Annotated in this window: 45 protein-coding genes and 2 pseudogenes; 23 read left to right on the forward strand and 24 right to left on the reverse strand. The window is 42.4% G+C overall.

Features of this window, described 5'->3' with window-relative positions; genetic code table 11:
* Positions 1-406, reverse strand: a 406-nt coding sequence (locus tag QVP90_RS10750) for an ABC transporter ATP-binding protein (RefSeq protein WP_288204297.1), incomplete at its 3' end; no start/stop codon positions are given.
* A gap of 435 nt (positions 407-841) precedes the next feature.
* Between QVP90_RS10750 and QVP90_RS10755 the strand changes: the two genes are divergently transcribed.
* Positions 842-2,656 (forward strand): hypothetical protein, encoded by a 1,815-nt coding sequence (locus QVP90_RS10755; protein WP_007481729.1) that lies wholly within the window; start codon positions 842-844, stop codon positions 2,654-2,656.
* A gap of 171 nt (positions 2,657-2,827) precedes the next feature.
* Entirely contained in the window at positions 2,828-5,536 is a 2,709-nt protein-coding gene (locus QVP90_RS19885; protein ID WP_021936409.1) for a DUF4957 domain-containing protein, read from the forward strand.
* 80 nt (positions 5,537-5,616) lie between these two features.
* Here QVP90_RS19885 and QVP90_RS10770 read toward each other — a convergent pair whose 3' ends face one another.
* From QVP90_RS10770 to QVP90_RS10800, 6 genes and pseudogenes are all read right to left on the reverse strand, one after another.
* Complete coding sequence (locus QVP90_RS10770; RefSeq protein ID WP_005930356.1) at positions 5,617-7,104, reverse strand: RagB/SusD family nutrient uptake outer membrane protein; 1,488 nt, start codon at positions 7,102-7,104, stop codon at positions 5,617-5,619.
* A 30-nt stretch (positions 7,105-7,134) separates the two neighbouring features.
* Entirely contained in the window at positions 7,135-10,194 is a 3,060-nt protein-coding gene (locus tag QVP90_RS10775) for a SusC/RagA family TonB-linked outer membrane protein (protein ID WP_005930354.1), read from the reverse strand.
* Between the two features lie 243 nt (positions 10,195-10,437).
* Positions 10,438-10,791: pseudogene (locus tag QVP90_RS10780) on the reverse strand (helix-turn-helix domain-containing protein).
* A pseudogene (locus tag QVP90_RS10790) lies at positions 10,763-11,105 on the reverse strand (type II toxin-antitoxin system RelE/ParE family toxin). The pseudogenes QVP90_RS10780 and QVP90_RS10790 overlap by 29 nt, the downstream one beginning before the upstream one ends.
* Positions 11,106-11,381: 276 nt before the next feature.
* Positions 11,382-12,629 (reverse strand): efflux RND transporter periplasmic adaptor subunit, encoded by a 1,248-nt coding sequence (locus QVP90_RS10795; RefSeq protein WP_007481718.1) that lies wholly within the window; start codon positions 12,627-12,629, stop codon positions 11,382-11,384.
* A gap of 191 nt (positions 12,630-12,820) precedes the next feature.
* Positions 12,821-13,726 carry a glucosaminidase domain-containing protein gene (locus tag QVP90_RS10800; protein WP_005930347.1) on the reverse strand — a complete coding sequence of 302 codons (906 nt, stop codon included), beginning with the start codon at positions 13,724-13,726 and terminating at the stop codon, positions 12,821-12,823.
* A 114-nt stretch (positions 13,727-13,840) separates the two neighbouring features.
* Between QVP90_RS10800 and QVP90_RS10805 the strand changes: the two genes are divergently transcribed.
* The 7 genes from QVP90_RS10805 to nudC all read left to right on the forward strand — a co-directional run bounded on the left by QVP90_RS10805 (position 13,841) and on the right by nudC (position 21,812).
* Entirely contained in the window at positions 13,841-14,323 is a 483-nt protein-coding gene (locus QVP90_RS10805) for a cytidine deaminase (RefSeq protein WP_005930345.1), read from the forward strand.
* Entirely contained in the window at positions 14,323-15,165 is an 843-nt protein-coding gene (locus QVP90_RS10810) for a helix-turn-helix domain-containing protein (RefSeq protein ID WP_025819079.1), read from the forward strand. Before QVP90_RS10805 ends, QVP90_RS10810 begins: the two co-directional genes overlap by 1 nt.
* A 513-nt stretch (positions 15,166-15,678) precedes the next feature.
* A complete protein-coding gene (locus tag QVP90_RS10815; protein WP_021936411.1) occupies positions 15,679-17,055 on the forward strand; it encodes an FAD-dependent oxidoreductase in 1,377 nt (458 codons plus the stop codon).
* Positions 17,056-17,239: 184 nt separating this feature from the next.
* The gene (locus tag QVP90_RS10820; protein ID WP_021936412.1) at positions 17,240-17,743 is read left to right on the forward strand and encodes a GNAT family N-acetyltransferase; all 504 of its coding nucleotides are present in this window, start codon (positions 17,240-17,242) and stop codon (positions 17,741-17,743) included.
* A 784-nt stretch (positions 17,744-18,527) separates the two neighbouring features.
* Positions 18,528-20,123, forward strand: coding sequence for a ribosomal protection-like ABC-F family protein (gene abc-f, locus QVP90_RS10825; RefSeq protein ID WP_005930338.1), 1,596 nt, complete (start codon positions 18,528-18,530; stop codon positions 20,121-20,123).
* 55 nt (positions 20,124-20,178) lie between these two features.
* Positions 20,179-21,033, forward strand: a complete 855-nt coding sequence (locus QVP90_RS10830; RefSeq protein ID WP_224206275.1) for a hypothetical protein — start codon at positions 20,179-20,181, stop codon at positions 21,031-21,033.
* A complete protein-coding gene (gene nudC, locus QVP90_RS10835) occupies positions 21,030-21,812 on the forward strand; it encodes an NAD(+) diphosphatase (RefSeq protein WP_005930335.1) in 783 nt (260 codons plus the stop codon). Before QVP90_RS10830 ends, nudC begins: the two co-directional genes overlap by 4 nt.
* Positions 21,813-21,948: 136 nt before the next feature.
* Here the strand turns inward: nudC and QVP90_RS10840 are convergent, their stop codons facing one another.
* From QVP90_RS10840 to QVP90_RS10855, 4 genes are all read right to left on the reverse strand, one after another.
* On the reverse strand, positions 21,949-22,848 hold the full coding sequence (locus QVP90_RS10840) for a histidine decarboxylase, pyruvoyl type (protein WP_005930334.1): 900 nt from the start codon (positions 22,846-22,848) through the stop codon (positions 21,949-21,951).
* A 179-nt stretch (positions 22,849-23,027) separates the two neighbouring features.
* Positions 23,028-24,779, reverse strand: coding sequence for a phospho-sugar mutase (locus tag QVP90_RS10845; protein ID WP_005930333.1), 1,752 nt, complete (start codon positions 24,777-24,779; stop codon positions 23,028-23,030).
* 168 nt (positions 24,780-24,947) lie between these two features.
* The gene (locus tag QVP90_RS10850) at positions 24,948-26,585 is read right to left on the reverse strand and encodes a C69 family dipeptidase (RefSeq protein WP_005930332.1); all 1,638 of its coding nucleotides are present in this window, start codon (positions 26,583-26,585) and stop codon (positions 24,948-24,950) included.
* A gap of 31 nt (positions 26,586-26,616) precedes the next feature.
* Entirely contained in the window at positions 26,617-28,272 is a 1,656-nt protein-coding gene (locus QVP90_RS10855; RefSeq protein WP_264381018.1) for a M23 family metallopeptidase, read from the reverse strand.
* A gap of 225 nt (positions 28,273-28,497) precedes the next feature.
* On the opposite strand from QVP90_RS10855, the gene ald reads away from it, so the two are divergent.
* Complete coding sequence (gene ald / locus QVP90_RS10860) at positions 28,498-29,592, forward strand: alanine dehydrogenase (RefSeq protein ID WP_005930329.1); 1,095 nt, start codon at positions 28,498-28,500, stop codon at positions 29,590-29,592.
* Between the two features lie 127 nt (positions 29,593-29,719).
* Here ald and QVP90_RS10865 read toward each other — a convergent pair whose 3' ends face one another.
* The 7 genes from QVP90_RS10865 to QVP90_RS10895 all read right to left on the reverse strand — a co-directional run bounded on the left by QVP90_RS10865 (position 29,720) and on the right by QVP90_RS10895 (position 35,132).
* A complete protein-coding gene (locus QVP90_RS10865; protein WP_021936414.1) occupies positions 29,720-30,664 on the reverse strand; it encodes an NAD(P)H-dependent flavin oxidoreductase in 945 nt (314 codons plus the stop codon).
* A gap of 94 nt (positions 30,665-30,758) precedes the next feature.
* On the reverse strand, positions 30,759-31,445 hold the full coding sequence (locus QVP90_RS10870) for a DUF4858 domain-containing protein (RefSeq protein WP_005930325.1): 687 nt from the start codon (positions 31,443-31,445) through the stop codon (positions 30,759-30,761).
* Positions 31,446-31,590: 145 nt separating this feature from the next.
* Positions 31,591-32,112: a DUF4943 family protein gene (locus QVP90_RS10875; RefSeq protein ID WP_005930323.1), complete on the reverse strand. Its 522-nt coding sequence runs from the start codon at positions 32,110-32,112 to the stop codon at positions 31,591-31,593.
* Between the two features lie 19 nt (positions 32,113-32,131).
* Complete coding sequence (locus tag QVP90_RS10880; RefSeq protein WP_021936415.1) at positions 32,132-33,184, reverse strand: hypothetical protein; 1,053 nt, start codon at positions 33,182-33,184, stop codon at positions 32,132-32,134.
* Positions 33,168-33,713: an RNA polymerase sigma factor gene (locus QVP90_RS10885; protein ID WP_005930319.1), complete on the reverse strand. Its 546-nt coding sequence runs from the start codon at positions 33,711-33,713 to the stop codon at positions 33,168-33,170. The genes QVP90_RS10880 and QVP90_RS10885 overlap by 17 nt, the downstream gene beginning before the upstream one ends.
* Positions 33,714-33,898: 185 nt before the next feature.
* A complete protein-coding gene (nadC, locus tag QVP90_RS10890; RefSeq protein WP_005930317.1) occupies positions 33,899-34,747 on the reverse strand; it encodes a carboxylating nicotinate-nucleotide diphosphorylase in 849 nt (282 codons plus the stop codon).
* Positions 34,740-35,132 carry a DUF4783 domain-containing protein gene (locus QVP90_RS10895; RefSeq protein ID WP_288204317.1) on the reverse strand — a complete coding sequence of 131 codons (393 nt, stop codon included), beginning with the start codon at positions 35,130-35,132 and terminating at the stop codon, positions 34,740-34,742. Before QVP90_RS10895 ends, nadC begins: the two co-directional genes overlap by 8 nt.
* Before the next feature lie 127 nt (positions 35,133-35,259).
* On the opposite strand from QVP90_RS10895, the gene rlmH reads away from it, so the two are divergent.
* The 5 genes from rlmH (at position 35,260) to QVP90_RS10920 (ending at position 44,372) form a co-directional block, all read left to right on the forward strand.
* Positions 35,260-35,733: a 23S rRNA (pseudouridine(1915)-N(3))-methyltransferase RlmH gene (gene rlmH, locus QVP90_RS10900; protein ID WP_025819947.1), complete on the forward strand. Its 474-nt coding sequence runs from the start codon at positions 35,260-35,262 to the stop codon at positions 35,731-35,733.
* 819 nt (positions 35,734-36,552) lie between these two features.
* Entirely contained in the window at positions 36,553-39,546 is a 2,994-nt protein-coding gene (locus QVP90_RS10905) for a SusC/RagA family TonB-linked outer membrane protein (RefSeq protein ID WP_021936417.1), read from the forward strand.
* A gap of 20 nt (positions 39,547-39,566) precedes the next feature.
* Positions 39,567-41,063, forward strand: coding sequence for a RagB/SusD family nutrient uptake outer membrane protein (locus tag QVP90_RS10910; RefSeq protein ID WP_021936418.1), 1,497 nt, complete (start codon positions 39,567-39,569; stop codon positions 41,061-41,063).
* Positions 41,064-41,089: 26 nt separating this feature from the next.
* Positions 41,090-41,956 (forward strand): hypothetical protein, encoded by an 867-nt coding sequence (locus QVP90_RS10915; RefSeq protein WP_021936419.1) that lies wholly within the window; start codon positions 41,090-41,092, stop codon positions 41,954-41,956.
* A gap of 34 nt (positions 41,957-41,990) precedes the next feature.
* Positions 41,991-44,372: a T9SS-dependent choice-of-anchor J family protein gene (locus QVP90_RS10920; protein WP_021936420.1), complete on the forward strand. Its 2,382-nt coding sequence runs from the start codon at positions 41,991-41,993 to the stop codon at positions 44,370-44,372.
* Positions 44,373-44,465: 93 nt separating this feature from the next.
* Here QVP90_RS10920 and queF read toward each other — a convergent pair whose 3' ends face one another.
* The 4 genes from queF to QVP90_RS10940 all read right to left on the reverse strand — a co-directional run bounded on the left by queF (position 44,466) and on the right by QVP90_RS10940 (position 46,885).
* A complete protein-coding gene (queF, locus tag QVP90_RS10925; protein ID WP_005930298.1) occupies positions 44,466-44,921 on the reverse strand; it encodes a preQ(1) synthase in 456 nt (151 codons plus the stop codon).
* On the reverse strand, positions 44,914-45,588 hold the full coding sequence (gene queC / locus QVP90_RS10930; protein ID WP_044094076.1) for a 7-cyano-7-deazaguanine synthase QueC: 675 nt from the start codon (positions 45,586-45,588) through the stop codon (positions 44,914-44,916). Before queC ends, queF begins: the two co-directional genes overlap by 8 nt.
* A 6-nt stretch (positions 45,589-45,594) precedes the next feature.
* Positions 45,595-46,275, reverse strand: coding sequence for a queuosine precursor transporter (locus QVP90_RS10935; protein WP_005930291.1), 681 nt, complete (start codon positions 46,273-46,275; stop codon positions 45,595-45,597).
* A 109-nt stretch (positions 46,276-46,384) separates the two neighbouring features.
* Positions 46,385-46,885 carry an RNA polymerase sigma factor gene (locus QVP90_RS10940; protein ID WP_005930288.1) on the reverse strand — a complete coding sequence of 167 codons (501 nt, stop codon included), beginning with the start codon at positions 46,883-46,885 and terminating at the stop codon, positions 46,385-46,387.
* Between the two features lie 163 nt (positions 46,886-47,048).
* On the opposite strand from QVP90_RS10940, the gene QVP90_RS10945 reads away from it, so the two are divergent.
* Positions 47,049-48,335, forward strand: a complete 1,287-nt coding sequence (locus tag QVP90_RS10945) for a DcaP family trimeric outer membrane transporter (RefSeq protein WP_005930282.1) — start codon at positions 47,049-47,051, stop codon at positions 48,333-48,335.
* 110 nt (positions 48,336-48,445) lie between these two features.
* On the opposite strand, the gene QVP90_RS10950 is transcribed toward QVP90_RS10945, so the two are convergent.
* Entirely contained in the window at positions 48,446-49,966 is a 1,521-nt protein-coding gene (locus QVP90_RS10950) for an OmpP1/FadL family transporter (RefSeq protein ID WP_005930279.1), read from the reverse strand.
* A gap of 218 nt (positions 49,967-50,184) precedes the next feature.
* Here QVP90_RS10950 and QVP90_RS10955 point away from each other — a divergent pair, with 218 nt between their 5' ends.
* The 6 genes from QVP90_RS10955 (at position 50,185) to QVP90_RS10980 (ending at position 54,983) form a co-directional block, all read left to right on the forward strand.
* Entirely contained in the window at positions 50,185-51,186 is a 1,002-nt protein-coding gene (locus QVP90_RS10955; protein WP_005930277.1) for a 2-hydroxyacid dehydrogenase, read from the forward strand.
* Positions 51,187-51,247: 61 nt separating this feature from the next.
* Positions 51,248-51,952 carry a pirin family protein gene (locus QVP90_RS10960; protein WP_005930274.1) on the forward strand — a complete coding sequence of 235 codons (705 nt, stop codon included), beginning with the start codon at positions 51,248-51,250 and terminating at the stop codon, positions 51,950-51,952.
* Positions 51,953-51,973: 21 nt separating this feature from the next.
* On the forward strand, positions 51,974-52,618 hold the full coding sequence (gene pdxH, locus QVP90_RS10965; protein ID WP_005930272.1) for a pyridoxamine 5'-phosphate oxidase: 645 nt from the start codon (positions 51,974-51,976) through the stop codon (positions 52,616-52,618).
* Between the two features lie 66 nt (positions 52,619-52,684).
* Positions 52,685-53,416 (forward strand): MBL fold metallo-hydrolase, encoded by a 732-nt coding sequence (locus tag QVP90_RS10970; protein ID WP_021936421.1) that lies wholly within the window; start codon positions 52,685-52,687, stop codon positions 53,414-53,416.
* An 11-nt stretch (positions 53,417-53,427) separates the two neighbouring features.
* Positions 53,428-54,492 carry a DUF4468 domain-containing protein gene (locus QVP90_RS10975; RefSeq protein ID WP_021936422.1) on the forward strand — a complete coding sequence of 355 codons (1,065 nt, stop codon included), beginning with the start codon at positions 53,428-53,430 and terminating at the stop codon, positions 54,490-54,492.
* 110 nt (positions 54,493-54,602) lie between these two features.
* Positions 54,603-54,983: a VOC family protein gene (locus QVP90_RS10980; RefSeq protein WP_021936423.1), complete on the forward strand. Its 381-nt coding sequence runs from the start codon at positions 54,603-54,605 to the stop codon at positions 54,981-54,983.
* A 171-nt stretch (positions 54,984-55,154) separates the two neighbouring features.
* On the opposite strand, the gene QVP90_RS10985 is transcribed toward QVP90_RS10980, so the two are convergent.
* Complete coding sequence (locus QVP90_RS10985) at positions 55,155-55,343, reverse strand: hypothetical protein (protein WP_021936424.1); 189 nt, start codon at positions 55,341-55,343, stop codon at positions 55,155-55,157.
* Between the two features lie 96 nt (positions 55,344-55,439).
* Between QVP90_RS10985 and QVP90_RS10990 the strand changes: the two genes are divergently transcribed.
* Positions 55,440-56,165, forward strand: a complete 726-nt coding sequence (locus tag QVP90_RS10990) for a class I SAM-dependent methyltransferase (protein ID WP_021936425.1) — start codon at positions 55,440-55,442, stop codon at positions 56,163-56,165.
* Positions 56,166-56,196: the final 31 nt, after the last annotated feature.

Here is a 56,196-nt window from a genome sequence, read left to right on the forward strand (position 1 = left end):
GCATGCGGTGACTCAGCCCTACCTTTTCAAGTACTTCCTGTGCCAGGCGTTTACGCTCACTACTGTTCACATGGCGATAAAGCAACGGAAGCTCCACATTATCCAATACATTCAATGAATTTATCAGATGGAAAGACTGAAACACAAATCCCAAAGTCTTGTTGCGGAAAGCAGCCAACTCTTTATCTTTCATCCCTTCGGTACGGGTACCGTTGATCTCGATCGTACCGGTAGTCGGTGTATCGAGCAATCCCATAATATTCAGTAATGTAGATTTCCCACAACCGGAAGGGCCCATAATACTGAGGAACTCACCACGATCCACTGTCAAGTTCACGTTTTCAAGGGCTACCGTTTCAATCTCATTTGTACGGTAAACTTTAGAGAGCGAAGTCAATGTAATCATAACTTTTTGTATTTAATAGAATTTTCAATTTCGTATTTTATCACTAAAAGGATTTCAAATGATATGCCAAAAACATAAATTACTTATATTCTGAATATTAGCTAAAAACGTAGCTGTCCGAAAATGAACACTTTTCGCAAAGGCGGACTATTTACGGATATGAAAATGAACACAACGGCAAACTTTCATAAACAAATGCCAGCATACAGTCTCCCATACAAAAAGTACGGTCCGCTAAAAAGGAAAAAATCCTGTCTTTCTGCTATCGGGTATCTATCTCCGAAAATAAAATGAATGTGGAATTATTGATTATCCATGAGCAATAATTGGTTGCCATCCACTTACAACAGATATTACACACGCGATTAATATAAATCGGGTAATATTGCAAGAAAATAAAAAATAATCTCCAATCATTAACAAAACATGAGAAACATGATGAAAAACATTACTCTCAAACAAGTTTTACGTCAACATGCTCTACTGGGCTGCATAGCGTTACTCCCACTTTCGCCTGTATATTCACAGGCCGATAACCAACAAATCGCTTTTCCGGGTGCCGAAGGCTGGGGACGGTTTGCAACCGGCGGACGTACCACAGATCCCGCTATCGGAAGCAAAGTGTATTACGTAACAAGTCTCGATGATTATCTTTCGTCCGAAGAGCCTATAGAAGGGACACTCCGTTGGGCATTAACCACAGGAGACGATACGCCGCGAACCATCCTCTTCAAAGTGGGCGGCACTATCAATCTTAAAGAAAGATTGAAATGTCCGAGACCGAATGTGACCATTGCCGGACAATCGGCACCGGGTGGCGGCATCTGTATCTCCGGGGCAAATATTTATATCCACAGTAAAAACTTCATCGTACGTTACATCCGCTTCCGTGCAGGAGACCTGTCCGGCAGTAATTATTCGGCATTAGGTATAGAGAACACCGAAAATATAATCATCGATCATTGCTCTTTCAGTTGGTCGATGGAAGAAAACGTGACAATGTACGACAACAAATACACTACTATGCAATGGTGTATATTGAGCGAACCGCTCTATGTATCCAAGCATGATAAAGGTGCACGCGGATACGGTGCCCAATGGGGAGGTGAACACTCTACATTCCATCACAATCTGTTTGCACACTGCGTAGGACGTACTCCATTGGTAAACGGAGCACGTGATAAATCTGCCAGTGGGCACGATGCTTTCGTAGATACGGAAATCATCAATAACGTACACTTCAACTGGGGCAATAAAGGTGCCTTATATGGCGGACAATTACATTCCATCGTAGAGGGAGCTTATTCGCGTACCAACCTCATCAACAACTACTATAAGCCGGGACCGGCTACCAACACTTTTCAGGACCGTTGGTTCGCCGATTGTTCGCACGATGCTTCCAGCGCTACCGGCCTGGGAGAATGGTATATCGATGGCAACATGTTTGAAACAAATGAATATAAGAATGACAAAAACAAAGGAGACCATTCGAAGGTAAACGCCAACAACTGGATATATGCCGATGAAAACAACTCCAAAAAAGCCGTAAACTTGCGTGCCGGCATCGATAAAATAAATGAAATAAAACTCACGGCCCCATCAGCTAACAGTGAGTTGACCATCGAAACAGCAGAAGAGGCTTATCTTAAAGTTATCAAACAGGCAGGAGCACAACTTCCCAAACTGGACGAAGTGGATACGCGTATTCTCGCCGAAGCTGCCGGAGAATTAAAGCCGGTAGACAGAGGAGCGATAAAATGGAATAAAACAGAACCGGATCCCGGCAACATCAAATTTGTGGGTATGATCAATTCACAAGAAGACTTGAAGCCCGCCGATGCAGGCGACAACTGGACTCCCTGGCCGGACCTCACACCGAAAGCCGGTGAAACAGTTCCGACAGATACCGATGGTGACGGTATCCCCGACAATTGGGAAGAAGCCAACGGACTGGATAAAAACGATCCGGCAGACGGCGGCATTCTCACGGCTAACGGATATTCCAATCTGGAGAATTATCTGAACGGACTGGTCGGTGATACAGGCACTTCTATCGTACGTCCTTTCGTTACGGATCGTGAAGTAGCCGTTCTAAATATCACCGGCATGTCGGGTATACAAGTATATTCTTCGTATCCGCAGGTAAAGAAAAGCGAAATCAGCCTGCCGGCATTGCAACCGGGCATATACATCGTGACCTATATCCTGACCGACGGAAGCCGGCAAAATGAAAAAATCGTTATTACCTAATAAAACAGATAACCTGAGTTCGACATAAAACTTATCCTGCACGGCTTCCCCCTCTTTCCTGAAGAAGAAGAAGAAGCCATACAGCATGATTTTTACAGCGAGTGGAGGTTAAACAGAACTCTAATTTATAATAGATACTCAATGAAAACCAGTAAAACCATCTATCTTCTCATGTTGCTATTATGCCTGCCGGCATCTGTAGCAGCACAATTGCTTCCGGCTTTCCCGGGTGCCGAAGGACACGGCCGCTATACAACCGGTGGCCGGGGCGGCAACGTTTACCACGTGACAAACCTTGAAGACAGTGAGGCCAAAGGAACCCTCCGCCATGCTGTCAAGCAAAAGGGAGCACGCATCATTGTTTTCGATGTGGCAGGAACGATCTATCTGAAAAGCGATTTGAAAATCTCCAATGACTACATCACCATTGCGGGACAAACTGCTCCGGGACAAGGTATTTGCATTGCCGACTATCCCGTCATTATCTCAGCCAACGATGTTATCCTCCGCTATCTGCGTTTCCGCGTAGGTACTGAAAGCATAGCCAACGGCGGAGAGCCCGACGGACTCGGTGGTATGGACCGAAAGAACATCATTGTAGACCACTGCTCCATCAGTTGGTCGGTGGACGAATGCTTATCCGTATACGGCTCGGAAAACACCACTGTGCAATGGTGTATCGTATCCGAAAGTTTACGCAGTTCAGGACACAGCAAAGGAGTACATGGTTATGGCGGTAACTGGGGAGGTGCTCATGCTTCCTACCATCACAATCTGATGGCCCACCATGAAAGTCGTGTCCCCCGTCTCGGCCCGCGTCCCGGAACACAGGAACGTGAATATATGGATCTGCGCAATAATGTATTCTATAACTGGGCCGGCAACGGATGTTATGGCGGTGAAGGCATGAAAGTAAATATCGTGAACAATTACTATAAGCCGGGACCGGCTACTCCCAATAGCGCCGTACGTTACCGCATTGCCAAAATCGGTGTCAGAACAACCGCTTATTGTACCAATTCCGACGGTACTCCCAACGCATGGAAACCGATGGAACACGTATGGGGACAATTCTATGTAGATGGAAATGTGATAGAGGGAAACGCCAATGTCACCGCCGACAACTGGACAAAAGGCATCTACGAACAGATCAACAACAAAGAGTGTGACAATACATTCAACGATCAGGTAAAGGCAGAGATGAAACTGAGTGCGCCGCTCGAAACCGAATTTGTGACCACCCATACCGCAGAACAGGCTTTCAAGCAAGTCTTGCTTTATGCCGGATGTTCGAAAGAGAGAGACATCATTGACGAACGTATCGTTAAAGAGACAGAAACAGGTACGGCCACTTACAAGGGAAGTGTTTCATCGGATGCCTCCAAGAAACCGGGGCTCATCGACCGGCCTACCGACGTAATGCCCGCCGGAGCTTCCAGCCCTTGGCCTGAATTAAGTGATGGCGGCGTGACTGCCGACCAACTCAAAGATACGGACGGAGACGGTATGCCCGATGTATGGGAAACTGCCAATGGGCTGAATCCCAATGACTCCTCTGACGGAAAAACATCCACGCTTAGCAAAGAAGGTTACACCAATCTTGAAGTATATCTCAACAGCCTTGTTGCAGACATTACAGAAAAACAAAACCAAGAAGGCGATGACGGTGGCGATACCCCGGGGCTCATCAACGTAACTCCCTCTACCTTAAAAATCGTTTTCGATGCAGCAGCTGACGGAAGCGTATTACTGCTCGCCAACGGAGAATATACCGAAGCAATCGGTATCCCCGGAGGGCGCGCCATCACCCTGAAAGCGGCAGAAGAGGCTGCACCGGTATTGAAATTCAACAATGAGATCTCCGGAAAAAGCGAAAAGGACGGTAGTCTGGTCTTTGACGGATTGACAATCGAGCCGGCCAACGTGAACTACTTTATCAGTCTGAGTGAAGGTGCATACCTCCGGTCGTTGCAATTCAAAAACTGCCGTATCGAAACCTCCAAACGCGGACTGATGACGATAAGCGGTAAAGGCGTAAACGGAGAATTGATAATAGACAACTGCATTGTGCACCCCGACCAGGCAACAGGTTATAGTTACATCTACAACAATGGCGGAGCCACACAAAAAGTAGTGATCACTCATTCCACCTTTTACAACTATCCGCAAGAACATCTGTTTTGGACGCGTAACTACGGCGAAGCGCTCGATTTCACCTTTACCTTTGAAAACAATACCGTAAGCAGATGGTCCAAAGGCGGTAAAAGCAGCACCAACACATTCAATTTATGCAAGATAGAGGAAACGGCATTCAACGGTACTTATACATTCCGAAACAATCTGATAAACGGTGCTTATCCGGGAGCTGATTTTACGCCATCCGTACTCAACACTACAAGTAAAGGTGTCCTGCTCGCCGAGAAAAATCTCATTGCCGGCTTCGAAAGCTATCTTTGTGACAACATAGGGAATAAAACCGTCAATGACCTAACTTTAGGAGAAGGAGTCCTCTCCGGACTGACTACAATCGATTTTCCTGACGTGGACAACGGAGATTTCAGTATCGACAGTAATTCCCCTTTAGCCGGTGCAAGCACCACCGGAGGCGTTATCGGTGATCCACGCTGGCTGAAAGGAAGCGGAACCGGCATCGGAAACAAACCGGCAGATGAAATCACCGCTTATGTATCGGCCCATACAGTCTATGTAGAAGGAATCTCCGGGAACAGTTATATTGAAGTATACACCTATGCCGGAACAATGATCCGCAAACATGAAACATCCGGTACGGAAACCTCTTTCGATCTACCCTCGGGAAACTACATCGTGAGAATAGCTACCACAAATACGATAAGTATCCGAAAAATACTGGTACCTTAACCCCAAGCAGTATAACCGGCAAAGGCCTGTACTTACCATATAGAAAGTACAGGCCTTTGTTACTTTATAAGCTGAACAGACTAACGAGGATTCTGCTCCATATTCGGATTCGCATCTATCTCCGTCTGCGGAATAGGTAATGCTACCCTCGGATCAGACGGAGTAATAACCGCCGCATCAGCTACGGAAGCCAAATGCCAACCGCCTGTACGATTCACGGATAATCCGTTTCTCATGGCATCAAAAAAAGCGTGTCCCTCTCCTACCAGTTCTTTTCTGCGCTCTTTCAGAATACGCTCCAGACTTAATTCCGATTCTTTTACCGACTTCACGGGATTGGCACGACTTACTATCGCATTGAGGCAATCCAAAGAAAATTTCAGGTTTTCTGCTCCCCCTAACTTAAACGCTGCTTCAGCAGCATTCAGATAGACTTCGGAAAGACGAATAATGCAAATATCGTTGTCTTGCGGATTATCGCCCGTTTTACCCGGATATTTGTTCAGATACTTAGGATAACCGGTAGAGCCTTCGGGCAATATATCTTCATCCGGCTTTTGCGGCAGGCAGTTCAGTGCATGCCGCACATCATCGGGGTCTTCTCCCAGCAAATCGAGAAAAGCCTTGGTAAGCACCAGATTATTCCAGTCTTTCACATTATCGGCATAAACCATCGGAGCCCCTTCACCTCCGGTACCGCCATCAGGTTCCGAAAGAGTATAGTAAAACTCAAAGAGAGATTCCGAATTAAAATCTTTTCCCCATACGGTGGGATATTCATCGTGTGTGAACAGGTTGTACAATCCTCCGTTATTCATTACTTCTTTGGCCAGTTCGAGCGCCTTTTCATTATTATTCATGTAAAGGTAAACACGTGAAAGTAATGCCTTGACACTCCACACATTAAGATAACCATCTTTTTTGCCGGTAGACAATGCGGAAAGATCCAAAGCACCGGTCATATCGTCAATCACCTGCCGGTAACATTCGGCCACCGTATTACGGGAAGGCTGATGGGTAGGCAGCGTAGTTTCAGTCTCGATAGGCACTCCTAAAGACGCACCGTTGTTCAATGTATAAGGCATAGCAAACAGACGGGTAAGATCAAAAAGAGCCAATCCGCGCAAAGCCAACGCCTCGGCTTTGATACAATTGAGTTCAGTAACATTATCCGTGGCTACCGCACCGGATTCTATTCTCTCCAAAAGACTGTTTGCCTGATGAATCACGATATAAGGCTGATTCCATACACGTGTAATATTCAAGGCATCATCTGCCGTTACATTAAATTCATAATAAGGCGACACACGTTTGCCGGGCCCTTTACTGATACGCGCCTGGACATCTTCGCCCCGGCAATCGGCATAATAGAGATAGTTATCGCCATAATAGCTGTGCGAAGCTGCAATACGATAAATGCCGTTCAAAGCAATCTGTGCCTCTTCAAGCGTACGGATGGCTTGTTCGGAGGTAACGGAAGTGGACGGATTCAAATTCAGCCAATCGCCGGAACAGGAAGAATAAAAAAAGGATGTGGCCGCGAATATATATATAAATATACGTTTCATATATCTGAAAATTAATAAGAATTGAAAAAATCAGAAAGTTATCTCAACACCAAAATTAAAAGTACGCATAGCGGGAGCTTCACAGAATACCTCACCGTTAACCGGTACTTCAGGATCATACTGCTTCCACTTGGCCCACGTCAGCAGGTTACTGCCGGAGAAGTAGATACGTGCATTTTCTATCAGAGCTTTCCGCGTCCATTGTCCCGGCAACGTGAAACCGATTGTCAGATTCTTAAGCCGGATATGGTCAGTACTGTGAATATAGCGGGACGAGTTTTGCGGACCGGCGCTTTGCTCCAACACGAAACGGGGCACATCAGTTATATCTCCCGGTTTCTGCCAACGGTCTAAAGCATATACGGGCAAATTGTATGACTTCTCTTGACTGCCGTCAGTCTCTATCAGTGTACCTGTTTTATCGAAAGAATAACCGCCCAATGAATAGGTAAAGGTAAGTCCCAGATCAAACCATTTGTAAGAGATGATATTGGTGAATCCTCCCGAAATCTTCGGATCGGCAGATTTATACGGGATGGCTTGCGCCTTGGAAGCATCATCGGTCTTTTCTTTATTATAATTACCCTGTTCATCTTGCGTATTCAGATAATAAAGGGCTTTTCCGGTCATCGGATCTACTCCGGCAAACTCTTTCACATAGAAACTATTATAAGGAAGACCGATCTTATGGATAAACCAGGAACCCTCGATAGACTGTGTCATATCTCCATCCAGTGTCACGATCTTATTACGGTTGTGCGTCAGGTTCAAGACCGATGTCCAGTTAAAGTCCGGACTGGCAAAGTTGATGGTACGTAACTCGAATTCCACTCCTTTGTTGTTGAGCTGACCGATATTTGCCAGATAATTCAGGAAACCGGTGGTAGCACTGATAGGACGATTGTAAAGCAGGTCTTTGGTATCGCGGTTATAGTATTCGAGGCTCACAAAAATACGATTGATAAAAGCCAGATCAAGACCGATATTGAGATTGTAATTCTTTTCCCACTTCAAACCGGGATTGGCTTGTGCAGATTCATACGAGCCTGCGGCTCCCATATAATTCTGTCCGTAACTGTACAATCCCATATATCCGTAAAAAGCTCCCGGCTGATTACCATTGACACCATAGGAAGCCCGGATTTTCACATCATTCAATACCGGTTTCACAGCGTTCATAAAAGACTCATTGCTCAGATGCCACATACCGGAGACAGACCAGAAATCTCCCCAACGGCTTTCCGGTGCCAGACGTGAACTACCATCGCGACGGTAACTGCCGGCAATGTAGTAACGGTCATCATAATCATAATTCAAGCGGGAGAGGTAAGAAATCATTCTGTATGCCTGCGTAGAAGAAACAAAACTTTTCAATACGGCAGCATTATCCGGTTCGAGCAATACATCTGAGGGTAGTTTGGACTTCTCTCCCATCGCTTTATCGCTCTGATAGCTTTCCAGTTCATAAGCAGCCAGTACATCAAGATGATGTTTGGCGGCAAATGTACGGGTATAGTTTAATGAAGTAGACGACAATAGCTTACCATATTCGGTAAACCCCTTCGAAGTCTGGGCATCACTTCCGCTCTTCGGTCCTGCCCCACTAAGAGGATTCAGGTAACGGGAATCTTTCTGTACGGCATAATCATAGCTCAGGGTCTCTTTCAACTTCAATCCTTTAATGATATCTACAGAAGCGTATCCGGTAGAGAACATACGTGTTATACGGCTTCGGTTATAATCAGTACGGATGTCGCGAAGCGGATTCACATTGGTGCCGGCATAAGAGCCTACATAATTGCCAGAAGCATCGCGTACCGGCATGGAAGGCGTGGCAGATACCGCTACACAAAGAAACGGATTGATGTTGGAACCGCGCTCTTCATTCATCTCCTGATTCATCTGGGTGAACATCATATTCCCTCCTACTTCGGCCCGGCTACCTATCTTCTGCGTCATGTTCAGACGGGCGGAATAGCGATCCAGGCTGGAATTCTCCACTAATCCTTCCTGTCGGTTGAAACCAAGAGAAGCGTAGAAAGTAGTACGTTCATTTCCTCCCGAAGCAGAAACTTCGTAATTCTGATTATGGGCGGTACGAATCAATTCTTTCCGCCAATCAGTATATCCTAATTCCGGTATTCCTGCATACGTATCGATGTTGGCGTTGGCATACTCTTCGGGAGATTCTAATCCCTGATCTACAGCAGAATTATACAAACCTTCGTAAATCATCTCACGACGCTGTTCCCCATTCAATGTAGGACGGAAGTTGACGGCGGCATTAGAGAAACCTCCACTGGCACTCAAAGTAACTTTAGTACGTCCTGCCGCTCCTTTCTTTGTAGTAATCAGGATCACTCCATTCGCAGCACGCGATCCATAAAGAGAAGCGGCGGCGGCATCTTTTATCACTGTGATATTTTCAATATCAGCAGGATTAAGCGTGCTCATCACATTGGTTTTGGCATTATTCATATAAGCAGCATCAGCACCCGTACCGGCACCCATATTACCGGAAGTGACCGGTACGCCATCAATGACGAACAGAGGTTCGTTAGATGCATTGAACGACCCCATACCACGGATACGAATACTCTGATTGGCGCCCGGCTGGCCGGAACTGGAAGTGATGTTCACTCCCGTTGTCATTCCCTGCAATTTCTGTTCAACAGAAAGTACCGGCACGTTTTTCAGCATATCGGCCCGTAAAGTATTGGCCGAACCGGTAAAAGACGACTTTGAGAAATTACCATATCCTGTTACCACCACCTCGTCCAAACTCAGTGATTCGGGACGTAACTCCACATTCAATACTCCACTTTTCGGCACTCTTACCTCTATCGTTTTCATACCGACATAGGATACAACCAGAATTTTATCCGATGGCTCCACATGTAAGGTATAGCGACCATCCATATCCGTCACTACTCCCCGACTCGGTGCTCCTTTTACAGAAACGGTAGCCCCGATAAGTGGCTGTTTGTCGTCTGATGATGTCACCACACCTTTTATTTCCAATTGTTGTGCCTGAACATGTATACCACACAGGCAACTCAGTACAAACAATACTACTTTAAAGTTTCTCATTGGTTAATTATTTTAAATCTACAAACACCTATTTGCGCTTGTATACCTCAATAATTGTACCTTAAAGGCGTTGAAGAAACAAATTAATTCTAAACGTCAGTAAATAAAAACATTAATTATTCAAGGAAAACTAAGAAATGAAAAAAGGGCTGTAGATTCAGTCCACATATTTGTGGAATAATTCCACAGTCCATTAGAAAAAATACAGTTCAACTGTTACATCCTTAATAAAATATTATGTCTCTAATCGTTATTATAAGAAAATAAAAAATCAAACCTGTTACGTAACAGAAACCACATGGCAGGAGTCAACTCAACATTCAATCCCAAAGTGGAAGCAATACGATAAAAGGTAGAAACCTCAGGTTCTGTCTTTCCCGTTTCCACACGAGAAATATAAGATTTATTAGTTCCTATCTTTTCGGCAAGTTCTGCCTGTGTCATGTTTGCTTTCTTCCTTGCCTCTTCAATTATCTATCCGGTAAAGAAAGCATTCGCCCTATCTTCGGCAGCCTTACGCTCCGGAGTCCCTTCTTTGCCAAACACAGTATCCAACTGTACATCGACATCAGACATCTTTAGTTCTTTTTCGCTCATTATATTCTTTCTTTAGTTTTAATGCTTTATCAATTTCTCTATCTGGTGTTTTCTGCGCCTCTTTTTGAAAACCATTGAACAATACAACAATATGTTCCTCATCATAACAGAAAAAAATCCGATGGATATTATCTTACCACTCTATCCTTAACTCATATAAACCATCTTTGAAAAACTTCACGTACTTTGCCGGTAGTCTATCTTGAGTTTTTAATAAGAGTAATCCATATAGGACTTTTTCTTGCATATCTTTATCCAGAATATCAAAAAAAATCTTTATAGTAGTTTTTGTATGCTATTATCTTTCTGTTCATACAGCAAAGACAGAAGAAGTTTATCAATTGAGTAACTTTTTAATAAATATTTTAGAGCTATACACAAAAATAGCGGTAACTCCATTGGAACTACCGCCAAATATCCTATTTTTTTACATCAAAATTATATCCTCATATTTTTTTGATAAAGAAGCGTTTTAATGTCCTTTATTTCCGATTTGAAGGGAGCTTTATAATTATTCAAATTCTTTTGATCTCTTATTTATTATCCCCACTCCATATAAAAGGCACTTTCATTTTGGCAAGAAATATCCTCTATTTTAGCTTCAGTTTCGTTTTATTCTTATACTGGCTCATATCGCTCACTACCACCCGATCGCCCGGCTGCAATCCGCTCACCACCTCTACAAATTCAAAATTCGAATCACCCAACTGCACTTTACGTTTCACAATTTCATCATCCGATGTCATTACGAACAAATCATATTCACCACGTCCCACATAGTAAGAGGCATTGGCAATACGCATCACGTCTTCTTTCACAGCATTCATCACATATACATCCGTCTTCAGTCCCGAACGCAAACGGCGGTTATTGTCATCCATCAATTGTACAGAGAAAGAGATTACCCCGTTTTTAGACAAGGGAGTCACACTGCTGACCACTCCTTCCAGCTTTTCCGTACCGATTTTCACGATCGCTTTTCCACCGGCAGCCACACGGTCACCATAAGTATCCGCTATTTCACCCTCTACCTTGAAATGACTTAAATCGGAAATAATAGCTACCTGACCACCTTGAGGAACCTGAGCACCCACTTGATTATTAATATAAGTGAGAATGGCCTTACGCGGTGAACGAATCTGCGCATCATCCAATGTACGTTTCATCTCGGCAAGATTCTTCCGGAAAATGTTGAAATCGAGTTCCTGCACTTTCAACTCGGCGGCAGCAACTTCCTTTTCATTATCATACTGTTGTTTGAGCTGTTCATATTCGAGTTGGGCTACATTATAACTCAGTTCAGCCTGACGTACTTTATCGGTAGTACCGGCACCCAGGCTATCCAGATAATGTTCGTTGCGAAGCTCTACCTTCATCCGGTTCAACTTCATGGCAGACACTTTAATCTGCATAGCCATATCAGAAAGTTTCGTCTGGTTATTGACACGAAGCTGCTCCAATTTATAACGTCTCATCTCTTCTTCATCGAGCAGTTTTTTATACTCCGTTTCCGTACTTTGCAAATCGAGCTTCAAAATCGGTGTTCCCACATCCACACTGTCACCACCACGACGATAGACTTCAACAATACGGCTATTGATGGGAGACGTGATAATCTCTTCGAAAGCAGGTGCCACCTTCCCCGATGCACTGACACTGACTTCAATCGTTCCTTGATCAACGACAGAGAGTATAATGTCTTTTTTCTTCACTCCCGTACGCATCAGGGAAATCAGAATACTGATAACCACAACAATCGTGACAGCAATAGCTGAAAAACGGATAATCTTTTTATTACGCTCTTTCTTGCGTATCTCTTTGGGAATTTCTCTGTCCATCTTATATTTATTTAGGAATTATGATTTATGAATAATGGCTTATAAATCATCAGTCATCATTCGCTATCAGGGATACCAAATCCGTGCCAAATTCATAATCATCTGAAAACAAGATAAAAAAGAAAAAGACAGGATGTTCGTTTTCGAACACCCTGTACGAATTTAGAGAATCATAAGGCATAAATAACCGACTATCTCAACCTTAAACGGTCACCAACTTCCGGAATATAATCACCGTCTTTCCGGTTCATTTTATAAAGATTCTTCAAACGAATACCGTATTTCTGCGAAATGGTATGCATCGAGTCTCCATCCTTCACTATATATACATTATACTGCTTCGGAGCCTTTTTCTTTTTCGCCTTCAAATAGATAATATCCCCCTGTGTCAGCGTATAATCGCGCTGCAGATCATTGTATTTTACCAGTTTCTTCCAACTGATCCCGAACTCATCACCCAGTTCTTTAAAAGTATCGCCGCTACGGGCAACCACATAAGCAATATCATTGGCGATGTATACCGGATGCGGATTCAGCAACCACGGGTGCTTTCTTAATTTCCGTTTTGAGTAGACTCCCTGAGCATCATATTTATACAAATCATAATCTTCGATAATCGTAATCAAACGATTAGCATAGGAAGGATCTGTGGCATAACCGGCTTTCTTCAATCCGCGTGCCCACCCTTTATAATCGGTTATGTCGAGTTTAAAAAGAAAGGCATAACGAGCCCCCCGGGTAAGAAACGTAGAATGATCTTCATAAGAATCCCTCGGATTTTTGTAAGCGCGAAAACATTCCTGACGGGCATCATCGTCGTGTCGCACCGTACGGCCTTTCCAACTTCCCCCACACTTGATACCAAAATGATTGTTACTCTTACGTGCCAACTCACTCATTCCCGCACCGCTCTCGAGCAACCCTTGTGCCAACGTGATGCTGGCAGGAATTTTGTGTTCTTTCATCTGCTCTATGGCAAGATCCTTGTATTTATCGATATAAGTCACATAACGTGAGTTCCGGCGTTGAGCCTGTGCACCCACAGAGCAAACAAGCACAATAGTCACTACAATAAGTCTGAGAAGTCTTTTGTCCATTTTATAAATAGATAATGTGAGTTAAATGCCACAAAAATCATAAAAATAATTGGGATTATCAATCTCTTTCCTAACTTTGTAACATTAATTGTAGAACAAAAACCCTTGATAAAGATGAAAGACCTGACGATTACCAGTACTATCAAAGTATATGAGTTTGATGAACTTACTAAAACGGATCAGGCTCTGATGACGGCTGCCATGGAAGCAACCGGCCGTAGCTATGCTCCTTATTCCAAGTTTTCCGTAGGTGCCGCCGCCCTTCTTGCCAATGGCACTGTAGTGACCGGAACCAATCAGGAAAACGCCGCTTATCCATCGGGGTTGTGCGCCGAACGTACTACTTTGTTCTATGCCAACTCACAATATCCGGATCAGCCGGTAACTACGCTTGCCATTGCCGCCCGAACGGAAAAAGATTTTATCGATCTCCCGATCCCACCATGCGGGGCGTGCCGACAGGTGATACTGGAAACTGAAAAACGTTACCAACGGCCCATTCGCATTCTTCTCTATGGGAAAAAAGCCATTTATGAGGTAAAAAGTATCGGCGTACTGTTGCCTCTTTCATTTGACGCCTCAGCAATGAAAGTATGATGACTCAACAATTCAATACCAAATTAAAAGGTAAGCTCGTTCTTACCGATTCTTATCACGCAGACAAAACTCTGCAAAAAGAAAAGAGCCTTTACAAATTTATCTGGGTAAGAAGCGGAAGTATAACGCTGGAAATAGACCACCAGGAAATAATGCTTGCAAAAAATGAGATAATCTCCCTTTCCAACTTGCAGCATCTGGAATTTAAATCTATTGACGGAGACTATCTGACTTTGTTGTTCAACAGCAACTTTTACTGTATTTATGGCAATGACCACGAAGTATCCTGTAGTGGATTCTTATTCAACGGTTCTTCGCATGTGATACGTTTCACATTGAACGAAGCGGAACAGAAAACCCTGAATGACATTGCCGACACCCTCTGTAAAGAGTTTTCCGTCACAGACAATTTGCAGGAGGAAATGCTTCGTATACAATTGAAGCGTTTCATTATTCAAAGTACACGCATTGCACGCCATCGATTGAATATTACTCAGGAAAAAGAGTATAGTTTCGAAATTATCCGCCAGTTCTTTATTTTGGTAGATACCCATTATCGGGAAAAGAAACAAGTGCAGGATTACGCGGATATGCTGCATAAATCCCCGAAAACACTATCGAATATTTTTTCAACTTGCAAACTCCCCTCCCCACTCCGTATCATTCATGAACGGATAGAGGCTGAGGCTAAACGTCTCTTATTGTACAGCACAAAGAGTTCCAAAGAAATAGCCGATCTGTTAGGTTTTGAAGATCAGTCTTCATTCAGTCGCTTTTTTAAGAATATGACCGGACAAAGTACCGTTCAATTCCGTAATGAAGCTGAAAAACAAGAAAAATAGTAGAATAGAAATTACACAGATAAAGAAGCCGGAAACAATTTATAGATATTCAACAAATCATACAATAAAAGGCTTTTCTTTTACGTCGAACCCACACATATTGTAACTTTTTATAAAATCCCCATCGTTTTCTCGTAAAGAAACGTTTCGTTTCTCTACGAGGAACGAGTGGTTTCTCTACGAGTTTCAACCAACTCCTCTACGAGAAAAAAATCTTTTATATAACATGCTATAAACCAAGATATTACAATCCACAAACGTTGTATATCATTTTAACCATACAATTATCATTTCACATCTGCGTTTCACCGTTACTTCACATCTTAAATGCTTACACAAACAATTCTTATTGATACACAGTTATTTAATGAATTTAATTTATTATGGTTAAAAATACCTTTTATTCATCGAACTGGCTTCAATCACACTCACCGTTCTCATTCAACAATCGAAACAAATGTCATCTTCCAAATGTTATGTTCTAAATAATAACCTCTTAAAAAGACAAGAATTATGAAACAATATGATGCAATTATTATAGGTTTCGGCAAAGGTGGAAAGACATTAGCTGCCGAACTGGCCAATCGTGGCTGGAAAATAGCCCTGATAGAACGCTCTGACAAAATGTATGGCGGTACGTGTATAAATGTAGCTTGTATACCAACCAAGGCTTTGATACATGAAGCAGAAATATCCGGAATTATGTATCAGGGGGATTACAAAAAGCAAAGTAACTTTTATAAATTAGCCATTGCCCGTAAAGACAAATTAACCTCATTCCTGCGTGACAAGAATTTCGATGACCTGGCCAACCGTCCGAACATAACGATCTATACCGGAACTGCTTCCTTTATATGTCCTGACACAGTAAAAGTAACACTCCCCGATGAAGAAATAGAATTGCAAGGAAAAGAAATTTTCATCAATACCGGTTCTACGAGTATTATCCCCGCCATCGATGGTATCCGTGATAGCAAGCGGGTGTATACCAGTTCAACCTTACTGGATATGGAACTACTTCCCCAACACCTCATTATTGTAGGCGGTGGATATATCGGACTTGAATTCGCATCTATGTATGCCGAATTCGGAAGTAAAGTAACCATCCTGGAAGGGGACAGATTCTTCATGCCGCGTGAAGACCGGGATATTGCCAACAGTGTACGGGAGGTTCTGGAAAGAAAAGGTATCGAAATCCGTTTGAATGCCCGCGCACAATCAATTCATGATACGGCCGACGGCGTTACGCTGGCCTATACGGACGCTTCGGACGGTACTCCTTATTTTATAGATGGAGATGCCATCCTATTGGCAACAGGACGTAAACCGATGATCGACGGATTAAATCTTCAAGCAGCAGGCGTACAAGTCGATTCACAAGGTGCAATCATCACAGATGTACATCTGCATACTACCACTCCGCATATATGGGCGATGGGAGATGTGAAAGGAGGTCCGCAATTTACTTATGTCTCTTTGGACGATTACCGGATTATTCGTAACAAGCTATTCGGTGACAAAGAACGGACAACGGAAGATCGCAACCCGCTTGCTTACTCTGTATTCATAGATCCTCCTTTGGCACACGTCGGTCTCACGGAAGAGGAAGCCATAAAAAAAGGTTATTCATTCAAAGTATCCCGTTTACCGGCAACAGCCGTAGCGCGTGCCCGCACATTACAAAAGGTAGATGGCATGCTGAAGGCAATCGTCGATGCGCACACCGGAAAAATCATGGGATGTACTTTATTCTGTGCAGATGCATCGGAAATGATCAATATCGTCAATGTAGCCATGAAGTCCGGACAACATTACAGCTTCCTGCGTGATTTTATTTTCACGCATCCGAGTATGAGCGAAGTCCTGAATCAATTATTCACATTCGATTAAACAGGAAACTTAAAAACTTTTTAAAAATTTCCTCAAACAACACCTGTGCCTGCTTAAATTATCGGCAAGTGCAGGTGCTATTTTTACTATTATAGGGTAAAATTCCTTTCTTTTTTTCTATTTTTGCAACAAGACTTTTTCATTTCAAAGAATTATCACAGTAAGACGTTATTTATAAAACAATATGCAACTGACATTTCGAAAAGCAACCACCGAAGATGCTGCCAGAATATGGGAAATCATCTTGCAAGCCAAAGCACAAATGCTTCGGCAAAACAAACAGCAATGGGACGAAACGTATCCTTTACCAGAAGATATAGCTAATGACATTCGTAACGGTTATGCCTATGTATTGTGCAGTGAAGCCGATATCATAGCTTATGCCGCAGTAGTCTTTGACGGGGAACCTGCCTACAATTTCATTGACGGTAGCTGGTTAAGCGAACAACCTTATGTAGTTGTTCATCGGCTGGCCGTTGCCAATGAAATGAAACAAAAAGGAATCGCCTCTCTATTTATGCAGAAAGTAGAAGAGCTAAGCCGCAGTCAAGGCATTCATAGTTTCAAAGTAGATACCAATTTTGATAATTTCTATATGCACAGAATGTTAGAAAAGTTAGGATTCAGTTATTGTGGTGAAATATTATATCAAAGAGGAAGCCGCATGGCATATGAGAAACTTTTATAAGTAATGATAAAAAGCAATTTGACACAACTGAAGTTGCTAATTTGACAAGTACAGGAAAGAGTCATTTTTCGAACCAATAGGGGATATTCCATACCGGGAGACAAATACAAATGGCGTTAACCACTGTATATCAAAGAATTAATCACTTATTTAATAAACAATTAAACTGATATTCTTAGCCTGTAAGAATACGCTTTTAATACTGTGTTAAATACGTATTCTTGTTGGTAAGAATACGCTTCTTTACAGGTAAAGAAATTAATGTTTTGCAACGGAAGAAACCATATGCCGAAAACAGGATTAACAATGTTAAAATCAGACGTGCGATTTTCTCACTATATAAACCATCGATCTGTTTTAAAAGTTTTCCTATCCTCCAAGGGTAGATGTTCTTAAGCTCCACATGTTTGAAATGGATTTCAATCAAAAATCTTTTTCCAAACTAATCAGAATGAGTCTTTCACGCCTTAGCGACTATATTTAATATGAGTCGACCTTAAAATTGTCCGTGAAATTAGTAGGAAATTAAATATTGATACTAATATAGTGTTGGGAGTTTCATTTTTTATCTTACCTTTGCCCCCGGAATTAATTAAACTACTCCGATGAGAATATCCAAGTAAGACAACACATTTCGGTAAACATCACTTTTTACATGCTATTTTTCTATCGACACTGAGCATCACAAACGTGTATGTTTGGCCACTATTGTGTTTATCTCTCTCCTCCCTACTTTTTCGTGATGACCAATCCCAGTCTTTAAACTTTCAAAACCATAATCAGCATGAGTATATCCATTCAAAAAATCACATACATACACGCAGATAAAGATATTCTATTCAAAGACCTCGATCTATCTGTAAATAAAGGACAAAAAGTAGCATTAATCGGTAATAACGGATCAGGGAAATCAACTCTCTTACAGATTATTGCGGGATGGCTTCCCCCTTCATCGGGTACAATCATTCGTCCGGATGATTTATATTACATCCCTCAACACTTCGGACAGTACGATAATCAGACTATTGCAGAAGCATTGCAGATAGATACGAAAATTAGAGCACTACATGCTATCCTGAACGGTGATGCTTCCGTAGAAAACTTTCATATTCTGAATGATGACTGGAATATTGAAGAGCGGGTACAAACTGCATTAGTTTCTTGGGGAATACATGATAAATCAACGTCACAATCGATGTGCGAACTGAGCGGCGGAGAAAAAACACGGGTGTTTCTGGCAGGTATGGAAATACATGCCCCTTCTGTCATCCTGTTGGATGAACCGACCAACCACCTGGATACAGAAGGCAGAAAACAACTCTATGAATTTGTGAAAAGGACCTCTTCTACTTTGATTATCGTCAGCCACGACCGGACACTGCTCAACTTACTGAATACTACCTGCGAACTTACCCGGAGCGGCATAAACGTATATGGAGGAAATTATGAATTCTACAAAGAACAGAAAGGTATCATGATGAATGCTTTACAGCAGCAACTCGAAGAAAAAGAGAAAGAATTACGTCTGGCTAAGAAAACAGCCAGAGAAATGGCAGAACGAAAAAATAAACAAAACGTACGTGGAGAAAAAGCGAATATAAAAAAAAGGATTCCTCGCATAGCAATGAATACCCTAAAAGATAAAGCAGAAAAAAGTACAACCAAACTAAATAACATACATGCCGAAAAATCAGAGCAACTGACAAATGAAATGAACCGACTCAGAAATACCCTTACCGGTACGGCAGCGCTAAAAACTGATTTCAATGCTTCTTCGCTACATACCGGTAAGATATTGATTACGGCCAAGGATATCAATTTCAGTTATAACAATAATGACGCATTATGGAAAGAATCCTTGAGTTTTCAGCTAAAAAGCGGTGACCGTCTCTGTATCAAAGGAGTAAATGGATCGGGAAAAACAACTTTATTGAAACTCATTACCGGAGAGATTGTCCCCACACAAGGGAGCCTTTCCCGTATAGACTTCAAATACGTTTACCTCAATCAGGAATATTCCATTATTAAAAATGACAAGAGTGTCCTCGAACAGGCGGAAACCTTTAATAGTCGTAATCTACCTGAACATGAAATAAAAACCATACTCAACCGCTACCTGTTTCCGGCAACCGTATGGGACAAATCTTGCCGGAAATTAAGTGGCGGTGAAAAGATGAGACTTGCTTTTTGCTGTCTGATGATCAGTGACAATACTCCGGACATGTTCATTCTGGATGAGCCTACGAATAATCTGGATATTCAAAGCATCGAAATCATCACGGCGACAATCAAAAATTATACAGGCACGGTAGTTGTGGTTTCTCACGACAAATATTTCGTGAATGAAATAGGTATTGAAAATTTTCATACCTTTGTCTGAAATTTATCATCCTCTTCTAAGAGATAACGCCGCAAGCGAACATAATGATTTTTTCATGAAAGAATACAGCAACAACCTCCTACCTATACAGATAGAAGCAGAACTAAGTAAAGAATGGACTTTCTTGTCCGAAGAATACCGGGAATTAATGGCGAGAAGCGGTACCCGATTGAGATGTTCACTGACGTTTCCGGTGGAGAGTCACGTACGTGTCACCTCTCCGCATACCGGAATCGAATGGAACATTATGCTCGTCGTTTTAAACAATAAAATGTTTATCGAAGCTTTCTATACCTTCTATACCAACGAATATGGTGAAAAAGGTATCTATCTCATCGACCGTTTCAGATGCAGCCGGGTGACACCGCATTACATGAAACGTATCAAAAGCCGGTATATGACTCCCAAAGGCATTCCTTTCAAGGACGAACACGATTTTATACTTTTCTTTTATTCCAAACTGATACACGACACGGCAATGTGTACGCACAGGCATACAAAATATCTGGCACACAACCAAGGGCTGAGTATCATAGAATACGCAGGAAACGGTACGGTCACTTACATTACTTTCGTCAACCGGGAAATGCTGCGGGAATACCAGGAGCCGTTTGACCAACATCGCAAGCTGATGTATCAAATGAAAGATAACCCGAAAGCGAAAGGACCGCGCCGTCAACTAAAAGTTTTATTGGATGAATTAGGCGTTGAATTTCCAAAAGAATATTCAAGTTTCAAACCTCGCAGGAGAGATCCGTTGGACACGATGGATATCTCCTGCCAAATTGTACATACCCGTCAAGTGGGAATCCCTGCAACACAAGAGACTTCTGCCGTCCGAGGTACGGGACGTCCGTCACAACAACAATGGTTCAATGAAGAAGAATTAAAAAAGTTATTAAAAAGATGAGTAAACTAACAACTACCTGGTGGATCATTTTCTATAAAGACCAGTTATTACTTAAAAAAACAGATAACGGATTTTCAATCCCCTGTGCCGGGCAACCTCCGATCCATATCTCTCCGGAGACCAACATACATGAAATATGTATGTTGGATGGGCATCCCTGTAAAGCGATTGCCATTGATTATCCGGTAGAAGAATCGGATAAGTATATGATGACCGGACTACGTGCATCTTACGATTTCATTCCACTGAAGCAATATCAGACTGCCGGAAAAGCAGCCGAAATACTACACTGGGATCGCAATAGTCGTTTCTGCCCCGCATGCGGCACAGCAATGGAGCAAAAAGCACCTATCATGAAAAAATGCCCCAAATGCGGAAACGAGATGTATCCCTCTATTTCTACGGCAATATTAGTTCTGATCCGTAAAGAAGATAAATTATTGCTGGTACATGCACGCAATTTCAAAGGTACATTCAACAGCCTTGTGGCCGGTTTTCTGGAAACCGGAGAAACTTTGGAAGAATGCGTTGCGCGCGAGGTGAAAGAAGAAACCGGACTGGACGTAAAGAATATCACTTATTTTGCCAATCAGCCTTGGCCATATCCCAGTGGACTGATGGTAGGATTTATCGCTGACTATGCAGGTGGAGAACTCACGTTGCAGGATGAGGAGCTGAGTTCCGGAGCCTTTTATACCCGGGACAACTTACCCGAATTGCCAAGAAAACTAAGTCTGGCAAGAAAAATGATAGACTGGTGGATAGAAAACGGAAAATGACAAAAACACAGGCCACGAAGTACATATAAACTACAAACGAACAACTTATGAATGGAATGAAAACAGCATTCATCCTCCAAAAGTATCAATAAACCCATGTATCTTCGTGACCTGCTTTTTAAACAAACCCCGTGAGCTATTCCATGAAAGTGAGTTCTTTCAAATCCAATTTCTTCTCCCATTCAACAAGCGGCAGTCCGTGCAAGGAAAACGCATCCATACCCTCGGGCAAAACATTCTGCGCCAAATAAACGGCAGGAACAGTCACCAATGCACAACCAACCTGATCGGACTCAACAAATACATATTTATATCCGGCATAAATACATTCGTATTCCACTTCCTGATCTTTCCCGTAAAGCGCAATGCTATTGGTCACTTTACGGAGCGTGCCCTCAAGATAACCGATCATTTCACTCTCTGTGGTAGAATCATTGCCATAAGTATCGGCATCTTCTACAAACAAGCAGGCAGCCACATCCCTGTTCTTAGGAACAGCCACTCCGATACAGGCCCACACCCACAATGGTCCGCGCGCACTGACATCCTGTCCGGCACAAACAATATGTGCTCCCGGCATAGGTGGAAAACGCTGTTGTTTCTCCTTTCCAAAAAGACGTTCGGTAGCATCCAGCAGAGGACGAACATTATACACGGGGATCTCTTTTCCGGAAACTTGCGGTTGCATGTACATAGGAACTGCCTTTCCAGAAACAATATCTTCGTGTACGGCAAGATCCAATCCCCATATCGCCCCATTCAGTCCGCAAAATGCAGAAGAGGTATTCAGCATATTAACCTGTCCGAAATAAGCATCGCTCCTTCCGCAACGGTCATAGGCAAGAATACTTTCGGTCACGACATCAAGTCCTTTGATATCGACCGTTCCAACGGAAAGTTTCATAGTCGATATATACCCTCCGCCATCCGGCATACCCGGATTCATATATCCCATGCAAAATTCTTTACTCGGCCCAATGGCCCGACTAATCACTTTCGAGGCATCGTATTTGATGCCGGCTATCAGATCTTTCATATATTAATTGGTTTAGATGTTGCACATAGAACAACGTTTAACACAGAATGATTAAGCCCGATAGACTAAAGAAACAAAAAGAATACAAAAAAGAGAGGCTATCACCGCATAATCCGGTAATAGCCCCTTTTTATCTATCATTTTCCATTATCTGGAGTATCTGCCCGCAAGGGAAGTACTCAGATACCGAGTGATTTCATCACAGCCTTGATCTTTTCATCGGCACTTGCATCAGCACCGGCAAAACAATTACGACAGCCCATCTCTCCTTTCACTTCGATATAGAACTTAATCTTAGGCTCTGTTCCCGAAGGACGGATAGAAACCTTGCCGCCATCCTGAGTGAAATATTGAAGTACGTTCGACTTATCCGGCATATCGATTTTGGTTACACGACCGTCTTCGTCAATCTGTTTCAAAGTCTGGAAGTCTTTCCAAAGGATTACTTTAGAACCTGCCAGTTCGCGCGGAGGATTATTACGGAAATCAACCATCATCTGCTTGATTTCTTCCGCACCGCTCTTACCGGGTTTTACTACGCTAATACCTTTTTCTTTAGAGAAACCATATTCCACATAGATATCCAGCAGCAATTGATACAATGTTTTGCCATTGTCTTTCGCCCATGCAGCAATTTCGGAAATCAAGCAACAAGCAGATACGGCATCTTTATCACGTACAAAATCTTCGGCAAGGAAACCATAGCTTTCTTCACCACCGCCGATGTAAACCTGCTTACCTTCACGCAAACGAATCTCGCGTGCAATCCATTTAAAACCGGTATAGCAATCGAGCATTTCAATGCCGTTCTTCTCAGCTATTTTCTTGATAAGTTCGGTAGTAACAATTGTTTTCACTACAAATTCCTTCCCTGTCATCTTGCCCAATTTCTTATACTGGGTAATGATATAATAAAGATACATCAAGCAAGTCTGGTTACCATTGATAAGTACCCATTCGCCCTTATCATCCTTACAGGCAATACCCACACGGTCGGCATCAGGATCACTCGCCATTACCAGGTCGGCATCGATTTCCTTAGCCAGATTGACAGCCATAGTCAATGCCTCGGCATTTTCGGGATTCGGAGAAACAACTGTCGGGAAGTTACCATCCTTAATCATCTGTTCGGGAACCGTATGGACATTCTCAAAACCCCACATCTTCAATGCACGCGGAATAAGCATCATACCCGTACCGTGAATCGGAGTATAAACAATCTTCATATCTTTCTGGTGAGCGATAGCTTCCGGATCGATAGAAATGGTTTTAACCTTTTCCAGATAAGGTTTATCAATGTCTTCGCCGACAATCTGAATCAAACCGGCATCAGAATTACCCCGGAATTTAATGTCGGCAGCAGAAGTTATCTTATTCACTTCATCGATAATTCCTTTATCATGCGGTGCCAATACCTGTGCACCATCATCCCAATAAGCCTTGTAACCGTTATATTCTTTCGGATTATGAGAAGCTGTCAGAATAATACCGCTTTGGCAACCGAGGTGACGGATAGCAAATGACATTTCAGGAGTCGGGCGCATATCTTCGAACAGATATACTTTGATACCGTTAGCAGCAAAAATATCTGCGGAAATTTTTGCAAAAAGATCACTGTTGTTGCGGCAGTCGTATCCTACCACTACGGAAATCTGCGGAATATCTTTAAAATTAGCATTCAAATAGTTGGAAAGCCCTTGAGTGGCAGCCCCTACCGTATAGATATTCATGCGATTGGTACCTACACCCATGATACCGCGCAGACCGCCTGTACCGAATTCCAAATCTTTATAGAAAGCTTCTATCAACTCGGTTTTATCTTCATTTGCCAACATACGTTTCACTTCAGCCTGAGTTTCGGCATCATATGCCGGGGTAAGCCATTTTTCAGCTTTCTCAGTCACCTGCTTGATGAGTTCCTGATTTTCCATTTAGATTGTTATTTATTGGTTAATGATTCATTAATCTCTATAAGTCACAAATGTAAAAGAATTAAATAAGAATTCCTAATAAATAAATGAATATTGTGTTAATGTGATAATGGCCGATACATCAATCGACATGCGGTTTTCAGCACAGAATATCCATATATTAAATAATTATTTCACTTTGTAACGTTCGCCTGTTTGTTTTACATATTCTTCAAGAAATTCTTTCGGATAACCCGGACGAACCACACCGGCAGGCTGACCGATAGAGTTACGTTCGAACTTACCATCTTTCATCTTGCGAATCACACCGTCAGCGTATTTCACTATGATAAACTCTCCCAACCGCTTCCAAGTATCGAAAGTACTTTGAGCAGTCATATTAGTATAATTGGTGAGAAAAGCCTTGGCTCCGGCCGGATCCTTTTGATAAATGCGCGTAGCCATATTTTCAATACCGGCCTGTGCCTCGTGGAAAGTACTTTCAAGTTCCTGCTGTGCAGCACGGATATCACCGATCATCAAATCGTAACGCGGATATACCATATTGGATACCCAATTGAAAATCCAGAAAGAAGAATCCCAAGAGAAAGTGATATAATCGGCTCCACCTACACGGGAATAGCATACAGGCACTTTATCCGTACAGCAGTATACCGGGGTGAATACCGTCATATTGGCATCGTCCGTACCAAACCAAAGTACACCACCCACCGGATCGGGCATACTGGCACGCATTTGCGCAACAAAAACAAAACCGGTTTGCTGAGTGGAAATAGGGCGCTCATTGAAATATTCCTGATCACCCACTTTAAAAGAAAGCGGCGAAAGACGATATGGGATCTTATAAGGGCCGGCACCAAAATCATTGCTGATATCGAGGGGAGTCCCTTCATAGTGATCACGCATGGCATTCTGTACATCCTGTACGGAAATCTTACGGTTAGGCTTCACGAACAACGGCATCGGTTCGTCTGTTTCTCCCTGTATATAAGGAAGGTATGCCTCTCCCTGATCGGTAAACATATTGAAATAACTCCAGACACGGGCTTCACAATAACGGCGGGCACCGAAATCAAGTGGAGCATATGCTTGGGCAAAGCTGAAGTCCTTATTCACCCCATTAAAATATCCCTTTTCGCGGGCAAAAGAAATCACGTCCGGAGAATAAAGACAATTCTCCTTATCGTTCATATCAAACTGCTGGATACGCGCCTGGTTGGCATGAGCAGAGATACAATCATCGGGCACGCGTACAGCCACCCATACGGCACCACGTATACCGGGACCTTTACCGATCATCTCCATAATCCATATTTCATTGGGATCGGCAATGGTAAAAGACTCTCCTTCGCTATAATAGCCATATTCCTGTACAAGGTCAGTCATAATCCGAATGGCCTCACGAGCTGTACGCGAACGTTGCAAACCGATATATATAAGGCTGCCATAATCGATAATCCCGGTAGAATCTGCTAATTCCGGACGCCCCCCAAAAGTAGTTTCCCCAATGGTTACCTGATACTCGTTCATATTACCTATGACGTTGTAAGTCTGGCGAGCCTGTTCTATTTTTCCAAGATATTTTCCGGTATCCCACTCATATACATCCAGCATGGTTCCTTTCTTATAAGTAGCGGCCGGATAATGATATAACTCTCCAAACAGCCCATATGAATCGGCAGAATAGGAAACGATGGTCGAACCGTCGGCAGAAGCATTCTTTCCGACAATGAGATTGGTACAGGCGAAAGTATCCGCCACTGCCGCCACAAGAAAGGCAGCACAAAGAATCAGTTTCTTGTTCATTGTTCTATATACTTAAATATGATTGTATTCCTTACCACACGAAGGTGTCACGTACTACGGTTTCATTGCCACAACCATCTACTGCAACCATTTCCACTACATGCTTCCCTCCTTTTTCCACGCGTTTCGGATCAAGTTCACATATATACTGGAAACGGGTTAAATTAGGTCTTCCAAATAACGCATATTTCCCATCAATAGTTCCACGATAAGAACGGATACCGGTTGCTTTATCCTTAATGGTATAGACTATCTTCCCTGTACGCCCCCAATTCTTCGGGTTGACCGGAGTGATCACAGGAGGAACCGTATCAATGGCTACCGTATAAGTAGCCAACTCACGAACAGTCGTTTTCATGAATCCGTCTTCGTAAGTACCGCCGGCTCCGTAAAGTCCTTTGGGAGTGACACGCGCCACATAATATTTTGTTGTATCCGCCAACGGCATACGACGCAGCCCGATACGTAACTCGCAACTGCCATGCAACGGAACAGATTCATCACTCAACTGATATGTAAAAGCCACAGCGCCGCTATCCGCTTTCATCTGATAATTCAAGGCCACATCATCATAAAGCATTCCTTTAGGCACAATCAGAGTCAGACCCGGTTCCTGCAAAAAGTTATTACAATTCCAAGCAAAGAAATACTTTTCACGATGTTGTAAACGTTCAATCGGCTGCTTCTTTCCACGCACAGTGAAACGAGTATGGGAGGTATTGCCAAACGCATCTGTCAATGTGTAGAGAAACCGGTAATCTCTTTCCTCATCGATAGTAACCAATCCTCGGTTATCATTGGCAGTCTCCAACATACGAAGAGTATTCCCCGGATCAATAAAAGACTTCATATATTGCCCGCAAGTCCAGGAATTTATCATCCGGTTCTCTTCCTGCGAAAAGCGATCTACCGTGCTACGGAATACCTCCTGCCCATCTACGGTCAAGACTACCGTATGCACACCATAACGGTTGTGTACACCGTCCATATAATCATACGCTTTGATACCGGCTCCGATTACGCCCCATGCTTCGATAGGGCGGCCATTATTATTCAGAGGAAAAGTTTGGTTCTTCTGTATTCCTTCCACTACTCCCCTACCCGGTTGGGGAAACAGCATTATACCTTCTGCCTTAGGCGCAGTAGTATCCTTGATATGCTTCAAAAAAAACGGCATCGGATCAATATAATCACCAGAAGAGGTCTCAAACACATCCAAATGTAAATGCGGACCAAAAGAATAACCGGTATTCCCACTCCGGGCAATCTGCTGACCGGCTTTTACCGGATACTCACCCGGTTCGGGAATTATTTCCACTTCATAATTTTCCTTTTCGTACTGAAGATCTTCCACCCGCTTTGCAATCGCCCCTACAAACCCGCTGAGATGCCGGTTGATTGTAGAATATCCATTGTTGTAAACCACATCGAGTACATAGCCCGAACCGTGTGTGACGCGAATACGAGAAATATACCCGTCGGCTAATGCGCGAACCGGCTTTCCGATAGCACCACCGGTCTTAAAATCAAGTCCACCATGAAAATGATTGGCCCGTATCTCTCCAAAATTTCCACTCAATGTCAGAGGAAAATCGAATGGAGGGACAAAAGATGCCTGTCGCTGTTTCTCCTGCGAAAAAGACGGCATGCAATAAATGAACAATAAGATTGTGATATATAGTTTCATGCGGTACATTATTTCTTTAAGAGGACAAATGTACGTCATTCCGGATAAATATTAAAATAAAGGAGTAACAAATCATCCCTCAGTGAAAGGGATAATTTTTCCTTTCCATCCAACTAATGCGGATACTATTTCTGACAATATGCTGTTAAACATCTCTTATTATGCATTGGCACACAAGCATTTTTCGTACATTCGTACATGTTTAACCCTTAATACAGTAACGTTATGATTATCGGAGTACCAAAGGAAATCAAAAACAACGAAAACCGTGTGGGTATGACTCCATCCGGAGTTGCCGAAATTGTAAAACGCGGGCATACTGTTTACATACAGCATACCGCAGGCATCAACAGTGGTTTTCCCGATGCAGCCTATACAGCCGTGGGAGCGCAGATTCTACCTACCATGGAAGAAGTATATGCCATTGCCGAAATGATTGTAAAAGTGAAAGAGCCGATAGCCCCGGAGTACAAGCTTATCCGAAAAGGACAATTATTATTCACCTATTTTCATTTTGCTTCCGATAAAGAACTGACACTGGCAATGATCGAAAACGGATCGGTCTGCCTGGCATACGAAACTGTAGAAAAAGCCGACCATTCATTACCTTTGTTAATACCGATGAGTGAAGTCGCCGGTAGAATGGCTACCCAAGAAGGGGCTCGTTTTTTGGAACGCCCGCAAGGCGGGAAGGGGATATTATTAGGAGGCGTACCGGGAGTAAAACCGGCAAAAGTGCTGATATTGGGCGGTGGCATTGTGGGAAGTAATGCTGCACAAATGGCCGCCGGCATGGGAGCGGACGTAACTATCGCCGACATAAATTTGGCACGATTGCGTTATTTAAGCGAAACTCTGCCTCCCAATGTAAAGACTCTCTACGCTTCGGAATTACGCCTGAAAATGGAATTGCCGACCGTAGACTTGGTGATAGGATCTGTCCTTATACCGGGAGATAAAGCGCCTCACCTGATCACCCGTGATATGCTGAAACTGATGCAGCCGGGCACTGTATTGGTAGATGTAGCCATCGACCAGGGAGGTTGCTTCGAAACATCGCACCCGACTACCCATAGTGATCCTACTTATATTGTAGACGGAATCGTACACTATGCTGTCGCCAACATCCCGGGAGCAGTACCTTACACATCGACTCTCGCCCTGACTAACGCTACTTTACCTTATGTGACAGCTCTTGCCGATAAAGGTTGGCAAAAAGCCTGCGAAGACGATCCGGCACTTGCAAAAGGGCTGAATATAGTAGAAGGAAAAGTGGTATACAAAGCTGTAGCCGATGTATTTGGAATTAGTAAAAAATAAGAAAGACAAGAAGCCTCTCCCCAGCCCTCTCCGTGGGAGAGGGGGCTAAGTTAGTTTTGCAACTAATTAATAGACAAGGGTATCTGTACCCCCTCTCCCGCGGAGAGGGCTGGGGAGAGGCTTCTGTCTAAAACAAATTGGTAGTCAGCGTTTGTTTTCTCCTCTCATACTCTTCAAGCAATTCTTTCATGACCTCCGCCACAGACTGCTGCTGCCGAAATAAAGAAGCTACTTGTCCTATTTCCAATTCTCCTTCTTCAAGATCACCCTCAAAAATTCCTTTTTTGGCTCGTCCTCTTCCCAAAAGCTCCCGCAACTCTTCGGCAGACGCCCCACGATCTTCTGCTGCTTCTACCGCATCCCGAAAACTATTGGTCACTAAACGGGTAGGAGCCAATTTTTTCAATAATAATTTAGTGTCACCTTCATTCAGCCGTAAGCAATATTCTTTGAATACATCACTGGCTGAACTCTCATAGGTAAGCGCAAAGCGAGTCCCGATCTGTACACCTTCCGCTCCCAATACCATGGCTGCCAGAATTCCTTCACCGGTTGCAATACCACCGGCAGCTATCAAGGGCAGAGTAGTAGCCCGGCGAACAGCCGGAACAAGACAGAACGTAGTGGTTTCTTCACGTCCGTTGTGCCCTCCGGCTTCGAATCCTTCAGCCACAATCGCATCCACACCGGCCTCTTCGCTCTTCACTGCAAATTTAGAAGAAGAGACAACATGCACCACCGTAATTCCACGTTCTTTCAACCATCCGGTCCATGTCTTCGGATTACCGGCAGAAGTAAAGACGATTTTCACTCCTTCTTCGACCACGATATTCATCACTTCTTCTATCTGCGGATACATCAATGGAATATTCACTCCGAAAGGCAAATCGGTAACAGCCCGACATTTTCGAATGTGTTGACGCAGAACTTCGGGATGCATAGACCCGGCACCAATAAGTCCCAACCCTCCGGAATTACTTACTGCCGACGCCAAACGCCAACCACTGCACCATACCATACCTCCTTGAATAATAGGATAACGAATACCCAAAAGAGTAGAAATTCTATTCATAAATCGAATCTATTTATATTTATTTTCCCCTCTCCATCGTTGTATGGAGAAGCCTTCCATTTTACTAATTTAACAAATTCACCTTTTAGATAGTTCAATGAGTAATGAATTGTAATACAGGCTTCGGAACAAGGACGGTAGTCGAATCACCGTAGGTTTTCAACACTTCTAAGGTGCGGGCACGGCGTTCACGTCCCTTTTTATCCCAAAAATCCTTTGTAAAAACATACATGAAATTAAAACCGCCGATAGCCACACCTGCCATCGAGCCATTCGACTGCCCGAATAACGGCTTATACTGCAACTTAATAGCTTCAATCTCGGTCAGGGAAGGCTGCGTTATCACCATAACCCTCAACGGCGCCTTCGATGTATTGGTATACCCTCTGAACGTCTTGATCCGATAAAAAGGGTCTCCTCTCCAAGTATCCTTACCTACTTGTATCTTTTTCTGATAAACCGGATCCCAGTCATAAGGAGTATTCGCCTTATAGGGATGCAGAGAAAGCATCTGCCTTTTTTCCAACGGTAAGGTATTGGGTAAGGCAGAAGGAAGAGATTCGTCCGGCAGCATCCAGTTCTTCTCCGTCGACATCAACGGAGTTCCCATTATATCCGAACCGAAATCAATCTGTTTCACAGCCTCCGGATTTAGTTTTATCTCGCCCTCCTCTTTTAATACACGACTGAGATTTAACGAATCCTTCTTCGTCCATTCCTGAGAATAAACCACAGGAACAGACAAACAGATCAATAAAAACAATATAAAGCACTTCGTCATTCTCAAATTTCATTTATCATTTATAGGATCAAAGCATCATTAATGTATGTTCCGTCATCCTTGTCCATTAAGTATACAACTCCCCGGCCACTGACAAAATCAGCAGCAATATAATAAAACGTTTAGCCATGTTCAGTTGTTTAGACTACCACCAGCGATAACCACTTCCGCAAAGCGGTTCATCATAACAGGGATCAATCGTCCAAGCCGTCCGGGGATACTTTCTGGTTTCCCACCAACGACGATAACGGGCAGCCGCATCCAGAATTTCTTCATCGGACAAGAAGTAAATAGCTTCATAGTTCTCAGCATTCACTTCGACCATATGACATCCCATAGAAGCAGGAATTCCAAGACGAATACTTTCTACAGTCCACAAAATACACTCGCCCAAACGTATCTTGCCACTGTTACTATTGTACACGGAAGGAAATGCAGGTATCACACTCAAATCCTCCGCATAAGCAAGTAATTCGGGAATATCCTCTTCCGTAAAATGAGGAACTTCAACAATTCCTTTTTCATTTTTAGTATTGTAAGTTCCGGATTTCAGTTGTTTCACAAAAAGGTCGACATCCGGATTATTATAGTCCAAGGTCTCTTTACCGCATCCCGTAAGCATAAGCGCCATCAAAACAGCAAACAGCATCATCCATGTTTTTTTCATAACACACATTATTATATGGTTAATAAGTCATGCGAAGTCCGCATAAAAGGTTAAAATTAGTGGGGCGTTTGGTACGTATCGTTTCAATTCTCGAATCCGTATCAAAATGATGTGATACTCCCGGCTCTGCAAAAAGCGCAATCCGGTCATTTACTTTATAACTTACTCCCACTCCGGCCGTCACAGCCAATTGTACCGGTTCGTTTTTGAAATTATTACTGGGTGCACCGGCTATACACTTATCAGCAACCGCCCCTATAGAAGCGTATAAATCAAATTTCTTCAGATCGGCCAAATACACATTCATTTTAACCGGAATACCCAGATAGTGAAGCCCCTGACCATTGGCACGGAGATTTGAATACGCCAATCCGGTCTCTATACCCAAATATTCACCCAATCTTTTTTCGATTGTTACTCCTGCCATAACAGGCATCTTATATTTCCGTTTTTCTGCCGGAAGCGCCGTACCGACAGTAGTTTTTACAGCCCAAGTACGTTTCTTTTCCACTTTAGATACAACAGAAGCCATATCCGGTTCTTTTTCTACCGCAACCGGAGCTATATCATCGTTTCCCGAACTTGTCTTCCAGATATTATCCCCCGCATTTCTATCTCTTACATAGCCGTTATTGGTAGCCGTAGCCGAAAAACTGAATGACACGGATAATGTCACAGATACCGAATCGTCATCCTCTTCATCAGCATGGGACAATACAGCCATTTTACCCGGTGTGGGTTTGTATAATACAGGTTCGGTCCGGGAGGGTGAAAATGATTGATTCGCCCTATCGCCATCCAACGTTCCCACTCCCGACACAGCAAGCTGTGTAAATGCTTCCTCCATCTCCTCTTTGGGTGAGAAAAACCAAAAAGCCGCTGATGATGCTGCCAATACGAGTAATACGGAAGCGGCGGCAGCCACCCGGAAGAACAATACCCGGCGCCGTTGCTGGCAGCAAGCAGCCACATCCTCGTTCAGTTCTTCCCAGAAGCTCTCCCTCACCGTCATTTCAGCATGACCGAGACGAGAACGGAACAAGTCGGTTATTTCATCATTTTCTCTCTTCATGGTTTCTATATTCTTTAATTCTTTTTGCTAACAAATATTTGGCTCTGTGAAGTTGTGAAGTAGACGAATGTTCTTTGATATGAAGAATTTCGGCTATTTCCTTATGCGACTTCTCTTCAAACACATAAAGGTTGAATACGGTTCGACACCCATCTGGCAAATCAGCAACGAAAGCCATCAGTTGTTCTTCAGATATATCGCTCCCATTTTCTGTTATATCCGGTATATCCGGAATCTGTTCCTCATGCACTATCACTTGAGTGATACGCTTTTGCCGTCGGAGATAGTCAAGTGCCTGAGTCACCATCACCCTTGTTATCCATGTGCCTAACGACGACTCTCCACGAAACGAAAAATGAGTAAAAATTTTAATAAAACCATCATGCAATACATCATAAGCCGCATCCACATCGCCTGTATAGCGATAACAAACCGCCAGCATCTTGTTGGAATAGAGGGTATAAAGTTCCTTTCGGGCGGAATCCTTTCCTGCCCGGCAGCCCTTTATCAGTTCTATCTCGTTTTCCAATGTCAGTGCTTTTTTACAGACGCCTCTCTGCGTCGTTTGTTAGTTAGACGCAACATTCGAAAGAATGCTGCAAAAAGAATATCTAAAAGAAGTTAAAAACAGACTACCCATAAAAAAACTTCCATCAGGCAGACAAGATTGTTTGCAAGCCTATGGAAGTTCAGTTAATAATATAGCAAGCCCTATCAGCAGGCTTTAAAACTCATATCCAGACCTTTCACTGAATGCGTCAAAGCTCCTACGGAAATAAAATCGACTCCACATTCTGCATAATCACGCAGCGTGTCGAAAGTGATACCACCGGAAGATTCGGTTTCATATTTTCCAGCTACCATATCAACCGCCTTCTTTGTCATCTCCGGTGTGAAGTTATCGAACATAATGCGATCTACCCCGCCCAAATCGAGTACTTGCTGTAATTCATCAAAATTACGGACCTCAATTTCTATTTTCAGATCTTTGCCTTTTTCCTTGCAATATTCCTTGGCACGAGTAATGGCCTTATCAATGCCACCGGCAAAATCCACATGATTATCTTTCAGAAGGATCATATCAAAAAGTCCGATACGGTGATTCACACCACCGCCGATCTTGACTGCCATCTTTTCCAGAATGCGCATTCCCGGCGTAGTCTTACGGGTGTCGAGCACATGAGTATGAGTACCCACCAGTTTCTGAGCATACTTACGGGTCATTGTAGCGATACCGCTCATACGTTGCATCACATTCAGCATCAAACGTTCCGTCTGCAACAACGATTGCACTTTGCCTTCTACCACCATCACTATATCACCCGGTTTCACTTCCGTACCGTCATTGATAAAAACTTCTACTTTCATTGTAGGGTCAAAGCGATTGAAAATTTCTTTCGCTACTTCAACTCCGGCCAATACACCGGCTTCTTTAATCAACAATTTGGATTTCCCCATTGCAGTGGCGGGGATACATGAGAGAGTAGTATGATCGCCGTCACCTATATCTTCTGCAAAGGCAAGATCGATCAACTTGTCTATCAATTCTTTTTCTTTATTCATTGGTTTTGTCAATTCTTATTTGATGAATTAAATATTTGTTCTGAACTCTTTTGAAGAAACAATTCACCCGAAAGTTTCCATTAGCAGTAGTCAAGGTACCTATAACAAAACTCGATTCGTCACGCTTCCCCTGATGGTTTACATTGAAGCCACTAACTTTATTGTCGGCAAAAAAAGTATTCATTGTACTTTCAGCAGCCTGCTTGTCAGTGTTGGTAGAGCGGGCCTGAATGATGAGATCAACCTTATCACCCAAGAATTTATTCAGCTCTTGAGAACTTCCTTTCTTAAATGCCAGAACTACACCCACCGGCACATCCTGTGCCAAAAGCGTAGATACGGAAAACATCAATCCGGCAATCCATAAAAGTACCCGTTTTTTCATAACCACAAGCTTTTCAGACATCAGTTTTCAGCAAAATCTGATACCTAATGATACGCAAAGGTAAGCATTTATTGCAGAAAACAATAAAAAACAGCTATTTTTGTGCGATAATCAGAACTGTATCAACATGAAAACGACTTTGCTCGTCGTAGGACGAACCGTAGAACAACATTATATCACCGCCATCAACGATTATATTCAGCGCACGAAACGCTTCATTACTTTTGATATGGAAGTAATCCCCGAACTTAAAAACACCAAAAACATTTCGATGGAACTACAAAAGGAAAAGGAAGGGGAACTCATTTGCAAAGCCTTCCAACCGGGAGATGTCATCGTATTGCTCGACGAACATGGAAAGGAAATGCGTTCTCTGGAATTTGCGGAGTGGATGAAACGCAAAATGAACACGGTCAATAAGCGGTTGGTGTTCGTCATCGGAGGTCCTTATGGGTTCTCACAAAAAGTATATGATGTAGCACACGAAAAAATTTCGATGTCGAAGATGACTTTCTCCCATCAAATGATACGGCTCATTTTTGTAGAACAAATATATAGAGCAATGACGATTTTAAATGGCGGTCCCTACCATCATGAATAACTTTTTATATTCCATCATTCTGACTCATTGTTATTTAACAAATAAATAAATACAGTACATTTAGCCTCATTTTCTTAGTCTACGAGAAAATGTATAAATATACAATTTCGACGAATGACTGATAATTATTACCATGTATACCATAGTACAACTAATTCATCACCTTCCCCCGACCTAACTATTCCTAAAAACAACCATAAGCATCTCCGAAGTCCACACAAATCTGTAACAATTTCAGAGCAACGAAAAAAAAAAGACGGAAAGGGAAAAAGCATTTTCCTTATCAAAAATACACAACAGGAAATCAAGCCAATAAAACCCTAATTACCAATCAGTTACAATTTACTATTTTTCCTCTACGAGAAATAAGTCGAAACTCGTAGAGAAACCCCTCACTCCTCTACGAGCAATGACATGTTTCTCTACGAGAAATGATACATTAATTCAGAAGACACAACACCTATATAAAACCAAAAGAATTCAATGAAAAGGTGACATGTAAATATAAATAAATAAAAAACAGAATGTAGATTCAATAGAAAAATACCCTGTTATATCACTCATTAAAATTGAAATTTAAGAGAAAATAAGATACCCCATCAACTGCTATAAAATATTCATTACATCGTCATAAAACAGCTATTAATATAAAAAAAAGACAGCATCTAATGATTATAAGTCACAAAGAGAACCAATATTAGTAACAATTTGATATTATTATCACATTTGTCTCGTATTTAAATTGATAATCTCATATTTATTTATATATTTGCATGCATTCAATCGTGTACAATACAAAATTAAACCTTAAGAAAACTTATGATTAGAAAATTTATGTTGCTAATAGCATGCTTGCTAACGAGCATAAATGTAGTAACGGCACAGACATCCAAAGTAACAGGTGTGGTCATTTCAGAAGAGGACGATTTACCTGTTGTTGGTGCCTCTGTTTTACTTGTGGGTACCAGTATCGGTACTATCACCGATGCCAATGGAAATTTTGTCTTATCAGACATTCCCGTTTCCGCAAAAAAAATACGGATTTCATTTATTGGCATGGCTACTTATGAAGGAGAAATCAAACCCAACATGAAAGTTATCATGAAGTCGGACTCACAATTAGTCGATGAAGTTGTGATTGTGGGTTACGGCACAGGCAAAAAGCTCGGCTCCGTAGTCGGTTCTGTTTCTACGGTCAGCAATAAAGCGTTAGAAGCCAAGCCGACAATGAATTTTGCCGATGCACTTCAAGGACAAGTAGCCGGTATGCAAGTGTTTACCTCCTCCGGTGAGCCTACGGCATCTTCTTCCATGCGTGTCCGTGGATATACCTCTTTAAATGCAGGAACTTCACCTTTATATATATTAGATGGCGCACCTGTATCGAGTGATGTATTTACATCACTAAACCCTAATGATATAGAAAATGTAACCGTACTGAAAGATGCATCTTCCACCTCCATTTACGGTGCACGTGCAGCAAATGGAGTTGTTTACATTACAACTAAAAAAGGAAAGACCAGTGAAAAAGCCAACATTACCATTCGCGGGCAATATGGTATTTCACAATTACCCGACTTCAAAAAAGATATGATGAACGCACAAGAGTTCATTCAATTCAAATTGATGTGTGATCCTTCATTAGCCACCAATCCTCAATTCATGGCTGATAAAGCCAGAATAGAGAAATATGGCTTAAGTATGGATTGGGCCGATTATGTATTGAGAGACAATACCCCTACTTATTCCGTAGATGCCAATATCAGTGGTGCTTCCGGCTCTACAAACTATTACATCAGTGCAGGGCATTTCGACCAGGAAGGAACCTCTTATCAATCGGGAGTAACCCGCGAAAATTTCAGAGTCAATCTAAATACCAAACTAAACAACTGGTTGAAATTCGGAGTTAATTCAGCTATCTCTTATCAGGATTATGCCACGACTCTGGGAGTCAGAGATAATAATGAAGGTGCTTGGGTAAACTCTCCGTTGATACTGGCCCGTACAGGCAGACCTATCGACTTCCCATACGAGATTATAGAAAACGAAGACGGTACGTGGTCACGTGGTGAGGATTTACTGCTATTGCCCGGAACAGGATACACCAACCCGATGAAGATTTTCCAAAACTCATCCATAAAGAATGAGCGCATCATGGGCAACTTGAATACCTTTATTGAAATCACCCCGTTTAAAGGACTTACTTTAAAAGGAGCACAAGCTTTTGAAGGCTATATATATAAATATAGAGGTGTAAATTACCCTTGGGAAGATAATGAGTTTAACGGAGACGTGGCCGAACAATTCCAGAGGGGAAGTAACTGGACTTTCACCAATACGGCCGAATATAAACACACTTTCAAAGGAAAACACTTTATGACGTTACTGGCCGGTCAAGAATCCATCATGCACAACTCAGACGGTTTTTCAGCATCCGGTAAAGGAATCGAGGATAGTCGCTTAACTCAATTATCCGCAGTTTCTTCGGCAACAGCCAAAGTGAACGGAGCACGTTCCGAGTATGTATTCAATTCTTTCTTCTTCCGAGGAGAATATAACTATGACGAGAAATACTATCTGGACGCTTCATATCGTCGGGACGGTTCTTCACGTTTTAGCGAAGACCACCGGTGGGCTTCTTTCTATTCTATCGGTGCCATGTACAACATCAAGAATGAAGCATTTCTCAACGATGTAGAATGGCTGAACGACTTACGTCTGAAAATCAGCTACGGTACCACCGGTAATTCTGAAATCGGTAATTATGCCTCTTTGGGTATGGTGGCCGGCGGCGGTTCATACAACTATAATAATCAGAGTGGTTGGGTAATCGGTACAGTAGGCAATTCAGATCTGACTTGGGAAACTTTGAAGAACTTCTCTGCCGGCGTTTCGACAAAGGTATTCGATCGTCTTGACTTCAGTGTCGAGTACTATCAGAAAAAGACGGTAGATATGCTCATGAACGTTCCTTTCTCTATGACTACCGGACATTCCACAGGTATGGGCAATGTAGGAACGCTACTGAATACCGGTGTAGATCTTAATATGAATCTTGAAGTTCTGAACATTAACAACCTCAGATGGAATGTATATGCGAATTTCAATTATAACAAAACAAAAATCCAATCATTGTTCAATGGTTTAGACGAGTTGGCATTTCCACAATACGGGTTGAAATATCAAGTAGGACACGATCCCAATGAATACTTTTCCGTGCTGTGTGCCGGAGTCGATCCACGTGACGGCGCTTTGATGTATTATGACTTGAACGGCAACAAAACCAAAACATTCACCATGGACAACATGCAGTTCACCGGAAAGAAGATGTTTGCTCCCTGCAGTGGCGGTTTCGGTACCTCAGTCAGTTGGAAAGGCCTGTCTGCAATGATTGACTTCTCATGGATCGGAGAAAGATACCTGATCAACAATGACCGCTTCTTTACTGAAAATCCCACCAATTCGAACATGGTCAATATGAACAAAAGAATGCTGACCATGTGGCAAAAGCCGGGTGATATTACCGATGTTCCTCGCTACGGAGTAGCCAGTGAGAATCTGCTACGCACCAACTATTTCCTGGAAAATGCCGCCTTTGTACGTTTGAAAAATGTGACAATCTCTTATGAACTCCCCAAAAGTATATTGAAGAAAACAAAAATCGTAGAGGGAGTCAGAATATTTACCACCGGACGTAATCTCCTCACATTCACACAATTCTCAGGAATCGATCCGGAGATAGACTCAAACCTTGCATTGGGAGATTATCCTAATTCAAGACAGTATACATTGGGACTTGAAGTTAAATTCTAAAGAAAAACAGAGACAGCTATATGAAAACATCAAAATCAATCATATTCACCCTCCTTTTCACAATTATACTGGCATCCTGCAATATGGACAAGTATCCATATGACAAGATACCTTTAGAGAGTGCTATAGAATCATTCGCCGACTGTCAGAAATTACGGACGGGAATGTACAGAGACTTACGCATTATTGCAGTTTCCACAAATGTATTAGCAGCCGAAATACAAGCCGACGGATTTCTCCCTCTTTCCTATTTCGGAAATCAACTCGGTGCACTGTATCGTTGGGAAGCAAATGCTTCGGAAAGTACTTTCAGCACCATATGGAGCAATAGCTATGTAACCATAGCCCAATGCAATTTACTGATCGAAGGCATCAAAAGACTACAGACAGAAGGCAAGTTTTCGGACAGCGAACTGCCTACCGTCAAAAACTACTTGGGAGAAGCTCATCTGATCCGCGCCATAGCTTACTCTATCCTGGTTGATAAATTCTGTGCGACATATGACCCTGCCACAGCAGAAAACTTTTATGGAGTGCCCATTGTGGACGAATATTCACCTTCTGCCGATAATACAAAATACCCGTCCCGGGCAACTTTGGCTGCAACCTACAGTTTCATAAAAGATGACATCAAACAGGCCAAAGAGAATATGACAGCCACCGGGCAACATTCTTTCGAGTACCTATCGACCGATGCGCTTACCGCATTTGAAGCAAGAATCGCCTTGCTGACAAAAGATTATGACACGGCTATCGACTGCGCGGAAGGACTTATAAAAGACGGCCGGTATCCGCTTATCAACAATGCAGCCCAGATGCAAGAAATGTGGCGTAATGATGTCAGTACAGAAGTAATTTGCCAATTATTCAGTTCCAAGCAAGAGTTAGCACCTGCCATGGGAAATTATTTCTTAGACGAAACAAACCATAAGCCCGTTTTCCTTCCTTCACGCGACATTATCAATTCATTCCGGGAAAACGACATACGTGTCAATTGTTACTTCAAAATGGAAGATATCTCATTTTCAACCAACGAGAAGCATAGGTTGGCGGTATTCACCAAATATCCGGGTAATCCGGAAATGTACGAAGGAGTTAACAATTATGTAAACAAGCCCAAAATTTTCCGCATTGCCGAACAATACCTCATCGCCGCCGAAGCTTACTATATGAGAGGTGAAGGAGAAGACGAACTGGCTGCATATGATGTTTTATATGAATTAATGTATGCTCGCGACGCTTCCATATCATTCAATCCGGTTTCCGGTTTAAGTCTCAGACATCTGATTCGTGCCGAACGTGAACGCGAACTGTATGGAGAAGGATTCCGCCTAACCGATCTGAAACGCTATGGAGAGGGATTCAAACGTCAAAATCCCCAATCAGTACAATTATCTTATGAGCTCGGTATGGACCTGAATATAAAAGCAGATAATACACGCTGGTTATGGGCTATTCCTAAAGCGGAAACAGATGCCAATCCGCAGATTAAGTATCAACAAAACCCGGGTTATTAATTTTATTCAAAAAGAGAAATACGATTATGAACTATCTGAAACGATTTGCAATATTGCTTTTGCCACTTATTATGATAGCTTGCAATGACGATGACAACCTCAATACCGGAACGGCCACCGTTGAGTTTCAATCTGCAGAAATTGAAATCAAAGAACTGACCTCTTCCCTGAATCTCCCCATAGTGGTAAAAGGAGAAAATAACGGACTTATAAAAGTCCGTATAGAAATGAAGGACAACAACAGTGGTTTTGAAAATGACAAAGACATTCTCATTACCGATTACAATTTAGTAATCCCTGCCGGAGTAGAAAGTGTAAATGTCGAAACGCTTCTTTCCATAGCCAATGACGAGATCGAACAGAACCGTTCCTTCTCGATAGCTATCGCCCACGTAGAAGGAGCGACAGCAGGAAGTAACGCAATATGTAAAGTAAATATTCTGGAAAACAGCCCTTTGGAAGGTAAATATATGATGGAGGGCAAAAGCCAACTCCAAACGCCTAATGGAGTAACTAACTATGCCTGCACACTCACCTCCGTAGACGACTCTTTCGAACAACTATACCTTGACTTCGGACAAGGAGGTGCTGCACTCGTAGAAGTAGAAGCAACCGAAAACCAGGGAGAATACAAACTGACCATTGCTGCAAGCCAGGTAATCGGTACATACAATGGAGACAATGTCGAATTAACTCACAAAGCCGTATCCAACGGCAGATGGGTAAAAACCACCGACCCGATAACGGGAATCTTCAAAAACAAAGTAGTAACATTCGAAATGGGACACGCTTTGGGACTTGAAGTTCCTGCCGTCGAAGGTTGGCTTGGGCTTGTAGGAAGTTATACCGATGACAGCGGAAATTCCATTCCCCTAAAATTTATCAAACAATAGATAAAGCAATCGTGAACTAAAAAAATGTGAATTTATGAAAAGACTATTACTTTTAGCAGCTATGCAATCAGCAATTCTGGTTGGAGCACAGACAAGATCTGATGGTCACCTCTTTTACGAGGATTTCGCGACCAAAAACAATTTCTCAGTTAATTGGACTGTTACAGATGCCAATAATGACAGTAAGACATGGGAATATATCGATGAGACCTCTTCTCCGGATGCAGATGGCGGTACAGGTTTGGCAAAGTATCTATACGAAAGAAACAATGCAGCAGATGATTATCTGACGACTCGTGAACCCGTCACACTAAAAACAGGAACTCACTGTCTCTCTTTCTATTACCGCACGTCTACCACCAGAAATAAAGAAAGTATGGAAGTTCTTTATGGTAAATCAAAAGATTTCTCTACCATGAAAGTACTGACAACTCTAACAGATGTCAGCATCAATGAATGGGAAGTCAGCATTAATGATTTCAACGTTGAAGAAGCCGGAGATTATTATTTCTCATTCCATGTTATTTCAGAAAAAAATCGGGCAGGATTTTGGCTTGACAATATTGCTATAGACGAAGGAGGATTCCAAGGAACTCCGGATATTACATTAGAAAATCTGGTACTTCCGGCTTCGGATTGTAATTTAGGAACTGCTCCCATCGGAGTTACGGTAAAAAACATCGGTACCGGTGCTATCAATGGCTTTAGTCTCTACTACGAAATAGACGATGCCAATAAAATAACACAAGACTTTACTGATAAGATTGCCGTAGGAGGTTCATTGGACGTTACTTTCACTACCCCGGCCGATTTCTCCGGCATAGATCAGGCATATAATGTAAAAGTAGTGGCAAATTGTGACAACCAGACAGTGACAAGCAATGATACCGTCAAAGGACGTGTTGTTAATTTATCACCAACAAAAGTTCCTTTCGAATCCAGCTTTAAAAAAGCCATCGATGTACTTAACTGGAATCCTGTTACCGCCAATGGTTGGGAATGGAACAGTCAGTCCGGTTGTTACAAGGCTAATACGACCTCTACCCTTTCATCCAGATGTATCTACATGGAACCGGGTGAATACAGAATCATTTTCAGCTATAATGCCGGAGACGAGTTGTTGATCGGCGGGCTCAAATATGATTACTTCTACATAGCATTCGGAAAAAGCGGTAGCGACATGGCAACATGGACAAAAATCAAAGAATTCAAAGAAAACACTCAAAACACCGTCACCAAGAAAGAAGTGCAATTTACTGTAGCAGAAGAAGGTAACTATGTCATCTGCTTCACTTCTACCGAATTGGCATATCTCGAAATTCATGATATCGCGGTAAGCAAAATTGCCGACCATGACGTAAAAGTAGAGTCGATAACTCCGAAAATACAACTTCCGAGAATTGTTCCGCAATATCACATCAACACAGCACACCAGTTTACAGTATCTATTGTAAACAACGGTAAGCAAGTTGAAAACGACATAAAACTGGAAATTAAAGGTAACAACGAGGTATTGGCAACAACTACTATCCCAACTTTGGCCGTAGGTGAAGTGAAAGAAGAGACAATGGATGTAAACTTGGTAAATGCCGTAAGTAATGAAGACGAAGCATTCTCCTTCATGGCCTTAGCAAGTATCTCCAAAGATGACTATCCGGAAGACAACGCTTTGGGTATCGCAACCATGGTATCCGATTCAACCTATGCATGGGACAATCCGTCAGACTTTGAATTTGGTGTAGGTGGTAAAACTGCCGGTACGGCATTCGGTACGGCATTCACTATCCTGAAAGAAGATGTATTGACTTCAATCACTCTCGGATTCATGCCTAAACCTGCTCAGGCAAATGATAAGCTGACACTGAACGTATACAAAATAGATACCAGCGACTCTTCTATGGGACAACCTTTGGTTAGTAAATCTGTAGTTAGAGGAGAAGGTGGAGAGAAAATCACATATGAACTTCCTGAACTCAATGTAGTTCCCGGAAAATATATGTTCGAAGTTAAGCAGGAAGGAAGCAACAACATGGGACTTGTATGCGACCAAACTGCAAACGGTCTAATTGCAGTTGGTAAAAACGGTTTCCTCAACGAGTTACCCGGATATGGTTATCCTTATGTACGTCCTAACTTTAGCAAAAATGCTTCTACAGGATTACAGAACGGTACAGCAATAGAAACAACCCTGCAACTTTACCCCAATCCTGCCAGCGAAGCGATTACCATTAAAACTGTTGGAAAGAATATTGAAAAAATCAGTATCCACAGCTTAGTAGGCCAGACGGTTCTTACCGCAATCGGCAATGGTACGGCAGAACAAAACTTGGATATCAGCACTTTGAGTGCAGGTACTTATCTGGTGGTTATTAATACAGAAAACGGAAAAGAGACTGTTAAGCTTATCGTAAAATAAGAATAAGTCCATAAGTATATAAGTATAAAAAATGTGCCGGCATGTAGTGTTTACCCTACTTTGCCGGCACATCTTGTATCATCCAAAAGAGTTTTACTCATGATTCATCAACCGATGCATCGCCATCTCTTCATATTTCGTTCCGGAACGGCCATAGTTGGCATACGGATAAATAGAAATACCGCCACGTGGAGTAAAGATTCCCGTCACTTCAATATACTTAGGATCCATCAACCGAATGAGATCTTTCATTATAATGTTGACACAATCCTCATGGAAAGCGCCATGATTTCGAAAACTGAAAAGATAAAGCTTCAAACTTTTACTCTCCACCATCTTTACATCCGGTAAATAGCTGATACGTATTTCCGCAAAATCAGGCTGTCCAGTAATCGGACAAAGGCTGGTAAACTCAGGGCAATTGAAACGTACCCAATAATCATTTTCAGGATGCTTATTATCAAATGCTTCCAAAACTTCGGGAGCATAGTCTTGTTTATATTCGGTCTTCCTCCCTAAAAGGGAAAGCTGGTCTTCTAACTTAGCCATATCTCAAAAATTTATTTTTACTTAACAAATACTCATCCAACCCCTGACGCCGCAACTTACATGCCGGACAATGCCCGCATCCATCTCCCTGTATGCCATTGTAGCAAGTCAGCGTATCATTACGGATAATCTCCAGTACCCCCAATTCATCGGCAAGCGCCCAAGTCTGTGCCTTATCGATCCACATAAGGGGAGTGTGAAGAACGAACTGTTCGTCCATTGCCAAATTCAGCGTCACGTTAAGAGACTTGATAAAAGCATCCCTACAATCCGGATACCCGCTGAAATCAGTCTGTGACACACCGGTCACAATGTGATTAATACCTCTCTCACGGGAATATACGGCAGCAATGCTAAGAAAAAACAGATTGCGCCCCGGCACGAATGTATTCGGAAAACTATCGGCCGGCTTCTCCTGATCCATCACCATGGTGGTATCCGTCAAGGAATTATGCCCTAACTTTCCGATAAAGGAAACGTCCATCACTTCAAACTCCACACCGGCATTACGGGCTATCTCACGCGCCAGTTCCACTTCCTTCTGATGTTTCTGACCGTAAAGAAAACTCAATGCACACACTTTTTTAAACTCACGTTTTGCCCAAAACAGACAGGTCGTAGAATCCTGTCCTCCACTGAAAATAACCAGAGCGGTATCTTTATTCATCATTGATCAAATTTCTTTAATTTTTAGTATATTATAGGAGATATTCTCATCATAGACATCGCTGCCGTCTATTTTCTTGATAGCATTCACCACCCGGATGGTAACCGGCAGGATAATGACTTCGTACATCGATTTCAGTATAATCTGGATACCCATCATTATCAAAAGTTCCGGCCAAGCAATGACACCTCCGAAAGCGACCGGAAAGAAAATGAGTGAATCAGCCGTCTCTCCCACTATCGTAGACAAAATGGCACGTACCGAGAAATTCTTACCGCCACTCGCCACTTTCATTTTACTCATCACATAGGCATTGAGGAATGACCCCACTAAAAAGGCCGTCAGGCTGGCTATCACAATACGGGGAGCCATTCCAAAAACAAAATCAAAATGTTCTTCACCCTCCCAAAAAGGTGCTGCCGGAATAGCAACCGCAATCAACCCCAATGCTACCACAAAAAAGTTCATGGCAAAACCACTCCAGATAATAAGACGCGCTTTCTTGAATCCCCAGACTTCGGCAATGCAGTCGTTGATAATATACGAAATAGGAAATACAAGCAAACCGGCAGTAACGGTAATACTACCCACCTGAATCACTTTTGTTTCAAGAAGATTGGCTGCGATCAGACATACATTAAATAATATGCCAAGCAACATGAAGGGAACTGATACTTTTTCTTTCATACTCCTGTTTTTTACGTGGTGTTCTAGAATACACGACCGCTATTCACGGCATCATACGTTTATTAATTCGGACGGCAAAGATAAGACATTTTTTTGAAATCGACTATCACTAATTTCCAAATTCCTTCAAGTCTTTCTGTAACCGTTTGCGCACAAAGAATAGCCGGCTCTTTATCGTGCCGACCGGAAGCCCCATCTTCTCTGCTATTTCAGTATATTTAAAGCCGGAAACATACATGAGAAAAGGCCTACGCATTGATTCCGGTACAGCATTGATCACTTTATGGAGTTCCTTCAGATCGTAAGCATATTCAAAACGGTCTGCATCTTCCGCTTCAATCATACTTTGTTGGCTGATTGTATAATTATCATCAATCATAGACATCTCACGGGTGGCACGGCGATAATTATTAATAAAAAGGTTGCGCATGATAGTATACATCCAACCTTTAAAATTCTGTGCATGAACGAACTTCTCTTTGTTATCCAATGCCTTCAACATACATTCCTGTACTAAATCATTGGCAGAATCCTGATCTGCAGTCAGTTTGAAAGCAAAATGACGCAATTCCGATTCCATCTCTACTATTTTGCATGTTAGTTTATCCATCGTTCCTCTATTATCATAATTTATACTGAGTACAAAGATGGAGCATTTTCACATAATACACCATGACAATTTTTCCGCAATATTTGACTATTTTTCCCTGAGGGGTTTCAACCTTTTCCCGTTTAAGTTGTTGTTTGCACATTCACCTAAAACTTAACTTATAATGAAAACAAAATTTAAATCAGTAGCCTTGCTACTTGGGATGAGCCTACTCCCACTCTGCGCAAATGCGCAGAAAAAAGTAATCATTGAAGATAAAGAACCAAACTCCATCATGTTTGTCTCAAGGGATAAAGCCGGAGATGAAATTATCCGGATAATGGAAGAAACTCAACTTAAACGTTTCCATGAACCGAAAGCTCCACGCTTTTTACTGACGGACCAAAAAGGAAAATTTGCCCTCGGCATTGGAGGATATGTACGTGCTACTGCAGAATATGACTTCGGGGGTATTGTAAAAGACGTGGACTTCTATCCCGCCCTTATCCCCAATAAAGGAAACGGTTATGTGAAAAATCAGTTCCAAATGGATGCCAGTACTTCCACTCTCTTCTTGAAACTGGTAGGTCATACGAAGAATTTAGGAGATTTTGTAGTTTATACAGCCGGAAATTTCCGGGGAGACGGCAAAACATTCGAACTTCAAAATGCATATGCTTCATTCTTAGGATTTACATTGGGATACAGCTACGGTTCGTTCATGGACTTGGCAGCACTACCTGCCACCATCGACTTTGCCGGACCTAACGGCTCTGCATTTTACCGTACTACACAATTAAGCTATCTGTATAGCGGATTAAAAAACTGGAAATTCGGAATAGCCGCCGAAATGCCTTCTGTAGACGGTACAACTACCGATAAAGTATCTATCAGCACCCAACGTATGCCGGATTTTGCCGCTTCCGCTCAATACAATTGGAATAAAAACAGTCACATTCGTCTGGCAGCTATCATCCGCAGTATGACTTACTCAAGTGATGTTTACCAAAAAGCCTATTCAACTACCGGCTTCGGACTACAAGCATCGACCACTTTCACTGTTACTCCCAAATGGCAGGTGTTCGGGCAACTTAATTATGGTAAAGGCATCGGTCAGTTTCTCAATGATTTGAGTAATCTGAATGTGGATCTTGTTCCGAATCCGGAAAAAGAAGGCAGAATGCAAACCCTTCCTATGTTGGGTTGGTATGCCGGCTTACAGTATAACATCTGCAAAAACGTATTCGTATCGGGCACTTATAGCTTATCAAGACTCTATTCGGAACACAATTACCCCAGCGACAATCCGGACGCCTACCGTAAAGGACAATACCTGGTGGCCAACATGTTCTGGAATGTAACTAGTAACCTGCAAGTAGGCGCCGAGTATTTAAGAGGATGGCGCACAGACTTCAACGATGCTACCCGTCATGCTAATAGAATGAATTTATTAGTGCAATACTCGTTCTAAAAAGAAAGACTTTTCGTCTCGATCAAAATGGAAAAGGAGACTTCACTGCTTTTTGAAAAAGCAAGAGTGAAATCTCCTTTTATATAATTATTGAAAGTTAGTTCACCTTATCAGAATTTATAATCAAGACCGATACCAAATACTTTATTGGTACGCGAAAAGACATCAGTACCCGGGATAGCTTGTCCTGCCAAAGCAGAAATTCCGTTGTAATCACTCCACTTTTTCGTATAATCCTCATAATCAGTCCAAAAATAAGCAATATTCAATTTCAGATTTTTAGCTATATTAAAGCCAGCACCAAAACCGAAAGAATAAGAACTGACAGCAAAACTCATGTCGCTTTGATAACTATCTTCCACACCATATTTAGTACGTTGCATACCGGCACTAATCTGTGCCCATTTGCATACATCCCATTCTATACCGGCCAAATATTCATTAGTACCTTTATCTATAAAATGTTGTTTTCCGGTTCTTTCGCCGGTAATAAGATTAGTAGCATCAGCCATCTTGGCATGGGTATCGAAAAAATGATGATAACCTACAGAAGCACGGAGTACAGGAAGAATCTCATAAGAAACGCCAACTGTCAACAGACTCGGGATATCATGAGGAGTATTTACACCGGGAGCAAATAGCTTAGTATCATCCACACGGGTCTTATTCTCTACATTCAATTTGGTATTAAACTCATATTTCACACCTACATTCCATTTACCCATCTTGAAATCAGCACCGATGATAGGTGTTACTCCCCAACCGGTCTGATCGCAATCCAAATATTTGTCTTGAGTTTTCCCTGCATAATCGGTAGCCATTGCCGCCGCAGCTGCATATTTTTTAGCAGCTTCCGGTTGACCGGCAACTTCCGCCGCCGCTGCCAATTTATTGAACTGATCCGCATAAGCAGCAAACGTCTGATTCAGATTTACCATTTTATCACCGATATTAGCTTGAATATCACGAATATGTCCTTCATACCCATTACTTACATAATTCATACGAAGCCCACCAAAAACAGATAAATAATCCGTTATCTTATAAGTGGCACCCAATTGAACACCGAAAATCATTTGCTTTCCACGCATATAACTATCTACAGAATACCTGTCCGTATTTGCAAATGGATTTTCAGGAAGCAGCCCTCCGTTCACTAAACCTGCTCCGGCCGCTTTCATAGCCATTGGAATAACAGATACTTGTGATTCAAAAGAACCAAGCCCTTCATTAAAAGTAGCCTTTCCGCCACCGCCTGTTACTGCAAAACTTCCGGAAAACGCCCAATCGCCTTTCTTATAAACAGCAAACACACTGGGAACAAATGGAGCTGATGCTTCTCCTTTATATACTTTTGTCGCATTCCCGCCGAATCCGGCAAAAGGAGCAAATGTGGAGGTAATCGTTCTCGTCTGAAATGCGCTCTGACCATTAAAAGAGAGATGAAATCCGTCTTCCATAAAAGCCAGACCGGCAGGATTGGAATATACTGCATCAATATCTGTTGAAGCATCACGAGCCAACATTCTCAAAAATAAAACATGTTGATTGGTATTTGTCAGGAGACCTCCCGCAAAAGTTGGAATTGAAACGATCAGCAACACAATGCTAATCAAGGATAATTTTCTCATCTAAATCTTTTTTAAGTTATTTCGGCCGCAAAGGTACAACAATATTGCACATAAGAATTATATTTGTGCATTTATTTTCATTTCAAGAGCCAAATTAGTAGAAAGTACAAACTGTTTCTAATGAAACAAAATCATAAGATACGCATCAAAGACGTGTCGATAATCGAAACAATCCTCCCTACATAAGTGTTTATTATATAAACTAAAAACAGAAAATTATGGCATATACAATTGCATTTTTCGGTACTAAACCTTATGATGAAGCTTCATTCAATGAGAAAAACAAAGAATTCGGATTCGAGATACGTTATTTCAAAGGACATCTGAATAAAAATAATGTGTTATTGACACAAGGGGTCGATGCCGTCTGTATCTTTGTTAACGATACGGCCGATGCAGAGGTAATCAGTACACTGGCTGCCAATGGTGTGAAACTCTTAGCATTGAGATGTGCCGGATATAATAATGTGGATATCGATGCAGCCGTTGCCAATGGAATAACCGTAGTACGTGTGCCGGCATATTCTCCCTATGCCGTAGCAGAATACACCGTAGCCCTCATGTTATCGCTCAATCGCAAAATCCCACGCGCTTCCTGGCGTACACGCGACGGAAACTTCTCTCTACACGGCCTCATGGGATTCGATATGCATGGAAAAACAGCAGGAATCATCGGTACGGGAAAAATCGCTAAGATACTTATCCACATTCTACGCGGGTTCGGCATGAACATACTGGCATACGACGTATATCCGGACTATAATTTCGCCCGTGAAAATCAAGTGGTATACACTTCGCTGGACGAACTCTATCATAGCGCAGACATCATTTCGCTACACTGCCCGCTCACCGAACAGACTAAATATCTCATCAATGACTACTCCATCAGTAAGATGAAAGACGGAGTGATGATTATCAATACCGGACGCGGACAACTGATCCACACGAATGCCCTTATCGAAGGATTGAAAAATAAAAAGATCGGTTCTGCCGGACTGGATGTATACGAAGAAGAAGGTGAATATTTTTACGAAGACAAATCAGACAGGATCATTGATGACGATGTACTGGCCCGTTTGTTATCGTTCAACAATGTGATCGTCACTTCCCACCAAGCCTTTTTCACCAAAGAAGCATTGGGAAATATCGCCACCACCACTTTACAGAATATCCGCGATTTTATAAATCATAAACCCTTGCTAAATGAAGTGAAGAAATAGAACCTTTCCCTCTCCCGAAATGTTAACAGCATATATAAACCCATAAAACAAAAGAGAAATTATGAAAAAGGTAATACATAAAGCAGATACTCGCGGACGTTCACTTTACGATTGGCTGGACAGTCATCATACATTCAGTTTTGACGAATACTTCGATTCGGAACGTATCAACTTCGGTGCGCTTCGCGTATTGAATGATGACCGCGTTGCACCGGGAAAAGGATTCCAGACGCATCCTCACAAAAACATGGAAATTGTCTCCATCCCCCTGAGAGGAAAGTTGGAACATGGAGACAGCAAAAAGAACAGCCGTGTCATTACTGTGGGAGACATTCAGGTGATGAGTGCCGGAACAGGAATTTTCCATAGTGAAATAAACGGTAGCACCACGGAACCGGTAGAATTCTTACAAATATGGATTATGCCACGCGAACGAAACACACACCCTGCCTACAATGATTACAGCATCCGTGAACTGGAACGTAAAAACGAACTGGTACCAATTGTTTCGCCCGATGGCAGTACGCCTGCCTCATTGCTACAAGACACCTGGTTTTCTATCGGAAAAGTGGAAACCGGCAAAAAATTAGGTTATCACATGCATCAGACTCACGGCGGCGTATACATTTTCCTGATCGAAGGAGAAATTGTTGTAGACGGCACTGTATTGAAACGTCGTGATGGCATGGGAGTGTACGAAACAAACAGCTTTGAAATCGAAACATTAAAAGATTCCCATATCTTATTGATAGAAGTCCCGATGTAAAGCATTCATTTAATAGAAATTATGAAAATCAATCTCGCCGGTATCCGGCAAGAATATACAAAAGGCGGATTAGGGGAAAGCGAACTCCCTGATGATCCGCTTTTATTGTTCAGTCAATGGCTCCAAGAGGCCATTAATGCCCAAGTAAACGAACCTACGGCAATGATCGTAGGCACGGTATCACCCGAAGGCCAGCCGTCTACCCGCACTGTATTACTGAAAGATATACACGATGGCAAGTTTATATTCTACACTAATTATGAAAGTCGCAAGGGAAAGCAACTCGCAAAAAATCCGCATATATCACTCTCTTTTGTCTGGCATCCATTAGAAAGACAGGTGCACATAGAAGGAACTGCCGGTAAAGTTCCAGCTCACGAGTCGGACGAATATTTTAAAACCCGCCCGTATAAAAGCCGTATCGGAGCACGCATATCTCCGCAAAGCCGCCCAATCGGCAGCCGGATGCAACTTATACGGAGTTTCGTAACAGAAGCCACCCAATGGATCGGGAAAGAGATAGAACGTCCACAGGAATGGGGTGGATATGCGGTTACTCCCACTCGGATAGAATTCTGGCAAGGCAGGCCCAACCGTTTACACGACCGCTTCTTATACAGTCTGCAAAAAGACGGAAATTGGAAAGTAGAACGCCTTGCCCCTTGATTTTCCTGTTTTTTCTTGTCCGTCACAAGAAGAATATGTAATATTGCATATCTAAACCATTAGCCTATGAAACTGGATTATATCTACCATAGCGGATTCGCCATCGAAGCCGAAGGGGTAACTATCATCATCGATTACTACAAAGACTCATCGGAAACCATACGAAATCAAAGCATCGTACACGACTGCCTGCTACAAAAACCCGGTAAGCTGTACGTGCTTTCCACTCATTTCCATCCCGATCACTTCAACCGTGAAATATTGACGTGGAAAGAACAGCGCCCGGACATCATATATCTCTTTTCAAAAGATATCCTGAAGCATCGTCGCGCCAATCCGGAAGACGCCATATATATAAATAAAGGAGAATCCTACGAAGACGACAATTTACGTATCGATGCATTCGGCTCTACAGATGTCGGCATTTCTTTTCTTATCCATTTACAAGGGATGAGCATATTCCATGCCGGCGATCTCAACAACTGGCATTGGAGTGAAGAATCGACCGAACAAGAAATACGTAAAGCCAACGGAGATTTCTTGGCAGAAGTCAAGTACCTTAAACAACAAATTTCCGCCATCGATCTCGTTATGTTTCCGGTGGACCGGCGAATGGGAAAAGATTATATGAAAGGTGCCGAACAATTCATCGAACAAATAAAAACTACTATATTTGTACCCATGCACTTCAGCGAAGATTATGAAGGCGGCAATGCCTTCCGGAGTGTAGCCGAAGCGAATGGATGCCGCTTCATCAGCATCACTCACCGGGGCGAAACATTTGATATTACTAAATAAAACATAGAATTATGAACAGATTGACACAACTTTTTTTTGTATTGTTCCTTCTATGCCTGCCGGTGAGCGTAATGGCACAGAAAGATAAAAACGATGACAGCAAATATCTCGCAGGTGCAGTTCCCGAAGTGGATGGCAAAGTAGTATTCTCCAAAGAGTTCAATATTCCCGGAATGTCACAAGATGAGATATTCGACCGAATGATGAAATGGATGGAAACAAGGCTCAAAGAGAACAAAAACCAAGGAAGTCGAGTTGCTTATTCGGACAAAGAGAAAGGAATAATTGCAGGCGTAGGCGAAGAATGGATCGTATTCAAGTCAAGTGCCCTGTCGCTGGACCGTACTTGGGTAAACTATCAGATCACCGTCACCTGCAAACCGGAAAAGTGTTTTATGGAGGTGGAAAAAATACGTTTCACTTATGGCGAAAACGAGAAGTATACAGCAGAGGATTGGATTTCCGATAAATACGCACTCAATAAGGCAAAAACAAAATTAATACGCGGACTGGCCAAATGGCGTAGAAAAACCGTTGACTTTGCCGATAATCTGTTTACCGGTGCAGCCCAAGCATTAGGAGCCGCAGGAGTTGCAACCGAACCGGTTATACAACCGGGCAAACAAGCGGTAATCACCCCCGGACCGGTAGTTATTACTCCAGCCAATCCTGTAATAGCAACCGATCCTTCCGTAAACAATAATCCATCAGCTGCCAATGTACCCGGCTACAAAGAAATAACTCCCGACCAAATACCGGCTAACGCCATCCAAATGGGAGCGGGAAACTTGGTTGTCGCTATCGGTAAGGATGCTTTCAATATGACTATGATGACAGCCAATGCCGGAGGTTCTTTAGGAAAAATGAATGGTAAACCTGTTGTTTTCACCATATTCTCTCCGGAGCAATCTTATGAACAAATAGAAAAGGCAGATACTTATTCCGTAAGATTCTATCCTACGAATCAATCTGAACCATCTATAATACTTGAATGTAAAAAGCTTCCGTCGCAAACTCCAATGGAGGGACAGCCACGTACTTATATAGGGGAAATTATGAAAGCTTGGATTAAATAATTATTCAATGTGCCAATATGTCAATGTGCCAATTGGCTGCGCCATTATGCCGCATGGTAAATTGGCACATTGGTATATTGGCACATTCACTCATTATTAAATTTTACATCATGGAAATAAAAAGTAGATTTGATCATTTCAACATCAACGTCACCAATCTGGAGCGCAGCATTACCTTCTACGAAAAAGCGCTCGGACTAAAAGAACACCATCGGAAAGAAGCTTCTGACGGTTCATTCATTCTGGTATATCTGACAGATAACGAAACTGAATTTCTATTGGAGCTCACTTGGTTGAAAGACCATTCAGAACCCTATGAATTAGGAGAGAATGAAAGTCATTTATGTTTTCGCGTAGCAGGAAACTATGATGCTGTCCGCCAATACCACAAAGAAATGAACTGTGTATGCTTTGAAAATACCGCAATGGGCCTATATTTCATTAACGATCCGGATGATTACTGGATTGAGATATTACCGCAAAAACAGTAATAAATAAAGCCTCTCCCCAGCCCTCTCCGTGGGAGAGGGAGTACAGATACTACTGTTTATTAATTAGTTACAATACTAACTTAGCTCCCTCTCCCACGGAGAGGGTTGGGGAGAGGCTTCATTTTTTATTATAATTGATCAACGTCTAATTCTACATATTTATTTTTATCACTATTTTTTGTGCCTGTTCGCCCTTTTTCTTCTTATCTCCGCTTTCATTTTGGCTGCACCGGAGCCGTGCAATCCTTTGATATAAGTCGCTTTTTTCGCTTTCGTCTTTACTTTCTTCTCATCCTGTTTCGGACCGTCTTTCTTACCCTTAAAAACGATTCCACCCATCATTGCATCTTCTAAGCTCATAATCTAACTTCTTTATTTCATAATTTTCTGTGCACAAAGATAATCCTTTTCTACGAATTATCTATCTTTGCCCCCTCAACAACAAATAATGACCTGATGGAAACAAGCATACTAACGGCCGATAAGGATCCGATGGGTACCGCCATAGCCGATTACTTCAATCATCATAAAGCCGACCGCTTACGTGTTTTTTCTTCACAGTTTGATGAAGATGAAATACCTGTCGGGCAACTCTTCCGTAATATAAAAACGATGCCAATGCTCGAGCGTACAGCTCTGCAATTAGCCACAGGAAAGATTTTAGATGTGGGAGCCGGAAGTGGCTGTCATGCTCTGGCCCTTCAGGAAATGGATAAAGAAGTATGTGCCATCGATATTTCTCCGCTGTCGGTAGAAGTCATGAAGCAGCGCGGAGTCAATGACGCCCGCTTAGTCAATCTGTTTGATGAACAATTTACCGGGCAATTTGATACCATTTTAATGTTGATGAATGGTTCAGGCATTATTGGTAGACTGGAAAACATGCCCGCTTTCTTTAAAAAGATGAAACAGTTACTCCGCCCGGGAGGGTGTATCTTGATGGATTCGAGTGACCTGCGTTATTTATTTGAAGATGGAGACGGTAGTTTTGAAATAGATCTTGCCGGAGATTATTATGGAGAAATAGATTTCCAAATGCAATATAAAGAGATCAAAGGTACACCGTTCGATTGGCTGTATGTAGATTTTCAAACACTTAGCCTCTATGCTGCCGAATGTGGATTTAACGCAGAAATCATAAAGAAAGGGAAACATTATGATTATCTGGCGAAACTTTTTTAAAGCCTCTCCCCAACCCTCTCCGTGGGAGAGG

It is taken from the genome of Bacteroides sp. CAG:189 (assembly GCF_000432295.1).
In the GTDB taxonomy this organism is placed as follows: Bacteria; Bacteroidota; Bacteroidia; order Bacteroidales; family Bacteroidaceae; genus Bacteroides; species Bacteroides salyersiae.

Bases quoted from the DNA above. Each gene is read 5' to 3' on its own strand.
- QVP90_RS10755 (WP_007481729.1), top strand. From the start codon at position 842: ATGATGAAAAACATTACTCTCAAACAAGTTTTACGTCAACATGCTCTA.
- QVP90_RS19885 (WP_021936409.1), top strand. From the start codon at position 2,828: ATGTTGCTATTATGCCTGCCGGCATCTGTAGCAGCACAATTGCTTCCG.
- QVP90_RS10770 (WP_005930356.1), bottom strand. From the start codon at position 7,104: ATGAAACGTATATTTATATATATATTCGCGGCCACATCCTTTTTTTAT.
- QVP90_RS10775 (WP_005930354.1), bottom strand. From the start codon at position 10,194: ATGAGAAACTTTAAAGTAGTATTGTTTGTACTGAGTTGCCTGTGTGGT.
- QVP90_RS10795 (WP_007481718.1), bottom strand. From the start codon at position 12,629: ATGGACAGAGAAATTCCCAAAGAGATACGCAAGAAAGAGCGTAATAAA.
- QVP90_RS10800 (WP_005930347.1), bottom strand. From the start codon at position 13,726: ATGGACAAAAGACTTCTCAGACTTATTGTAGTGACTATTGTGCTTGTT.
- QVP90_RS10805 (WP_005930345.1), top strand. From the start codon at position 13,841: ATGAAAGACCTGACGATTACCAGTACTATCAAAGTATATGAGTTTGAT.
- QVP90_RS10810 (WP_025819079.1), top strand. From the start codon at position 14,323: ATGACTCAACAATTCAATACCAAATTAAAAGGTAAGCTCGTTCTTACC.
- QVP90_RS10815 (WP_021936411.1), top strand. From the start codon at position 15,679: ATGAAACAATATGATGCAATTATTATAGGTTTCGGCAAAGGTGGAAAG.
- QVP90_RS10820 (WP_021936412.1), top strand. From the start codon at position 17,240: ATGCAACTGACATTTCGAAAAGCAACCACCGAAGATGCTGCCAGAATA.
- abc-f (WP_005930338.1), top strand. From the start codon at position 18,528: ATGAGTATATCCATTCAAAAAATCACATACATACACGCAGATAAAGAT.
- QVP90_RS10830 (WP_224206275.1), top strand. From the start codon at position 20,179: ATGAAAGAATACAGCAACAACCTCCTACCTATACAGATAGAAGCAGAA.
- nudC (WP_005930335.1), top strand. From the start codon at position 21,030: ATGAGTAAACTAACAACTACCTGGTGGATCATTTTCTATAAAGACCAG.
- QVP90_RS10840 (WP_005930334.1), bottom strand. From the start codon at position 22,848: ATGAAAGATCTGATAGCCGGCATCAAATACGATGCCTCGAAAGTGATT.
- QVP90_RS10845 (WP_005930333.1), bottom strand. From the start codon at position 24,779: ATGGAAAATCAGGAACTCATCAAGCAGGTGACTGAGAAAGCTGAAAAA.
- QVP90_RS10850 (WP_005930332.1), bottom strand. From the start codon at position 26,585: ATGAACAAGAAACTGATTCTTTGTGCTGCCTTTCTTGTGGCGGCAGTG.
- QVP90_RS10855 (WP_264381018.1), bottom strand. From the start codon at position 28,272: ATGAAACTATATATCACAATCTTATTGTTCATTTATTGCATGCCGTCT.
- ald (WP_005930329.1), top strand. From the start codon at position 28,498: ATGATTATCGGAGTACCAAAGGAAATCAAAAACAACGAAAACCGTGTG.
- QVP90_RS10865 (WP_021936414.1), bottom strand. From the start codon at position 30,664: ATGAATAGAATTTCTACTCTTTTGGGTATTCGTTATCCTATTATTCAA.
- QVP90_RS10870 (WP_005930325.1), bottom strand. From the start codon at position 31,445: ATGACGAAGTGCTTTATATTGTTTTTATTGATCTGTTTGTCTGTTCCT.
- QVP90_RS10875 (WP_005930323.1), bottom strand. From the start codon at position 32,112: ATGAAAAAAACATGGATGATGCTGTTTGCTGTTTTGATGGCGCTTATG.
- QVP90_RS10880 (WP_021936415.1), bottom strand. From the start codon at position 33,184: ATGAAGAGAGAAAATGATGAAATAACCGACTTGTTCCGTTCTCGTCTC.
- nadC (WP_005930317.1), bottom strand. From the start codon at position 34,747: ATGAATAAAGAAAAAGAATTGATAGACAAGTTGATCGATCTTGCCTTT.
- QVP90_RS10895 (WP_288204317.1), bottom strand. From the start codon at position 35,132: ATGAAAAAACGGGTACTTTTATGGATTGCCGGATTGATGTTTTCCGTA.
- rlmH (WP_025819947.1), top strand. From the start codon at position 35,260: ATGAAAACGACTTTGCTCGTCGTAGGACGAACCGTAGAACAACATTAT.
- QVP90_RS10905 (WP_021936417.1), top strand. From the start codon at position 36,553: ATGATTAGAAAATTTATGTTGCTAATAGCATGCTTGCTAACGAGCATA.
- QVP90_RS10910 (WP_021936418.1), top strand. From the start codon at position 39,567: ATGAAAACATCAAAATCAATCATATTCACCCTCCTTTTCACAATTATA.
- QVP90_RS10915 (WP_021936419.1), top strand. From the start codon at position 41,090: ATGAACTATCTGAAACGATTTGCAATATTGCTTTTGCCACTTATTATG.
- QVP90_RS10920 (WP_021936420.1), top strand. From the start codon at position 41,991: ATGAAAAGACTATTACTTTTAGCAGCTATGCAATCAGCAATTCTGGTT.
- queF (WP_005930298.1), bottom strand. From the start codon at position 44,921: ATGGCTAAGTTAGAAGACCAGCTTTCCCTTTTAGGGAGGAAGACCGAA.
- queC (WP_044094076.1), bottom strand. From the start codon at position 45,588: ATGAATAAAGATACCGCTCTGGTTATTTTCAGTGGAGGACAGGATTCT.
- QVP90_RS10935 (WP_005930291.1), bottom strand. From the start codon at position 46,275: ATGAAAGAAAAAGTATCAGTTCCCTTCATGTTGCTTGGCATATTATTT.
- QVP90_RS10940 (WP_005930288.1), bottom strand. From the start codon at position 46,885: ATGGATAAACTAACATGCAAAATAGTAGAGATGGAATCGGAATTGCGT.
- QVP90_RS10945 (WP_005930282.1), top strand. From the start codon at position 47,049: ATGAAAACAAAATTTAAATCAGTAGCCTTGCTACTTGGGATGAGCCTA.
- QVP90_RS10950 (WP_005930279.1), bottom strand. From the start codon at position 49,966: ATGAGAAAATTATCCTTGATTAGCATTGTGTTGCTGATCGTTTCAATT.
- QVP90_RS10955 (WP_005930277.1), top strand. From the start codon at position 50,185: ATGGCATATACAATTGCATTTTTCGGTACTAAACCTTATGATGAAGCT.
- QVP90_RS10960 (WP_005930274.1), top strand. From the start codon at position 51,248: ATGAAAAAGGTAATACATAAAGCAGATACTCGCGGACGTTCACTTTAC.
- pdxH (WP_005930272.1), top strand. From the start codon at position 51,974: ATGAAAATCAATCTCGCCGGTATCCGGCAAGAATATACAAAAGGCGGA.
- QVP90_RS10970 (WP_021936421.1), top strand. From the start codon at position 52,685: ATGAAACTGGATTATATCTACCATAGCGGATTCGCCATCGAAGCCGAA.
- QVP90_RS10975 (WP_021936422.1), top strand. From the start codon at position 53,428: ATGAACAGATTGACACAACTTTTTTTTGTATTGTTCCTTCTATGCCTG.
- QVP90_RS10980 (WP_021936423.1), top strand. From the start codon at position 54,603: ATGGAAATAAAAAGTAGATTTGATCATTTCAACATCAACGTCACCAAT.
- QVP90_RS10985 (WP_021936424.1), bottom strand. From the start codon at position 55,343: ATGAGCTTAGAAGATGCAATGATGGGTGGAATCGTTTTTAAGGGTAAG.
- QVP90_RS10990 (WP_021936425.1), top strand. From the start codon at position 55,440: ATGGAAACAAGCATACTAACGGCCGATAAGGATCCGATGGGTACCGCC.